Origin of the sequence: Blastococcus sp. Marseille-P5729 (genome assembly GCF_900292035.1) — a bacterium.
Taxonomy (GTDB): domain Bacteria; phylum Actinomycetota; class Actinomycetes; order Mycobacteriales; family Antricoccaceae; genus Cumulibacter.
The window spans coordinates 1,021,259-1,078,135 of the sequence record NZ_OMPO01000001.1 but is presented as its reverse complement, the minus strand read 5'-3'; the positions used below and the strand labels follow the sequence as shown (position 1 = coordinate 1,078,135).

Sequence of the window (56,877 nt, the reverse complement as noted above, 5' to 3'; positions counted from 1 at the left end):
CGCGCCGCGCGTCGTCGTAATGAAAACGTTGTGTCACTCACAAAGATCAAGGGTCGCGCCGGTCTCATCAATCACGCTACTGTGCCTTAAGCACGTGCGTGTCTTGCGTCGGTGGGGAAGCTGACGGGCGACACGTGCCGAGAGACAATGGTGAGCAATGACGAAGAAGGCCACGCCCAAGGATGCCGCGGGCGTCTCGGAGGTCAAGTTCCTGACCGTTGCAGAGGTCGCCTCGATCATGCGTGTCTCCAAGATGACCGTCTACCGCCTGGTGCACTCCGGTGAGCTGCCCGCGGTACGCGTCGGCCGCTCGTTCCGGGTTCCGGAGAAGGCCGTGCACGATTACCTCGACGGAGCGTTCATCGAGACCGCCTAGGCACCTCTCCGCCCGGGCCGAGGCCCGCCGCGGGTGAGCACACACTGACCCGGACAGGTAAGATTGTCCGGCTCAGCCATTCTCGTGGCGGCTGCTGCGAGGAGCGATCGTAAGGATTTTCATGGGTTCAGTCATCAAGAAGCGTCGCAAGCGTATGGCGAAGAAGAAGCACCGCAAGCTGCTCAAGCGCACGCGCGTGCAGCGCAGGAACAAGAAGTAGCGGAGGCGGGGCCGCCGCTGTGACCGCTCGCGTCGTCCTCGTCACCGGCGTCAGCCGATTCCTTGGCGCGGCTACCGCGAAGGCGCTCGCGGAGGACGAATCCATCGAGCGCGTCATCGGCGTCGACGTCAGCGCCCCGCACAGCGAGCTGACGGGCCACACGCGGGCGGAGTTCGTGCGCGCTGACATCCGCAGCCCGCTCATTGCCAAGGTGGTCGACTCGGCGTCCGTCGACACCGTCGTCCACACTGACATCAACGCCTCGCCAAGTGCCTCGGGCGGCCGAGCCTCCATGAAGGAGGCGAACGTGATGGGCACGATGCGGCTGCTGGCTGCCTGCCAGCACGCCGAGCGGGTGCGGCGGCTGATCGTGAAGTCCGCTAGCGCGGTGTACGGCTCCAGTGGCCGGGATCCGGCGATGTTCACCGAGCAGATGCAGCCCCGGACCCTCGCCGGGGGCTACGGCCGGGATGCGCAGGACGTCGAGGGGTACGTGCGCAGCTTCATGCGCCGCCGTCCGGACGTCGTCGTGACCATGCTGCGCTTCGCCAACTTCATCGGTCCGCAGATCGACTCGGTGCTCGCCCCGTACTTCATGCTCAAGGCGGTTCCGATGATCGCGGGCTACGACCCACGCCTGCAGCTGCTGCACGAGCGCGATGCGGTCGATGCGCTGGTCGCCTGTGTCGCCCGCACCGACGGCGCCGCCGCGGGGGTGTTCAATGTCGCCGCCCCCGACGTGATGCTGCTATCGCAGGCGATCCTCCGCGCCGGCCGGGTGCCGCTGCCCGTCGTCGGCCCTGCCGCCACGGCGGTGAGCCGGCTCGTGCGGGCGCTGGGCTTCGCCGACTTCACCTCCGAGCACATTCAGTTCCTCAGGTACGGTCGCGCGATGGACACCACACTGGCGCGGGAGCGGCTGGCCTATCGTCCCGTGTACTCCACTGTTGGCGCCTTCGACGATTACCTGAACGGGCGCGGCATCACCTCGACGATGCCGTTACGGGTGCTGCGCGCGGCGCTGCGCGGTGACCGGTGAGCCAGGCGCGGGGGCCGGGTCTGGACCCGGCGCTCGCCGCGGTGGGTGCCGTGGTGGACGCCGCCGAGAAGCTGGCCCGCACCAACCCCGAGCTCGAGCGCGCGCTGGCGCGACTGGTCGCCTTCATTCGGCGGCGGATCACCGGCGAGTACGACGTCGACGAGTTCGGTCTCGATGCTGACTTCACTGAGGGCGTGATCTACCCGATCGCCAAGGTGTTGTACGAGAAGTGGTTCCACGTCGAGATGCTCGGCACCGAGCGGATCCCGGTGGACGGCCCCGCGCTGCTGGTCGCCAACCACTCCGGCACCATCCCGCTCGACGGCTTCATGCTTTCCTACGCCGTCCACCGCAACACCCCCGATCACCGCTTCCTGCGGTTGCTGGCAGCGGATCTGGTCTTCAGCCTGCCGGTCGTAGGCGACTTCGCGCGCCGCTCGGGCGGCACCCTGGCCAGTGCGGACGACGCGTCCCGACTGCTGGCAGACGGCGAGCTGGTGGGGGTCTTCCCCGAGGGCTTCAAGGGCGTCGGGAAAGGCTGGTCGCAGCGCTACCGGCTACAACGCTTCGGTCGCGGCGGGGTCGTGGCCACCGCGCTGCGCGCCGGCGTGCCGATCATCCCGGTCGCGATCGTCGGTGCCGAGGAGGCCTACCCGATGATCGGCGACATCACGCCGCTCGCACGAGCCCTCGGCTTCCCGTACTTCCCGGTGACGCCCACCTTCCCGCTGCTCGGCCTGCTCGGGGTGATTCCGCTGCCGAGCCGATGGATCATTGAGATCGGCGACCCGATCCAGACCGCGCACCTCGGCAGCGAGGCGGCCGATGACCCGATGGGGGTCTTCGAGCTCACCGACCAGGTGCGCGAGCGTATTCAATCGCGGCTGTACGCACTGCTTCGGCAGCGAGATCGAACCTTCTTCTGAGCCGGTCAGCCGGGCCCGGCGGCATGATGGCCCGAGCCTGCCGTCGCTGGATGGCCCGCCATGCCGCCAGCGCGGCCACCGCGAGCGCGGCGCTCGCGGCCGCGCTGACCGTCAACAGCGCGCCGATCATCACCGCTTTGCGGCCGGTACGGTAGTCGCGGATCTCCCATCCGCGCTCGATCGCCTCGCGGCGCAGATCCGGGTCGGGGTTGACCGCCACCGCGTGCCCGACCAGCGTGAGCATGGGCAGGTCGTTGATCGAGTCCGAGTACGCCGTGCAGCGCGACAGGTCCAGGCCGTCCCGCGCGGCGATCGCCGTGATCGCCTCGGCCTTGGCGGTGCCGTGCATCATCTCCCCGACCAGTCGTCCGGTGTAGCGGCCGTCGATCTGCTCGGCGACGGTCCCGATGGCGCCGGTCAGGCCCAGTCGGTCGGCGATCACGGTGGCCAGCTCGACCGGGGTGGCGGTCACCAACCACACCCGTTGACCGGCATCGAGGTGCATCTGGGCCAGCGCCCGGGTCCCCGAGTAGATCTTCTGCGCCATCTCTTCGTCGTAGATCTCCTCGCCGAGCCGGCGAATCGTCTCCACCTCGACGTCCTTGACGAAGGCCAGCGCGCGGTCGCGGGAGGCGTGGATGTCATCGGTGTTCTCCGAGCCGATGAGCCGGAACTTCGCCTGCTGATACACCATCGACGCCAGATCGCCGGTGGTGAAGAACTTGCGCGTGGCCAGACCCTTGGCGAAATGGAAGATCGACGCGCCCACCATCATCGTGTTGTCGACGTCGAAGAAGGCGGCCGCCTTCGGATCGACAGGGATCTCGGCGCTCGGTGCGACCTCCGCGGCGGCAGCCGCTGCCGTGCCCGCGGCCTTGGCGCGTGCGCGCGCCTCGGCGGGGCTCTTCTTGCTGAGGAACGGCACTAGCACGCGTTCTCCCTCCCGCGTTGTCCTACCACATTACTGATGTCCACCACCGGACGCCGACGTCCGGCGCGCGGCCCGGCGATGCCTCGTAGGGTGGCGGCATGAGCATCGACGTCGTCCTCATGTCCCGCGCTGGATGCCACCTATGCGAGATCGCGCGCGACGACCTCGCGCAGATCCTGCCCGACTACGGGCTCAGCGCCCGGGTGGTCGACATCGACACCGACGCGGAGCTGGTCGCGGAGTACGGCGAGCGGGTGCCGGTCTTGCTGCTGGACGGCGACGAGCACGCACACTTCCGCATCGACGAGACCGCGCTGCGCCGCGCCCTCGCGGCGCGGGGAGCGTGCTGAGGGTCGTTGTGCCGATTTTGTGCATGCGTGCACAAGCGAGTAGTCTGACACCGTTCTTTACCACCGGACGCCGCTGCGCCCGGGTCAGCTCGTGGAGACAGATCGTGACCACCGCCGCCGGGCAGCCGCTCACCGCGCGCACCACCGACGGCCGACGCATCCCAGAGGCCACCCTGGGGCGGCTGTCGCTGTATCTGCGGATGGTCGACCAGCTGACGGGCCGGACCCTGATCAGCTCCGGCGAGCTCGCCACCCTCAGTGGGGTCAATCCCGCGATGCTGCGCCGCGACCTGTCCTGGGTCGGCACCGTCGGCACCCGCGGTGTGGGGTACGACGTCCCGACGCTCCGGGCGCGGCTGGCCGAGACGCTCGGCGTCGAGCAGAGCCGCACCGTCGTCATCATCGGCGTCGGGAACCTCGGCCACGCGCTCGCCGGCTACGCGGGGCTGGCCGCCCGCGGGTTCAGCGTCGTTGGCCTGTTCGATCCCGGTCACGTCGGCGAGGTGGTCGGCGGGATCACCGTGCGGCCCATCGAGGAGCTGCGCACCGCGGGCGAGAACTATCGCGACAGCATCGGCGTCATCGCCACTCCTGCCCACGCGGCGCAGGACGCGCTCGACATCCTCGTCGAGGTCGGCATCACCGGCGTCCTGTCGTTCGCGCCCACCACGCTGCGCGCGCCGGCCGGCGTCGACGTACGCCGCGTGGATCTGGCCAGCGAGCTGCAGATCCTGGCCTTCCATCAGCGACAGAAGTCACGCGCATCAACGAAAGGTGCTTCATGAGCTACCTCGTCGTCGGGCTGTCCCACCAGCACGCCCCCATGGACGTCCTGGAGCGGGCGGCAGTCACCCCCGAGCAGCTCGACCAGGCGCTCACGGAGGTGCTGGCCGCCGAGCCGGTGACCGAGGCGATGATCCTCTCGACCTGCAACCGCATTGAGCTGTTCACGGTCGTCGAGAAGTTCCACCCGGGCGTGGACGCGCTCGTCGCCTGGCTCGCCGACCGTCTCGACGTCTCGAGCGACGATCTGTCGGGCTACCTGCAGGTGTCCTACGACGAGGACGCGGTCGAGCACATGATGCGGGTCGCCAGCGGGCTGGACTCGATGGTCGTGGGCGAGCCGCAGATCCTCGGCCAGCTGCGCACCGCCTACCTCGAGGCGATCGACCGCGACGCCGTCGGACGCCGGCTGCACGCGCTGTCTCAGCATGCGCTGCGGGTCGGCAAGCGAGTGCACTCCGATCTCGGGATGCACGAGATCGGGCGCAACATCGCCTCGGTCGCGGTCGACGCGGCCCGCGGCATCACCGGCGGCCTGGCCGGCCGCGACGCTCTCGTCGTCGGGGCCGGTGCGATGGCCTCGCTGGCCGCTGCCTCCCTGCGCGCGGAGGGCGTCGACCGGCTAGAGATCCTCAACCGATCCGCCGAGAAGGCGCAGGCGCTGGCCGGCCGGTACGACGGCACGGTGGTGCACGATCTGGTCGGCGCGCTGCGGCGGGCCGATGTCGTCGTCACCGCCCTCGGGTCCTCACCGGGCGTGATCAGCGAGGGCCTGCTGCGTGACGCGGGCCCCACGGTGCTGATCGACCTCGCGCTGCCACGCAACGCCTCCGCCGAGGCGGCCACGCTGGAATCGGTCACCTACGTCGGCATGGAGCAGATCAAGCAGCGCGCGGCCGCTGCCGACGTCACCGTCGACGGCAGCCGGGCGCAGGCGGTGATCGGCGAGGAGGTCGCCGCGTTCGTCGCCCGCCAGCGCCGGGCCGCCGTCGCACCGACCCTGCAGGCGCTGCAGAACCGGGCCAAGGAGGTCATTGAGGCGGAGGTGAGCCGGTTGAAGAACCGGATTCCGGACGTCGATGCCCGCGCGATGTCCGAGATCGAGTATGCGATCGAGCGCGTCGTCGACAAGATGCTGCACGCTCCGCAGGTACGGGTTCGCGAGAGCGCTGGAACGCCGTCCGGGAAGGCCTATGCCGAGGCGCTGCAGATGCTCTTCGGCGTGGGCGACCAGCCTGCCGAGGACGCCGTCGCACCCGACGTCGCACAGTCCGCGCGACAGCTCAGCCAGGGCGGAGGAGCATGAGCGCACCATTGCGGCTCGGAACCCGCCGCTCGGCGCTGGCCACCGGCCAGTCCCAGACCGTCGCGGACGCCCTGACCGCAGCCACCGGCCGCGCCGTCGAGCTCGTCACCGTCACCACGCAGGGTGATGTGACCAGTGCGCCGCTGCACACCTTCGCCGGCCAGGGCGTGTTCACCTCCGCGTTGCGCGACGAGCTGCTGGGCGGGACGGTCGATCTCGCCGTCCACTCCTTGAAGGACCTGCCGACCGCGCCACAGCCCGGTCTGGTGGTGGCCGCGATCCCGACGCGCGTCGACCCGCGGGATGCGCTGATCGCCCGCGACGGGCTCACCCTCGCCGAGCTGCCCCCGGGCTCGAAGGTCGGCACCGGTTCGCTGCGGCGCGGTGCTCAGCTGCGCGCACTCGGGCTTGGGCTGGAGGTGGTCGGCATCCGCGGCAACGTCGGCTCGCGGCTGGCCAAGGTCGACGACGGCGAGCTCGATGCCGTGATCCTCGCTGCCGCCGGACTGACCCGACTCGGCCTGCGAGATCGGATCACCGAGCTGCTCGACCCGATCCAGATGCTGCCGGCTCCGGGCCAGGGCGCGCTCGCGGTCGAGTGCCTCACATCACGCGAGGACGTCGTCGATTTGGTCAGAAGGCTCGACGATAACTACAGTCGTAGCTGTGTCGAGGCCGAGCGAGCGCTGCTCGCCGAGCTCGAAGCCGGTTGCTCAGCACCGGTGGGAGCCCTCGCCGAGGTAGTGGAGACCGAGGACGGTCTCGAGCTATCACTCCGTGCGGTCGTGACGGCGCACGATGGCAGCGATGCCATCCGCCTGTCGGCCACCGGACCACTTACCGATGCTGCCGGACTCGGTCAGCGGCTTGCCCGCGTGATGCTCGAGGACGGCGCGCAAGAGCTGATGGGGAGCACGCGATGACGCGCGCGCGTAAGAGCGCCGGCCGGATCCAGTTCGTTGGATGCGGCCTGGCCGATGCCAGCCTGATCACCGGACGCGGCGCCGAGGCGATCCGCCACGCCGACGTGGTGGTCGTCGACACCGACGTACCCGCCGAGGTACGGGCGCTGTTCGGCGGCGAGGTGACCGAGACGACCGACGACCCGGCCGCCGTGGCCAAGGCGCTCGTCGCCGAGGCCAAGACCGGTGCGCGGATCGCGCGCGTCGTCACCGGCGACGTCCTCTCCAGTGACCGGATGGTCAAGGAGATCTCTGCGGTCAGCCGCTCCTCGGTGCCCTACCAGGTGATCGCGGCTGCGGCCGCGCCGCACTCGATCGCCTCGTACGCCGGCATCCCCACCGCCGGAACGGTGGTCACCGCCGACCTGCGCGGCTTCGAGGCCGGCACCTCGCTTGCCGGGCTGGCCGGCGCCGGGGGAACGCTGCTGCTGACCTTCGACCTGCCCGACGTCAAGGCGATCGCCAAGGCGCTGATCGAGGCGGGGCTGTCGGACTCGACGCCGGCCGCCGTCACGGTCAATGGGACCTCGCTCGCGCAGAAGACCATCGCCGGCGTGCTGGGCGATCTCACCGGCAGCAACCCCGACGTCAAGGCGCTCGAGGGCCCGGCGCAGCTCACCGTGGGGCCGGGCGCGGCCCAGACCGCGAAGTTCGCCTGGTGGGAGAAGCGCGCGCTCTATGGCTGGCAGGTGCTGGTGCCGCGCACCAAGGAGCAGGCCGCCGACATGAGCAACCTGCTGCGCGAGCACGGCGCGATCCCGATCGAGGTGCCGACCATCGCGGTCGAGCCGCCGCGCACCCCTGCGCAGATGGAGCGCGCGATCAAGGGCCTGGTCAACGGCCGCTACTCGTGGATCGTATTCACCTCCACCAACGCGGTGAAGGCCGTGTGGGAGAAGTTCACCGATTTCGGGCTCGATGCCCGGGCCTTCGCCGGGGTGAAGATCGCCTGTGTCGGGGAGGCGACCGCGGACGCCGTCCGCGCCTTCGGGGTCACTCCCGAGCTGGTGCCCGAGGGTGAGCAGTCCAGCGTGGGCCTGCTGGAGGTGTTCCCGCCGTACGACGATGTGCTCGACCCGATCGACAAGGTGCTGCTGCCGCGCGCCGACATCGCCACCGAGACCCTTGCCGAGGGGCTGAAGGAGGCCGGCTGGGAGATCGAGGACGTCACCGCCTACCGCACCGTCCGCGCCGCTCCGCCGGCCGCGCACATCCGCGAGTCGATCAAGGGCGGCGGGTTTGACGCGGTGTGCTTCACCTCGAGCTCGACGGTCCGCAACCTGGTCGGCATCGCCGGCAAGCCGCACGCGCGCACCGTCGTCGCCTGCATCGGCCCGGCTACCGCTGCCACCGCGAAGGAGTTCGGTCTGCGGGTCGATGTCCAGCCCGAGACCGCCGACGTCCCGTCGCTGATCGAGGCGTTGGCCGACTACGCCATCAACCTACGCGACGTCGAGGGCTTCGACCGCCCGCCGCGCAAGACCAAGTCGCGGGCCCGCAAGTCCTGACCGTCCGGGCCAGCCGATCGAGGAGTTTCGATGAGTCAGTTCCCGTCCTCCCGCCCGCGCAGGCTGCGCTCCAGCCGCGCCGTACGCCGCCTGGTCACCGAGACCCGGCTGGATCCGGCCGGGCTGGTGCTCCCGATGTTCGTGCGGGAGGGAATCGACCAGCCGCAGCCGATCACCTCGATGCCAGGCGTGCTGCAGCACACCCGCGACTCGCTCAAACGGGCGGCGGTCGAGGCGGTCGAAGCGGGAGTCGGCGGCATCATGCTGTTCGGTGTCCCCGCCGAGCGGGATGCGACCGGATCGGCAGCGGTGCGCGAGGACGGCGTCCTCAACGTCGCCATCGCGGACGTCGTGGCGGAGGTGGGGGAGCAGACCGTCGTGATGAGCGACGGCTGCCTTGACGAGTTCACCGACCACGGCCACTGCGGCGTCCTGGACGAGCGCGGCGGCGTCGACAACGACGAGACGCTGAAGGTGTACGCCGACATGGCGGTCGCGCAGGCCGCGGCGGGGGCGCACATGGTCGGGCCCAGCGGGATGATGGACGGTCAGATCGGCGTCATGCGCGAGGCGCTGGACGCCGCCGGCCACCAGGACGTCTCGCTGATCGCCTACACCGCGAAGTACGCCTCGGCCCTCTACGGCCCCTTCCGAGAGGCCGTCGACTCAAAGCTCAAGGGCGACCGCCGCACCTACCAGCAGGACCCCGCCAACGCGCGCGAGGCGCTGCGCGAGCTCGAGCTGGACGTCGCCGAGGGTGCCGACATCGTCATGGTGAAGCCGGCGTCGACATATCTCGATGTCATTCGCGACGTCCGCGAGGCGACGCACCTGCCGGTGGCGGCCTACCAGGTCTCGGGCGAGTACTCGATGATCGAGGCGGCTGCCGCGAACGGCTGGCTCGACCGGGAGCGGCTCGTCGACGAGCAGCTCATGGCGATCGCCCGCGCCGGGGCCTCGATCATCCTCACCTACTTCGCGGTCGAGGTCGCGCAGCGCCTCCAAGATTCGTGACCGCGTTCGTCGCCGATCGTTCTGCGCCGACCGGACCCGTGGAGCGGATCAATCGGTCACTCCATCGGGGTTAGGCTCAAACGCGCCCCACGAGAACGGAGTACGACGGTGAGCCCGAGGCGAATGACCATCTACGGCGTCCTGCTCGCCGTGGTCGGGCTTGCCGGGCTGTTCTTCAGCTTCGGACCGGCGAGCTTCGGTGACCAGCTCAGTGGCCGGGTGGACGTCGTCGGAACCGTGCAATGGGGACTGAGCCGCGATGCCGTGACGGCGGACGACTCCATCAGCGACGACGAGTACGGCGTCTGGAAGGTCGACTACGAGATAGACGGCTCGGAACACACCGGAATGATCATCGGCCGGTACCACAGCGGGCAGCAGATCAACGTCTCCGCACCGGGCGACGGGTCGATCTACGCACTGCTGCACGAGTCGGTACCCACCAGTGTGAAGGTGCTGAGCTGGTTCCTGGTGCCGCTGTCGATCGCCACGCTGGTGGCCGGGCTCTGGTTCGGTGGCAAGGGTATCCGTCGCGGCGACGCCGAGGCGCGGGTCGAGGCGCTGGAATCGCTGTCGCGCCGTCATCCGAACCTCTTTCCACCGCCGCAGGCGTTCGCTCCGCCGCAGGCCCAGCTCGCCCCGCCGCCCCCGCCTCAGGTCACCGCCGACACGCTGCCGCCGGTGGGCCGGCAGCCGCAGCAGCAGTCCGGCAAGCCGGACTTCTACGCGCCGTACGACATCTAACGCCGCCGCGCCCGCACGCCGGTGACATCCGTCCTGGGCGGGGTGGACGCCGCCGGACGATACTGAAGACGTGCAATGGATGTGGCACCTGTTCTGGATCATCCCCGTCTTCGGCGGGTCGATCAGCGCTGGGCTGAAGGCGTTGGGCGACGCCAACGAGCGTCGCGCGGAGCGTGCGCAGGAGCGCTACCGGCTCAAGCAGGAGGTGCGGCTCGCTGAGGTGCAGGCCAAGACCGGGGCCGCCGACCGCTCCGAGGCTCGCGAGCGTGAGGTCAGGCAGCTGCTCGCGCAGCACCAGCAGGTGACCGACAGCTGGGCGGCGTACGAGCTGGATCCGGTGCGGCTGCTGGAGTACCCGGTGATGGCCGACGTGCGGGAGCCGCTCGTGGCAGAGCTGCATCGGGCCATGCTCGCCGCCGACGGTCTGCGCCCCGCCCACGCCGGCGACCTCGTCACCCGCGACGAGGTCAGCGAGTACCGCGACGCGGTGCACCACCTCTCCACTGCCTTCGCGGCCGCCGAGAGCGAGGCCCTGCGGCGCGGCTGGGCGGACTTCGACGACCGTGCGCAGGGCCGGATCAGCCGGGCGCAGAAGCTCTTCGGTGTGGCTGCCGATCCCGCCGCCACCGTCGCCGAGCGGCAGCAGGCGGTGGCACGTGCCCGGGATGAGATCTCCGGGCTCATCGTGCTCCCGCGCCGCACCGCAGCCGCGATCGAACGCCGCGTCGCGGGCGAGCTCGAACGGTAGGGCGCAACTCTCACAGCGGTCCGCCGTCCGGGATGGGACAATGGCGACGTGCTGTACCCGTCTGATGCCCCCGCGTCCGCTGAGCTCTTCGACCGCGCGAGCGAGGTGATCCCCGGAGGCGTCAACTCACCGGTGCGCGCCTTCCGCTCCGTCGGCGGCACGCCGCGGTTCATGGCATCGGGCCACGGTGCCTACCTGACCGACGTCGACGGCCGCGAGTACGTCGACCTGATCTGCTCCTGGGGCCCGCTGCTGCACGGCCACGCGCACCCCGCCATCGTCGACGCCGTCACGAAGGCCGCCCAGAAGGGCACGAGCTTCGGCACCCCGACCGAGAACGAGGTGCTGCTGGCAGAGGAGATCATCCGCCGTACGCCGGCGCAGCAGATCCGCCTGGTCAACTCCGGCACCGAGGCGACCATGTCGGCGATCCGGCTCGCCCGTGGGTTCACCAACCGGTCGCTCGTGGTCAAGTTCGCCGGCTGCTACCACGGCCACGTCGACTCGCTGCTGGCCGAGGCCGGCTCGGGCGTGGCCACCCTCGCGATCCCCGAGACCCGCGGCGTCACCCAGACCCAGACCGCGGAGACCGTCGTCCTGCCCTACAACGACGCGGCCGCCCTCGAGGAGCTGTTCGCGCAGCGGGGCGATGAGATCGCCTGCGTCATCACCGAGGCCGCCCCCGGCAACATGGGTGTCGTCCCACCGGTGAGCGGGTTCAACCAGAAGATCCGCGCGGTGACCGCCGCGCACGGCGCGCTGATGATCAGCGACGAGGTGATGACCGGCTTTCGCGCTTCGATCGGCGGCTGGCACGAACTGGACCAGGTGGACGCCGACCTCTACACCTTCGGCAAGGTCATGGGCGGCGGGCTGCCGGCCGCGGCCTTCGGCGGCCGCGCCGACGTGATGGCACTGCTCGCCCCGGCCGGGCCGGTCTACCAGGCCGGCACCCTCAGCGGCAATCCGCTGGCGACCGCCGCCGGCTTGGCCAATCTGCAGCTGTCGACCCCCGAGGCCTACCAGCAGATCGCGTCCACCAGCAGCGAGCTGCAGGGTATGACCGCCTCCGCGCTGTACGCCGCCGGCGTCCCGCACAAGATCCAGACCGCCGGCACCATGTTCTCGGTCTTTCTGTTCGGCGAGGGCCAGGAGCCGGTCAACGTGACTGATTACGAGCAGGCCAGGACCCAGAGCGCTGAGCGGTTCTCGGCCTTCTTCAACGAGATGCTGACCCGCGGTGTGTACCTGCCACCGTCGGGCTACGAGTGCTGGTTCGTCTCCAGCGCCCACGACGAGAAGGCGCTCGAGCGGATCGACGCCGCTCTGCCGTACGCCGCGAGCGCCGCCGCGGCGGTCGGGTACGACCATGGCTGAGCGCACCACGGTGCATCTCGTGCGGCACGGCGAGGTGCGCAATCCCGACGGCATCCTCTACGGTCGAATGCCGGGCTTCGGCCTCTCCGATACTGGCCGGCAGATGGCCAGCGCCCTCGGCGAGTACTTCGCCGGCCGAGATGTCGCCCACCTCGTGTCGAGCCCGCTGCAGCGCGCCGAGGAGACCGCGGCGCCGATCGCCGCAGCCCACTCGATCGCGATCGCGAACGACGAGCGGTTGATCGAGGCGGCCAACGACTTCGAGGGGCAGCGGTGGGGCGGCAAGGGCGGCATCATGAGCCGCCGCTCGAACTGGCCCAAGCTGCGCAACCCGATGCGCCCGTCGTGGGGCGAGCCGTACGTCGACATCGCGCTGCGGATGAGCATGGCCGTCGAGGCCGCGCGGATGCAGGCTCGCGGCCACGAGGCGGTCTGCGTCAGCCACCAGCTGCCAATCTGGACCCTGCGCAGCGCCGTCGAAGGCCGGAGGCTGTGGCACGACCCGCGGCAGCGTGAGTGCGCGCTCGCCTCCGTCACCTCCTTGCACTTCGAGGGCTGCCGGCTCGCCAGCGTGTCGTACGCCGAGCCGTGCGGCGACATCGGCCAAGGGGTCGGCGCATGAGGCGGCGCTCCTGGTTGGTGGTCCTCCTCACCGCCCTCGCCGTCCTGCTGGGTGGGTGCACCGCCAGCAAGGGCGCCCCGGACGCCGCCGGGGGTGGCTCGGAGTTCCGGTTCGTCGAGGGGACGCCGTCCGGCGAGGTGATCCCGCCCGACGAGCGTCAACAGGCTCCCGAGGTGAGCGGTGAGCTGCTCGACGGAGCGACCTACTCGCTGTCCGACCACGACGGCAAGATCGTGGTGATGAACTTCTGGGCCTCCTGGTGCGCACCGTGCCGGGTCGAGGCACCGGACTTGCAACAGATCTACCAGACCTACCAGAGCCAGGACGTCGAGCTGCTCGGCGTCCTGGTGCGCGACACCAGGGGGCAGGGCGAGACCTACAGCCAGCAGGTCGGGCTGACCTACCCGAGCATCTACGACCCGAGCACCAAGGTCGCGCTGCAGTTCCGCGGCTACCCCCTCGCCGCGATCCCCTCGACGATCGTGATCGACAAGCAGGGCAAGGTCGCTGCCGCCTACGTGTCCGTGGTCGATCTGGCAAGCCTGACCAGCACCATCGAGAAGCTGCTCGACGAATGAGCGTCCTCGCCTCGATCGACTCCACCGTCGCCTCCGGCTCGCTGATCCTGGCGAGCCTGCTGGCGCTCGCCGCGGGACTGCTCAGCTTCCTGTCGCCGTGCGTACTGCCCCTGGTTCCCGGTTACCTGTCGTACGTCGCCTCCGTCGGCGGTGAGGTCGGCAGCGAGACTCGCAGCGAGCTGGGCGCACGCCAGGACCCCGACCGGCGCCGGGTGATCCTCGGCGCGGTGCTGTTCGTGCTGGGCTTCACCGCCGTCTTCGTGTCGTACGGCGCGCTGTTCGGGCAGGTCGGCTCCGTGCTGCGCCAGCACGAGGAGATCATCACCCGCGTGATGGGGGTGCTGATCATCGCCATGGGCATCATCTTCCTCGGCCGCTTCCCCTGGATGCAGCGCGAATGGCGGCTGCACCGGCTGCCGGCGTCCGGGCTGATCGGTGCCCCGCTGCTCGGGGCGTTCTTCGGCATCGGGTGGACGCCGTGCATCGGCCCCACGTTGACGGCCATCCTCGGCCTGTCGTACGCCGAGGGCACCGCCGGTCGTGGCGCCTTTCTCACGGCGCTCTACTGCCTCGGTCTCGGCCTGCCGTTCGTGCTGATCGCGGCGGGCCTCGGATGGGCGCTGAAGGCGTCGTCCTTCGCCCGCGCGCACGCCGGTGCGCTGATGAAGCTCGGCGGTGTCATGCTGATCCTGCTCGGCATCCTGCTGGTCACCGGCTGGTGGTTCGGCATCGTCGCTACGATCCAGGGCTGGTTCCCTGCGGAAGGCCTACCGCTATGACCGAGCCCGCTGTGAAGGACGACGAGATCCTCTGGGAGGAGGACAAACCGGTTCGTCGTCCCATCGGCGCGTCGGTGAAGGAGATGGCCCGCTACTGGTGGCGCCAGCTCACCTCGATGCGTACCGCGCTGATCCTGCTGTTCCTGCTCGCGCTCGCGTCGGTGCCCGGCTCGCTGCTGCCGCAGCGCAACCTCAGCCCCTCGAAGGTCCGCGAGTACTACGCCGACTACCCGCGGCTGGCACCCTGGCTCGAGCGGCTCGGGTTCTTCAACGTCTTCTCCTCGCCGTGGTACGCCGCGATCTACCTGCTGCTGTTCGTCTCGTTGATCGGTTGCGTGCTGCCGCGGCTGACGGTGTACCTGAAGTCGCTCGGGGCCGAGCCGCCAAAGGCTCCCCGCCGGCTGTCGCGGCTGGGCGAGCATGCCGAGGGCGCCGACGAACGTTCGACCGACGAGGTGCTCGCGGACGCGGAGGCGCTGCTGCGGGGCAGGCGATGGCGGGTCGTCCGGCGCAGCGATGCGACGGGCGAGACGCTCAGCGCCGAGAAGGGCTACCTGCAGGAGGCCGGCAACCTGGTCTTTCACCTGTCCCTGCTCGCGCTGCTGGTCGCCCTCGCGGTCGGCAAGCTCAACGGCTACGAGGCCTCGCGCATCGCCATCGAGGGCGAGGAGTTCTGCAACACGCAGATGTCCTATGACAGCTTCGGCAGCGGCGCGCTGGTGAGCGGTGAGGACCTGGCGTACGTGTGTGTCGAGCTCAAGGACTTCGAGGTCGTCTACGAGCCGGACCTGACGCCGGCAGCGTTCGTCACCGAGATCGACTACGACACCGGCAGCGGCCAGCAGCCCGCGGTCATCGAGAGCAACGACCCGCTGCGGGTGGACGGCGTCCGCGTCTACGTCACCGGCCACGGCTATGCCCCGGTCTTCACGATCACGCTGCCCGACGGCACGGTCCGCGAGGAGCAGGCGCCGTTCCTGCCCACCGATCAGGTGAACTTCGGCTCCGAGGGTGCCTTGAAGCTCGACACCGGCGACCCGGAGAATTCGCTGGCGCTCCAGGGCTTCCTCGCGCCGACCTCCCAGGACTCCGGCGACGGCGTGATCGTCTCGACCGACCCGCGGCTGCTGAATCCCGCCGTGGCGTTGTTCGTCTACCAGGGCTACACCGGGTTGGACACCGGCCGGCCGCAGTCGGTCTACACCCTCGACCAGGAGGTCATCGACTCCGGGCTGCTGAAGCGGGTCGACGAGGTGAACCTGCTCCCGGGGGAGTCGGTCACGCTGCCGGACGGCACCAACATCCGCTTCGACCGGGTCGCGCAATGGGCGGCCTTCCAGGTCAGCTACGACCCGGGCCAGATCTGGGTGCTCGGCTCGGCGGTCGTCCTGCTCGCCTCACTGATGGTCACGCTGCTGACCCGACGCCGCCGGTTGGGGGTGCGCGGCAGCGACGACGGCGACGGACGACGGGTCGAGGTCGGCGGCCTGGCGCACTCCGGACACCAGGCCTTCCGAGACGAGTTCACCGCGCTCAGCGCGGGAATCCTCGGCAGCACCCCGCCCGAAGACCCCACCGACGATGAGTAACCGGCGAGACGGACGCGTATCCTTGGTCGAGCATTCGGGATGAACAGGAGCCCCCATGAGCGTGAACCAGTCGTTGGCGACCGTCTCCGACCACCTATTCTCGGGGGCGATCGTCGCGTACTCGGCTGGCCTGTTCGCGCTGTGCGGTGATTACGCCTTCGGCAAGAGCGAGCGTCGCGCACGGGCCCGTCAGGTGGCGCGCGAGCGGGAGCTCGTCGGCGCGGGCGCGCACGACGGCGCGGGCACCGTCGCGGTCCTCGATGAGCACGACGAGGCCACCGGCGTGGATACCGAGGAGCCGGCCGCGCCGTCGGTCTGGGGCCGGCGGCTCGGACTGCTCGGGTTCGCCCTCGCCGGCCTGGGCCTGGTCCTGCAGGTCGCCGCGCTCGTCAGCCGCGGCATCGCGACCGAGCGGATCGCCCTGGGCAACATGTTCGAGTTCGCCTCCGCGATCTGCATCTTCACCGTCGGCACCTATCTGGTGCTGGCGATCCGCAAGCCCTCCCGCCGCAGGCTCGGCGTGTTCGTGCTGCCGCCGGTCGTGTTCATCCTGGTGCTGATCGGGCTGAAGTTCTACACCCAGGCCCGCCCCGTCGTCCCGGCGCTGCGCTCGTACTGGCTGGGCATCCATGTCAGTGCGGCGACCATCGCCACCGGCATCTTCCTGGTCAGCGCGATCTGCACCGGGCTGTACCTGGTCAAGGCCAGGCACGAGGCCAAGGAGCGCGAGACCGGCGGGTACGTGCCCTCCCGAGTCGCCGGCAACCTCCCGTCGTCCACCGCGCTGGACCGGCTCGCCGCCCGCACGATGACCTTCGCGTTCCCGATCTGGACCTTCGCGATCATCACCGGCGCGATCTGGGCCGAGTCGGCCTGGGGCCGCTACTGGGGCTGGGACCCCAAGGAGATCTGGTCGTTCATCTCGTGGGTCGTGTACGCCGTCTACCTGCACGCCCGCGCAACCGCCGGATGGAAGGGCACCCGAGCGGCGTACATCAACCTCCTGGGCGCGGCCACCATGGCCTTCAACTTCATCGTCGTCAACACCGTCGTGTCCGGCCTGCACTCCTACAGTGGGCTCTAGGAGCGCTCGACCGTGAGCATCAAGGTCGCTCTCGAGCACCGTACGACCTACCGGTTCGACCGGCCGGTGAAGATCTTCCCGCACACCGTCCGGCTGCGGCCGGCACCGCATTCGCGCACCTACATCGAGTCGTACTCGCTGCAGGTCAGCCCGTCGGAGCACTTCCTGAACTGGCAGCAGGACCCGTTCGGCAACTGGCTGGCGCGGCTGGTGTTCCCCGAGCCGGCCACCGAGCTCGACATCACCGTCGGCGTGGTCGCGGACATGAAGGTGATCAACCCCTTCGACTTCTTCGTCGAGGAGTACGCCGAGCGCTACCCCTTCCAGTACGACGCCGACCTGCGCCGCGACCTCGCGCTGTACCTGGAGCCGGTCGTCGAGCCTGGGCACGACCAGCCCGGACCCGGGGTGCGGGAGTGGATGCGAGGGCTCCCCCCGGTGCCCGAGGACGGCCTGCGGATCGTCGACTTCCTGGTGCAGGTCAACACCGCCGTCTACCGCGACGTGGCCTACTCGGTCCGGATGGAGCCGGGCGTGCAGTCGCCCGACCAGACCCTGGAAAGGGCGATCGGGTCGTGCCGCGACAGCGCCTGGCTACTGGTGTCCGTGCTGCGCCAGCTGGGCCTGGCCGCGCGGTTCGTCTCCGGGTACCTCGTGCAGCTCTCCAGCGATGTCCAGGCGATCGAGGGACCGAGCGGACCCGCGCAGGACTTCACCGACCTGCACGCGTGGGCCGAGGTGTTCATTCCCGGCGCGGGCTGGATCGGCCTCGACCCGACCTCGGCGCTGTTCGCCGGGGAGGGGCACATCCCGCTGTTCTGCTCGCCGCACGCCGAGGCCGCGGCGCCGATCTCCGGCGCGACCGGTGTGTGCGAGGTCGAGTTCTCCTTCTCCAACACCGTCACCCGCGTCCACGAGGACCCGAGGGTCACCCTTCCGTACAGCGAGGCGCAGTGGGCGAAGGTCGACGCCGTCGGCGAACGCGTCGACGAGCTGCTGCGCGAACGCGATGTGCGCCTCACGATGGGCGGCGAGCCGACCTTCATCGCCGTCGACGACATGGTCTCCGGCCAGTGGACCACCGAGGCGGACGGCGAGGACAAGCGTGACCGTGCCACGGTTCTCGCCGGGCGGCTGCAGGAGCGCTACGGCAAGGGCGGCATCGTGCACCGCGGACAGGGCAAGTGGTATCCCGGCGAGCCGCTGCCGCGGTGGCAGATCGCGCTGACCTGGCGCAAGGACGACGACCCGTTGTGGACCGACCCCGGGCTGCTGGCCGACCCGTGGGACGACGACCAGCGCCGCGACGATGCGCCGGACGCCGCCGCGGCGCTCACCCGTGCCGTGCTGCGCGGCTTCGGTCTGCCGGAGTCGCAGGGCATCCCGGCGTACGAGGACGCGCTGCTCGCCCTGCACGCCGACCTGCGCCGGCCGGACGGGCCACGCCCGGACGACGACGCCGACCCGGCGCAGCCGGACCGGGAGGTCGACGAGCAGCTGCACGCGGGCGCCGAGCCCGCCGCGTGGGTCATCCCGATCCATCCCGCGCAGGACGGCGACGGATGGGCCAGCCCGGCCTGGCGGTTCCGCCGCGGCCGTCTCGTGCTGGTGCCCGGCGACTCGCCCGCGGGCCTGCGGCTGCCGTTGGACTCCGTCGACTGGAAGGATCCCGACCTGGAGGCCGAGCCCTCCTATCTCGAGCCGACCGGCGAGCTGAAGGCCGCCCGCCGGTTGAAGACCCGCATCATCTCGCCCGAGGGCGCCCGCCGTACGGCGCTGGCCGTCGAGGCCCGCGGCGGGTTCGTGTACGTCTTCCTGCCGCCGCTCACCGAGCTGGCGGACTTCGTCGCGCTGATCTCGCTGATCGAGCGGTCGGCCAAGAACACCGGCACGCCCGTGGTGCTCGAGGGCTATCCACCGCCGCCGGACACCCGCCTCGAGACGCTGATGGTCACGCCTGACCCGGGCGTCATCGAGGTCAACCTGCAGCCCACTGGGAGCTGGCCGGCGCTGCGGGAGCTCACCACGACGCTGTACGAGCAGGCGCGGCTCTCAAGGCTTGCGACCGAGAAGTTCGACCTCGACGGCACGCACACCGGCACCGGCGGCGGCAACCACATCACGCTCGGCGGGCCCACCCCGAAGGACTCGCCGCTGCTGCGCCGTCCGGACCTGCTGGTCTCGATGCTGACCTGCTGGCAGCGGCACCCGTCCCTGTCGTACCTGTTCTCCGGCCGGTTCGTCGGGCCCACCTCGCAGGCGCCGCGGGTCGACGAGGGACGCCCCGAGATGCTGTACGAGCTCGAGATCGCGATGGCCGAGATCGAGCGGCTTTCCAGCCACAACTGGCACTTCCCGCCATGGATCGTGGACCGCGCGCTGCGGCACATCCTGACCGACATCACCGGCAACACCCACCGCGCCGAGTTCTGCATCGACAAGCTCTACAGCCCCGACTCGGCGCGCGGCCGGCTCGGCCTGCTGGAGCTGCGCGGCTTCGAGATGCCGCCGCACCCGCAGATGGCGCTGGTCCAGGCCCTACTGGTGCGCTCGCTCGTGGCGATGTTCTGGCAGCGCCCCTACTCGCAGCCGCTGGTGCGGTGGGGGACGACGCTGCACGAGAAGTTCCTGCTGCCGCACTACTGCGGCGAGGACATCGCCGAGGTGGTCGCGATGCTGCGTGCGCACGGGATCGAGTTCGACCTCTCGTGGCTGGGGCCGTTCATGGAGTTCCGCTTCCCGCGGATTGGCTCGACCCAGGTGGGTGAGGTCTCGCTTGAGTTGCGCACGGCGATCGAGCCGTGGCACGTTCTCGGCGAGGAGTCGACCTCCGGCGGCACCGCGCGTTATGTCGACTCGTCGGTCGAGCGGATGCAGGTCAAGGTCGAGAACTGGACCCCGGGCCGGCAGGTGCTGCTGTGCAACGGCGTGCCGGTACCGCTCGCGGCCACCGCGACGACCGGTACGCACGTCGCCGGAATCCGGTTCCGCGCCTGGCAGCCGTGGAGCGCGCTGCATCCGACGATCAAGGTCGATGGCCCGCTGGTCTTCGACATCGTCGACCTGGACAACCGCCGCTCGCTGGGCGGCGCCCGCTACCACGTCAGCCACCCCGGCGGCCGGTCGTACGACACCCCACCGGTCAACGCGATGGAGGCGGAGTCGCGGCGCTGGTCGCGTTTCGAGACCATCGCGCACTCCACCGGCGACATCGATGTCGAGGCGGTGCGCGAGCGGATGGCGTGGGTGCAGGCCAGCAACCGGGAGTACCCGCACACACTCGACATGCGGCGGCGTACGCCGCGGACCTGGGGTCGCCTGTGAGCTCGCTGGATGACTACCTGCGCCGCTCGCGGCAGTACGTCCTCGAGACCGAGGGAACGGTGGGCGCCACGCCGTACGACGAGGTGGCCGACAGGGGAGCGGCGCGGGAGCACTGGAAGCCGGTATTCGCCTCGTTCGACAAGAACGGCGCGCCGGACCTCTCGCGGCTAGCCGCCCAGGCCGCTCGATTCCTTGAGGACGACGGCGTCACCTACAACCGTATCGAGGCGACCACCGACGACGACGGCAAGCCGACGACCGTCTCGCGCAGCGAGCCGTGGCAGCTCGACGTCCTGCCACTCGTGATCGGCGCCGAGGACTGGAAGGCCATCGAGGCGGGCGTGGAGCAGCGGGTACGGTTGCTCGAGGCGATCCTGGTCGACCTGTATGGCGAGCAGCGGCTGTTGGCCAGTGGCCAGATCCCCACGCGTGTCGTGATGGAGCACGGCGGCTACCTGCGACTCGCGCACGGGGTCAGGACGCCTGGCCCGCACCAGTTGGCGCTCGCCGCGGTCGACCTCGGCCGCGGGCCGGACGGCCACTGGCAGGTCATCGGTGACCGCACTCAGGCGCCGTCCGGCGCGGCGTACGCGATGGAGAACCGCCGGGTGCTCTCGCGCCTCTACCCCGAGGTGCATCACGACGTCCAGATCGACCGGCTGTTGCCGTTCTTCAACGCCTGCCGCAAGGCGTGCGCCGACGCCGCCCCGAAGATCGACGTACCCCAGGTGGTCGTGCTCAGCCCCGGAGCCAACAGCGAGACCGCCTTCGATCAGGCCTACTTCGCTTCCATGCTGGGCTATCCGCTCGTCGAGGGCTCGGACCTCACCATGCGCGACGGTCGGGTGTGGATGCGCTCGGCAGGCCGGACCGACGAGGTGGACGTCATCGTCCGTCGCGTCGACGCCGCCTGGACAGACCCGCTGTTTCTGCGCTCCGGGTCACGGCTGGGGGTTCCGGGGCTGCTCGACGCCGCCCGTCGCCAGACCGTCGCGGTGCTCAACGGATTCGGGAGCGGGGTGCTGGAGAACCCGGGCCTGATGCCGTTCCTGCCGGCGTTGTGCCGCGAGCTGCTCGGGGAGGAGCTGCTGCTGCCCTCGGTCCAGACCTGGTGGTGCGGAGATGAGAAGGCGCGCTCTCACGTGCTGGCGGGCCTGCCGCGCTTCGTCGTGCGCCCGATCGATCGCGACAAGGGCCCGAGCGTCTACGCCGGCAACCTGGACGCCGCCGCGCTCGACGAGCTGCGAGCGAGGGTCGAGGCCGACCCGTCCGGGTGGGTGGGCCAGGAGCCGCTGACCCTCTCGCACGCGCCGGTGTACATCGACCGGGAGGTCGTGCCGCGCCCGGTGATCCTGCGGACCTTCGCCGTCAGCGCCGATGACCGGTACGCGGTGATGCGCGGCGGGCTTGCGCGAGTGATGCTGGGCTCGGACCCGTCGGCCGCGCAGACCGACGCCCCCGACGCGGCCCCGGCGCAGCCGTTCTACAGCCGTCACGGGCAGTCCACCAACAAGGACGTCTGGGTGCTGATGGACGAGAATGCCGACCCGGCGTCCACCGGCTGGCTGCACGACGGTCCGTCCTACGCGCCGCCGGACCCCTTCTTCGCCTCCTCGCCGCGCATCCTGTCGGACCTGTTCTGGATCGGGCGGTATTCCGCCCGGGCCGAGGACCTGCTGCGGTTGATTCTGTCGGTGCGTGAGATCAGCGCGGACCTGGCGCACACCCCGCGCGGCGAGACCGGCGAGGCCCTGCAGACCCTCCGGCAGGCGATGACGCAAGTCAGCACCACCTACCCGGGCTTCCTGGACAGCCCGGCCGATGTGGCCGCCGAGCTGCGCTCGCTGCTGACCGAACGGGACCGCCTCGGAACTGTCGCCCAGTCGCTGCAGCGGTTGAGCGGCGCGCTGCAGGAGGTGCGTGATCAGTTCTCCGCCGACGTGTGGCTGGCTCTGGGCGGCGTCGAGCGCGCGCTGGCGGCGGTGCGCGACGAGGGTATGACCCAGCAGCTGGGCAGCATGCGCCAGAGCCTTCCGCCGATGCGCGGACGTCCGCTGCGCAACGACCAGCTCGTGCGCTCCAGCGAGACCGCGCTGGTCGGGATGCTGAGCCTGTCGGGCATCTTCTACGACAACATGATCACCGACCCGGGATGGCGGCTGCTGGACTCCGGACGCGCGATCGAGCGGGCGCTGCACGTGGTCGCGCTGCTGCGCTCCACGATCTGCATGCGGTTCACCCCGTACGTCGACGCGATGATCATCGACGGCGTGCTGACCGCGACCGAGAGCATCGTGACCTACCGCCGTCGCTACCGCGGACGCGCCCACATCGAGGGGGTGCTCCGACTGCTGCTGCTGGACACCAACAATCCACGTTCGGTGATCTTCGCCCTCGACAAGCTCGCGATCAGCGCCGAGCAGCTCGCCCAGGGCGACCCGGGCGGCGAGGTCAAGAAGGCCGTCGGCACGGCGCGTACCCTGCTGGAGGAACTCGACGTCGTCGGGTGCTCGCGCGTGGACCAGACCGGGCAGCGCGCTCAGCTGCACGAGTATCTCGGTGAGCTCTACGACGCCGTCCAAGCCATCGGTCAGCGGATGCACGAGGTGCATCTGTCGCAGGTCGGCGAGCAGCGGGCGATGTCAGAGGGGCACTATGCCGCGGAGGGGGCGGTATGACCCAGCTGTATCGCATCGAGCACAAGACGACCTACACGTACGACGACGATGTCACCGACTCGTACGGCGCGACGTTCATGCGTCCGCGTGACCTGCCGGCGCAAACGTGCCTGGCGCACGAGACCCGCATCTCGCCCAGCCCTGCCGACCAGTACCGCTTCGTCGACATTCACGGCAACACCCAGACCTACTTCCACGTGACGACCGCGCATCGCGAGCTCGTCGTAGCCGGGGTCAGCGTGGTCGAGGTACGTGATCCCGAGTACGACGAGAGCGCGCTCGGCATGCCGTGGGAGCAGGCGCGTCCCGACCACAGTGACGACCCGAACGCGTGGCAGGCCATCGACTACACCCTCGACTCGTCGCTGATCGAGATCACCCCTGAGCTGTTCGAGTACGCCGCCGCGTCGTTCCCGCCCGGCCGGCCGATCGGCGAGGCGGTCGACGACCTCAACACCCGGATCTACCACGACTTCACGTACTCGCACGAGTCGACGAACGTCTCCACCCCCGCCACCAAGGCGCTACAACTGAAGGCCGGCGTGTGCCAGGACTTCGCTCAGGTGCTCATCGGCTGCCTGCGCAGCCACGGCCTGGCCGGCCGATATGTCTCGGGCTACCTGCGCACCTTCCCGCCGCCCGGCAAGGAGCGGCTGATCGGTGCCGACGCTACCCACGCGTGGGCGGCTGCGTGGATTCCCGGAACCGACTGGCTGGCAGTCGACCCGACGAACAACAAGCGTTGCAATGACGCCCACGCGACCACCGCATGGGGCCGGGACTACCGCGACGTGCCACCGGTGCGCGGCGTCATCTTCACCGAGGCCAAGGACTCCAAGCTCGCGGTGTCGGTCGACATGGCCCCAGTCTCGGAGATGACGGTCGCACCCTCCAGCCCGGGGGTGTGACACACGTCGCTTGATTCGCACTAAGGTAAGCCTTACCTTAGTGGCGTGAACTTCGCAGAGCTGATCGCGACCGACGTGAGCGCGTCGTACGACCGTACCGAGGTCGTACACGCAGCGTCACTACAGCTTCAGCCCGGCCGGGTGACGGCGTTGATCGGCCCCAACGGCAGCGGCAAGTCCACTCTTCTGCGGGCGCTGTCAGGTCTGCACCCGATCGACAGCGGGTCGGTCGCGATCAACGGACCCGATGGGGCCCGCGACATCGCCACCCTGCGGCCGCGGCAGCTGGCCCGCGCGCTCACCCTGCTCAGCCAGCAGCGGCCCACCCCGCTGGGCGCCTCGGTCGCCGACGTCGTGGGGTACGGGCGCTTTCCCCACCAGCACCGATGGAGCGGTCGTGACGAGGGCGGCGCGGCGGCCATCACGCGAGCGCTGCGCCTGACCGGCGTGGAGGACCTCGCCCAGCAACCCGTCGATCAGCTGTCGGGCGGGCAGCGGCAGCGCGTCTGGCTCGCGAGCTGCCTGGCCCAACAGACCCCGGTGCTGCTGCTGGACGAGCCGACGAACCACCTCGATCTGCGCTACCAGACCGAGCTGCTCGCGCTGGTGCGCGAGCTCGCCGACGCCCACTCGGTGGCCATCGGCATCGTGCTGCACGACCTCAATCACGCCGCGGCGGTCGCGGACGAGGTTGCGCTGCTCGTCGAGGGCCGGATCCGCGCGTACGGGCCACCGTCCGAGGTGCTGCGGCCGGAACCGCTGTCAGAGGCCTATTGCGTGGACATCGATCTGCTCGATGACGGGTGCGGACGTCGTCGTATCTGCGCGCTGGGATCCCTGCGCGCGCCCACACCGGCGCTGGCCGGCTGACCGCACGACCCCATCAATCAACGAAGGAACCCACATATGCGCACCATGCGTAGGCTGCTGCCTGCCCTGCTCACCGTCCTCACGCTCGCCCTGACGGCGTGCGGAACCACCGATGAGGCGGCCGATGAGCGATCAGGCCAGGGCGGCGAGAAGATCACCGTGACCGATGCCCGCGGCAAGGAGGTCACGCTCGACGGGCCCGCGACCCGAGTTGTCACGCTCGAGTGGCAGCAGACCGAGGACGTGCTCGCACTGGGTGTTGAACCGGCCGGGATCGCTGACATCAAGGGATTTCAGGCCTGGGACACCGCTGTGGAGGTGGCCGGTGACCCGGTCGACGTCGGCCTGCGCGCCGAGCCGAGCGCCGAGTCGATCGGCAAGGCCGACCCCGACCTCATCCTCGGTGTCAAGGAGTCGATCCCCGAGGGGGCGCTGGAGCAGATGGAGCAGATGGCGCCTGTCGTGCTGCTCGAGTCCGCGGACGCGAACGCGCCGATCGAGCAGGTGCGCGAGAACTTCGAGACCACCGCGAAGCTGCTGGGCAAGAGCGAGAAGGGTGCGGAGATCCTCGCCGAGCTCGACCAGACCCTGGCCGACGCCAAGACCCAGATCGCATCGGCGGATCCCGCGCCGTACGCCTTTGCCTACGTCTACGGGGAGGGCAACCAGGTCTCCTTCCGGATGCACGCGACCCGGTCCATCCCAGGTGCGATCGCCGAGCAGCTCGGGCTGCAGAACGCCTTCACCGGGCCGGGAGACGACGCGTGGGGACTGCAAACCTACGACCTTGAGGCGATGACGACGCTGCCAGCTGACACGCACCTTCTCTACTGGGCCGATCCAGAGGGGGACCCCGTCAAGGATCTCCTGTCGACGAACCCGGTCTGGGCCAACCTGCCTTACGTGCAGTCCGGCGCGATCACCGAGTTCGGCGACGGTATCTGGATGTACGGGGGACCGCGCTCGCTGCAACAGCTCGCCGAGGCATACGTGAAGGTGTTCGCGAGCTGATGGCCCGCGCGCGAGCGGTCCTGCTCGGCGCGATCGCCGTCGCCGCGCTCGCGGCGGTGTGCTTCGCCCACCTCTCGCAGGGCACCGCGGCGATCGCGCCGGTCGACGTCCTGAGAGCGATCTGGTCGCCCGACGCGCGTGAGGCATCGGTGATCCTGGTCGGCAGCCGGCTACTTCGGCTCGTGGTGGGCCTGCTCGTGGGCGCAGCGCTCGGCGCGGCCGGCTGCGCCCTGCAGGCGGTGACCCGTAACCCGCTGGCCTCGCCGGACACGCTCGCGGTGAACGCCGGCGCGCACCTGACGCTGACCGCGTCCGCCGCGTTCGGCCTCGGGGTCGGCGTGCTGTCCGGCGCCGCGGCGGCGCTGGTCGGCGGGCTGCTGGCCGCGGGCGCCGCGCTGGCGCTCTCGGCGGGATCTCGGTCGTCGGTGCGGCTCATCCTCGCCGGATCCGTGCTGGCGCTCACGCTGCACTCGGTGACGGCCGTGCTGCTGCTGCTCTATTCGGAGGAGACCAGCCGGCTGTTCGCGTGGGGGTCGGGCTCGCTCGGTCAGGGCAGCACCCGCGGGCTACTGCCGACCGCGGTCGCGGTGCTCGTCGCGGGCGTGGGACTGCTTCTGCTCGGTCGCCGGTTGGATCTGCTGCAGCTGGGAGATGATGCAGCCCGCTCGCTCGGCGTCCCGGTCGCCGCTACCCGGCTTGCCGCGGTGGCCCTTGCGGTGGTCCTCACCGCCTGCTCGGTGAGCTTGGCCGGGCCGCTCGGCTTCGTCGGGTTGTGCGCACCCGCCCTCGCGCGCGGAATCCGCCGGTGGGCGCCCGGGCTGCGCCGACAGCGCCCCCTGCTGGTCGCCAGCGCCCTGTGCGGGGCGCTGCTCGTCGTCGTCGCGGACATCGGCGTCCGCGCCGCGTTCGGCTCGCTCGAGGCCGTGGATATCCCGACCGGCGTGGCGACCACCGTCCTCGGCGCGGTCTTCCTGGTCGCGCTGTCGCGGCGCATGCGCACGGGCGCGGCAGAGTCATCTCCCGCCGCCGTGTCGACGCCGCTCGCCGTGACGGCCCGCTGCCCCGTCCGCACCGTGCTGGCAGTGGCCGCGCTCGTCGGCCTGACGGCGGTGCTGGCGTTGCTGGCGGGAGACGGCTGGCTGCTGCTCGGGGACGTCGCCAACTGGGTGCGAGGTCAGGCCTCGGGCCGGATCACACTGATCCTCGACGCGCGGCTGCCGCGGATGGTCAGCGCCCTGCTCGCCGGTGCGGCGCTGGGCATCGCCGGCGCGCTCACGCAGACCGTCACCCGCAACCCGCTCGCCGACCCGGGCATTCTCGGCGTCACCGGAGGAGCCGGCTTGGGGGCGATCGTCACGCTCGGCGGCACGGACGCACTCGGGATCCCGGCCGGATACGGGCTGGTGACCGCCGGTGCCCTCGTGGGAGCTGCGGTCGCGGCCGCGCTGCTGCTCGGGCTCACCGCCAGCAGCGGGGCGGACGGCGTCCGGCTGGTGCTCGTGGGTCTCGGCATCTCCGCCGGGAGCACCGCGCTCACGACCCTGCTCATCGTGCGCTCGGACCCGTGGAACCAGGTGAAGGCGATCACCTGGCTGGGCGGGTCCACCTACGGAGCGGCGCTGCCGCGCACGTGGGTGCTCGCTGCCGCCCTGCTGGTGACCGCGGTAGTGATCGTGCGGATGCACCGCACCTGGGACCTGCTGCAGGTCGACGACCAGACCCCGCGGGTGCTCGGCGTGTCCATCGGCCGCAACCGCATCGGCACAGTCGCGCTCGCGGTGGTGCTGACGGCGCTCGCGACCGCGCTGGTGGGGGTCATCGGCTTCATCGGCCTGGCCGCCCCGCACCTGGCCCGGTTGCTGGTCGGGCCCCGGCATGCGGTCGTGGTGCCGCTGGCCGCTCTGGTCGGCGCGTTCGTCGTCGTGGTGGCCGACGCCGTCGGCCGTTCTGTGCTCGCCCCGGCACAGCTGCCTGTCGGGCTGGTGTGCGCGCTGATCGGCGCGCCGTACTTCATCTGGTTGATGCGAAGAATGAGAGCTGATCAATGAACAACCCCAACCCCTACCGTTGCTTCGATGTCCGGCTTGCTGCCCGCACCCGGCTGAGCGAGTCATTCATGCGCCTCACGCTGCGGGGCGACGACCTCGGTCAGTGCAGCGCAACGCTACTGGACCAGCGGGTGAAACTGGTCCTCGGAGCGCCCGCGCAGCTCGACCAGCTGCTGGTCGACGACTGGTATGCGGCGTGGCAGCGGGCGGATCCGCGACCGGACATCCGCACCTACACGCTGTCGGCGGTGCGCCCCGGCGACGCCGAGGTGGACGTCGACGTGGTGCTGCACGGCACCCGGGCGGACGGCGCAGGGCCCGCCTCCGCGTACGCCCAGGATGGCGCGATCGGGTCGCGCCTGCTGCTGGTGGCCGCCGACCGAGTTCGAGCCGGGCACGACTCAGCCGGTGTGGCCTACCACCCCGGCGGCGCGCGCCGGGTTCTGCTGCTCGCGGACGAGACTGCGCTTCCCGCTGTGGCAAACATTCTGCAGGCCCGGGCGGACGGCGTCCGCTACGAGTTGGTCGTCGAGGTGCCGCACGTCAGCGACGTCCGCGCCCTGGATGCCGACCGGGTCACCTGGCGGGTGCGGGCCCGGGGCGAGTCGGTCCTCGACGTGCCGCCGTTCGACATCTCCGTGGGGGATGGCGACGTCGTGGAAGAGGAGCTGCTCTGGGACGAGGCGGAGGGCGCGCCGGAGGGCAGCTATCTGTGGGCAGCAGGCGAGGCGGGCATGATCCGGGCGGTGCGCGCGGCCGCCAAGCGGGCCGGCTTCGACCGCTCCTCGTCGTCCTTCATGGGCTACTGGCGCCGCGGCGTCGCCTCGGTCTAGGGCCCCGGCGGGCCTCGATTCGTCTTTCCCGCGCGCGGGTTCTAGGCGGGGTGCTCGTCGTCGCGGTTCTTGCTGATCCGCTTGCCGAGCTCACGCAGGAACTCCGGGTCGTCGTCCGGCGCGGTGATTCGCGGCTTCGAGGGGCGGCGGGAGATCGGTGGGCGAGGCCGCGGGCGCACTCGACCCTGCTCGTCGCGGTCGGCGTCCTCGCGGCGGCTGACCTCGTTGTCGAGGAAGCGCCACATCACGGCGATCACCGCGATCGCGATCACTGCCGCCAGCAACGCGTACATGAGTGGCCTCCGGTCCGTCCTGGCACCACTGTAGTCCCGTCGTAGGCTGGACGGTGGCCCGATCGGACGAAGGAGACCCGCGGTGGACGAGATCGATCGCCAGATCATCGAGATCCTGCGCGGCGCCGGCCGCACCAGCTATGTCGCGCTCGCGAAGGAGGTTGGGTTGTCCTCGCCGGCCGTGCACGAACGAGTCGGCAAGCTCGAGGCTTCGGGGGTGATCACCGGCTATCATGCCGCGGTCGACCCCCGGGCGATCGGGCTGGACGTGACGGCGCTCGTGGGCGTGTTCACCCAGGGCGGTCACGACGAGGGGATCCTCGCCGAGCTGCGCAAGATGCCCGAGATCGAGGACTGCATGTACGTCGCGGGGGATGAGTCCTACTTCGTGAAGATCAAGGCCCCCGACATGCTGGCGCTCGAGCACTCGCTGCTGACCATCGGCGACCTGCCGGGGGTCACCCGCACCCGGACCACGATCGCGCTGTCGACGAAGTGGGAGGGCCGGGCAGGCGGTCAGGTCTAGTGGGATAATCAGCGGTGTGAGTGAGCAGCCCGAGAAGACCACAACCCCGCCCAAGCGACAGCCGGCGGCGTCGCTGGCAGCTGCCTACTTCGTAGCGCGCTTGGGCATCTTCCTGGCGATCCTCGGGCTGTTCTGGCTGGTGGGCTTCCGCGGGCTGCCGGGTGCGCTGGCCGCCGCCATCGTGTCCATCCCCGTGTCCTTCTTCTTGCTGACGGGTATGCGCGAGCGGGTCGCGACGCGGCTCGCCGAGCGCAAGCAGGCTCAACTGAGCGTCAAGGAGGAGTTCCGCAACGCCGGCAAGCACGCTGACTAGGTCGTGGCTGTCGATGAGCGGGTGAATCCATCGACGCGCGACGCTTGGCCGCTTCGGTAGCAGTGACTAGGTCCCGCCGGCCAGCCGCAGCGCGGCCGCGCGGTCTGGCTTGCCGATGCCGCGGTAGGGCAGGTCGGCCACCACCTGGATCTCGCGGGGGAGCTCGTGGGTCGCGAGGTCGTCTCCGAGCGCCTGGCGCAGGTCCGCCAGCTCCACGCCGATGCCGCCCGAGGTCCGCACGAGGGCGACGATCCGCTGGCCCCACTGCTGGTCCGGGACGCCGATCACGATCGCGTCGGCGATCGCCGGCAGTGCGCGCAGGGCGTGCTCGACACGCAGCGGGCTGACCTTCTTCCCGCCGGTGTTGATGACGTCGTCCGCCCGTCCGGTCACCCTCAGGCGGCCGTCGTCGACCTCGCCGAGGTCGGAGGTGGTGAACGAGCGGACGCCGTCCGGCCTGGCCGTGAAGGGGTCGGGGTCCACCCGGTCGCGGTAGCCCAGCGCCACCATCGGGCCGGCCAGCCGGACCACGCCGTCCCCGGTGATGTCGATGGCGACGCCGTCAAGAGGCGCGCCGTCGTACACGCATCCACCGCCGGTCTCGCTCGAGCCGTACGTCGTGACCACCTTCGCGCCGGCCTCCTGGGCCCGCGCGAGCAGGCCGGGGTCGGCCGCCGCGCCGCCCAGCAGGATCGCATCGAACCGGCGCAACGTGGGGTGGGCGGAGTCCGCGTCGAGCAGTCGCTGCAGCTGAGCCGGGACCAGGGATACATAGCGGCGCTCCCCGGAGAGGCGCTGCGCGGCGGCGGTGAAGTCATCGGCGAAGCCCGCACCTCCCGCCGGGCAGACGACCGGAGTGCTGCGCGCGACTACGGAGCGCAGCGCCACCTGGATGCCGGCGATGTGGTGGATCCCCAGGCACAGCAACCACTGGCCGGGGCCGCCGATCCGGGCGTGCATCGACTTGATCGAGGCGAGCAGAGTCCGGCGGGAGTGCAGCACCAGCTTCGGCGCGCCGGTCGACCCGGTGGTCGCGACGGCGAGGACGGCGTCTCGCGCGTACTCCGGCAGCGGCTCCCGTGGTCGGGCGGCCGCGGTGACCCGCTCGCCCTCAGCGTCGTCCGGGACTGGCAGCAGACAGTCCGACGGAGCGTGCAGGACGGCGGCGAGTGCGGCGATCTGCTCGGACGTCGGCGGCGCAGACACCGGCAGGGGCGTGATCCGGCGCGGCATCCCTTAGAAGTGGTACGGGAAGGGCGACCAGTCGGGATCGCGCTTCTGCAGGAAGGAGTCCCGGCCCTCGGCGGCCTCGTCGGTCATGTATCCGAGGCGGGTCGCCTCTCCGGCGAACACCTGCTGGCCCATCAGCCCGTCGTCGATCATGTTGAAGGCGAACTTCAGCATCCGCTGGGCGGTCGGCGACTTGCGGGTGATCTCCCGGCCCCACTGCAGCGCGACCTTCTCGAGCTCGGCATGCGGCACGACCTTGTTGACCGCGCCCATGCGGTGCATCTGCTCGGCGGAGTACTCCGCGCCGAGGAAGAAGATCTCGCGAGCGAACTTCTGCCCGACCTGGCGAGCGAGATAGGCCGAGCCGTAACCGGCGTCGAACGAGGCGACGTCGGCATCGGTCTGCTTGAACTTCCCGTGCTCGGCGGAGGCGAGGGTCAGGTCGCAGACCGCGTGCAGCGAGTGGCCGCCGCCGGCCGCCCAGCCGTTGACGACGCAGATGACGACCTTGGGCATCGTGCGGATCAGCCGCTGCACCTCGAGGATGTGAAGCCGGCCGGCCCGGCCCGGGTCGATCGTCTCGGCCTGCTCGCCCTCGGCGTACTTGTAGCCGTCCTTGCCGCGGATCCGCTGATCGCCGCCGGAGCAGAAGGCCCACCCGCCGTCCCTGGGCGACGGGCCGTTGCCGGTCAGCAGGACAGCTCCGACGTCGGTGGACATACGGGCGTGATCGAGCGCGCGGTAGAGCTCGTCGACCGTGCCGGGACGGAACGCATTGCGGACCTCCGGCCGATTGAACGCGATCCGGACGACGCCGCGAGAACCGGCCTCCTGGTCGCCGGTGCTGCGGTGGTAGGTGATGTCCTGGAAGTCGAAGCCCTCGACCTCCTGCCAGCTCGACGGGTCGAAGATCTCGGAGATGCCGCTCGCGGCCGCGTTGTCAGTCACGATTTCGGAGTCTAGTAAGAACGCCCCGCCGGTCACTGCCGCCGGTACCGGAACAGCGACTCCTGCGCGGTGCTGGCGATCAGCCGCCCGGCCTGGTCGAAGATGCCGCCGGTGAACAGCCCCCGCCCCGCGCCGGTGCACCGCGGCTCCAGCTCGACCAGATGCCACTGGGTCATGTCAGGTATCTGGTGCAGCCAGACCGAGTGATCGATGCTCGATAGATACCCGACGTCCTTGCCCTGGATCTCGGCCAGACCGGAGCTGGTGTCGGACAGGTAGGCGAGCGAGGCCAGGTGCAGGACCGGATCGTCGCCGAGATCGGCGGTGAACCGCGCCGCGAACTTTCGTGGCAGCCGCTGGCCGAGCTCGAAGGGCACCAGCGCCCGCATCTGCATCGACTGCAGCCGCCCGGACGGAAACTCGTGCAGCCGCTCGACGTCCCAGCCGGGGGACTCGGCCGTCTGGTGATCTGGCCCGTCGGACTGCCTCGCGAACGACATCGTGCACGAGAAGACCACCTTGCCGTCCTGCTTGGCCACCACCCGTCGGGACGCGAACGACCGGCCGTCGAAGTCGCGGGAGACATGCAGTAGCACCGGCTCCTGCGCCGCACCGCCGCGCAGGAAGTACCCGTGCAGGGAGTGCGGCAGCCGGTCGTCGTCCACGGTGCGGCAGGCCGCGATCAGGCACTGGGCCACCACCTGGCCGCCGTAGAGCGGCTTCGGGTCGTCGACGACGTAGTTGGCGCGATAGCAATCGGGGTCGATGCGCTCGAGAGTGAATGCCTCGAGCAGGTCATTCAGGTCGACCGTGGGATCCCAGGCCGCTGCCGGGTTGGGCTCGGTCGAGCTCACGGCGTCCTCCTTCGGTTGGTCCATCGATCCTCCCCGACGATCCCGCCACCTAGACTGGCGGGATGCTCCCCGACCCGGCCGGCATGGTGGTCTACGCCATCCCGATGCGCACCCGCTTCCGTGGGATCACCGTCCGCGAAGGGGCGCTGTGGCAGGGCGAGGCCGGTTGGGTGGAGTGCTCGCCATTTCTGGATTACGACGCGCGGCAGTCCGCGCCGTGGCTGCGTTCGGCGCTGGCCGCTGCGGCCGAGCCCTTCCCGGAGCCGGTACGGGGGTCGATTCCGGTGAACTGCACGGTGCCCGCCGTCGGACCTGCGCGGGCGGCCGAGATCGTGGCGGCGTCCGGCGGGTGCCGGACGGCGAAGGTGAAGGTCGCCGAGCCCGGTCAGTCGCTGCGCGAGGACTGCGACCGCGTGGCCGCCGTCCGCGATGCCCTCGGTCCCGATGGACGGGTGCGCATCGACGCGAACGCCGGGTGGGATGTCGACACCGCGGTCGATGCGATCGGCGCGATCGACGCCGCGGCGGGCGGGCTGGAGTACGTCGAACAGCCGTGCGCGTCGGTCGACGACCTCGCCTCGGTGCGGCGCCGGGTGTCGGTGCCGATCGCCGCGGACGAGTCGATCCGCCGGGCCGAGGACCCACTGCTGGTGCAGCAAAGGCAGGCCGCGGACGTCGCCGTCGTCAAGGTGCAGCCGCTGGGCGGCGTCCGCGCGACCCTCCAGCTGGCCGAGCGGCTGACACTGCCGTTGGTCGTATCGTCGGCGCTGGAGACATCCGTCGGGCTGGCGATGTCGGTCGCGGTGGCGGCAGCACTGCCCGAGCTGCCGTACGCCTGCGGGATCAACACCGTGCGGCTGCTGACCGAGGACGCGTGCGCGGACCCGCTCGTCGCGACCGACGGCGCGATCGCCGTGCCGTGGGGCCGTCCCGTGCCCGACCGGATAGCTCGGATTACGGCGGACGAGGAGACGCGGGCCCGCTGGATTGCCCGCCTGCAGGCGATCGAGGCGGTCCTGACGTGAGCGCGGTGGGCCTGGCCAGGGCGACTATCCGCACCCTGCTGCTCGCCGGCGTGCGCGAGTTCGTGCTCTGCCCGGGATCGCGGAACACCCCGCTGTCGCTCGAGCTGGCCGAGGCCGAGAGCCGGGGACTGCTACGGCTGCACGTCCGGATCGACGAGCGGACGGCGGCGTTCCTCGCGCTGGGGCTCGCCAAGGGCAGCGGCGTCCCTGCCGCGGTCGTGTCGACGTCCGGCACGGCGGTCGCCAACTTTCACCCTGCGGTGGTCGAAGCCTCGATGTCCCACACGCCGATCGCCGTGGTCACGGCAAACCGGCCGTTGTCAATGCTCGGCACGGGAGCGAACCAGACCATTCCGCAGGTGGGGATCTTCGGTGACGCGACCCGCGCGACGGTGCACGTCGCCGACGAGCGCCCCGACACCTGGCAGGGGGCGTTGCACAAGGCGGTGTATGCGATGGGCGGCTCGCCGGTAGGCCAGGGACCCGTGCAGATCGACCTCGGCTTCAGCCCGCCGCTCGTGCCCACCGACCCGGACTTCATCACTCCGGTCCAGCGGGACGAGCCGCACCTGGGGATCGTCGCCGAGGCTCCGATCGCACTTGTCGCCCTCCCACCACGCTCGCTGGTGGTCGTGGCCGAGTGCGCCGCAGAGCTCGCTGAATCCGCAGTGCGGACTGCCGTCAGTGCGGGATTCCCCGTACACATCGAAGCCGGCACCTCGTTGACGGCGGCCAATGAGGCCTGTCTGCGCGCCGGCGCCTTCCTGCTGAGGTCCGACCTGATCCGCGAATGGCGCCCCGAGCATCTGCTCGTGGTCGGGCGGCCAACGCTCAGCAGGCCGATCCCGGCGCTGGTGCAGTCCGGCGACCTCGAGGTCACCATCGTCAGCGATGACCCGAGCATAACCAACCCGATGCAGACCGGGCTCCCGCCGGCCCGGGCGTCGAAAGTCGAGATCACCGGTCTGGTGGACGCCGATTTCGCGCGAGCCTGGGAGCGTGCCGATATCGCCGCCGCCGAGGTGATCGACGCGCAGACGCGGGAGGTCTTCGACGCCGGAGCCGCCGTCGCCGTGGTCGCCGAGTCACGACCTGACGTGCTCGTCGTCGCGTCGTCCAACCCGGTGCGAGACCTCGACGAGCGCGCCGTCCGCAGATCGCAACGGGTGGTCGCGAACCGTGGCGCAGCCGGGATCGACGGCCTGGTGTCGACCGCCGTCGGCGTGGCGCTGGCGGTTGCACCGGCACGGACGACCGCACTGCTGGGGGACCTCGCCTTCCTGCACGACGCCAACGGGCTGGTAATCGGCCCTTCAGAGCCTCGCCCGGATCTCACCGTCGTCGTCGTGAACAACGACGGCGGCGCGATCTTCGCCAGTCTCGAGCAGGGGGCGCCAGAGTACGCAGAGCACTTCGAGCGGGTCTTCGGAACTCCTCATGGCGCCGATCTCGAGGCGCTCTGTGCGGCTACATCGACGCCATACCAGCGATGCGGTGACGCTGGGGCGCTAGCCGATGCCCTCGCTGCGGCCGCGGACGGAATCCGGGTGATCGAGGTTCCGGTGTCGCGCGAGCAAGAGAGAGAGCGTCGACAGGACCTCGCTCGCCGTGTCCTCGCGGCCGTCGAGACCAGCCTCGCGACCGAGTCTTGATCCAGATCGCATTGCAGGACGGCCACGCGCCGGTCGTGACTTTCTAGATATTTCTGGAATCCGACCGCTGCTGAAGCGAAGATCGTGTCAGACCCGTTCCGTAGTGTGCATGGCATGGAAGATCCGACGAACCCTCGAAGCGCCGCTAGCTTCACGGTGGAGTGGACCCAGTCGGATCTGCCGTTGTTCCACACGGGTCTGGACCTGGACGACATCCCCCAGGTCGCGGACCGAGACGGTGCCGGTCACGATGGCGACGGCCCGGGCTGCGCTCCTGCAGGGATCGCAGGATCGTTCGAGATCCTGGCCCGCCGCCTTGAGCAGCTGCGCGCCGACGTACTGGATCCGGACCAGGTCGGCGATGGCGATCCACGATCGGGATTCGCTGCCGCGGTGGCGGCCGTGGACGCGTTGGATCGTCTCTCGTCGATGGCGGCTGCGCTGGCGGATGAGGCGATCACCGCGGCGTATGCCCGTAGCGATGAGCATCTGGTCGATCCGGACGCGGTCCCGGGCGCACCGCGTCCGCATCTGGATCGCGATGGACGGTTGACCGACAGTGGTGATTGCTGGTTCGACCGGTTCGCTTTGACCGCTCTCGGGATCGGCCCGGCACTGCGGATCGGCTCTGAGCGGGCGAAGAGCCGGGTGTGGGATGCGCGGCAGATCGCGCGCCTCGCGCCGCACGTGCACGCCCGCAGACTCGCCGGCGACTGGGGGCCGTGGCATGGTCACGTGTTCGTCGACCTGCTCACGCACCTCGACGATGCACAGATCACGGCGGCGGACGCCGCGATCGCCAGCGTGCCGGGGTGGATCAGTGTCCGCGTGCTGCGGGCTCGGATCGAGCGTTGGCTGCGGGCGAAGGGCCTGCCCCGAACGGGGGCGCAGGAGCAGGCCGAGGCCGAGGGGCACGAGGCGCGACGTGTCGTGCTCGGCGAGACGGACCTGTTCGGGATGGCGACCCTGAGCGGTTATCTTCCGGCGCTGGCCGCCGCGGGGATTGATCGGCTGCTGAGCGACCTGGCCGGCACCGCGCCGGAGGGAGATCCGCGGAGCCTCGCGCAGCGGCGGGCTGATGCTTTCCTGGCGGGCTTCACCGGACCGGCGGCCCTGAATCCCGCGCTAGCCGAGCAGCTCGGCTACGCGCCCGCTGAGGTAGCCGACCCGCGGTATGCCGGTACTGCAGCGGATCCGGCTCAGCAGGCCGTGGCGCAGGAGGCGTGGCAGACGCTGCGGCTGATCGGCGCCAGTCTGGGATCACCTTCGCCAAGATGCCGGAGGTGGAGATCAACGTGCACGTCTCGGCGACCACGATGATGGACCTCGCTGCGGCGCGTGACGGCAAGCACGCCACCGGGAACGGCGGCATCCAGCCGCACGCGCGGCATCAGGACCCCGACGCCTGGAACCACCCGCCCGACTGGCATCCACCCGACGCGCCGCCCGGGGACGGACCGTGCGACGAGCCGCCGAGTGATGACCCGGCGTGCCCGCCGGGCTTCGATCCGGATTATGTGCGCCGGTACCGACACGAGCGTCCAGAGAGCTTCACGCCGTGGATCGAGGGCTACGGCCCGATCACGAGTGAGTATCTGTCAGTGCTGATGGGGGATGCGGTACTGCGGCGGGTGCTTACCGATCCGTGCACCGGGGCGCCGGTCGATCTCGGGCCGCGGATCTACAGCCCGACCGCGGCGATGCGCCGCCGCGTCCAGCTGCGCGATGGGACCTGCCGGTTCCCCGACTGCGGACGCTCCGCCAAGCGAGCCGACCTCGACCACGTCCAGGAGCACCGCGCGGATGGTTCTGGCGGGCACACCGCCGACTGGAATCTGATCGCGCTCTGCCCCCATCACCACCGGGCGAAGCACCAGACCCCTTGGAGTCCGGTGCTGCACGAGGACGGCGCGATCACCTGGCGCAACACCCTGATCGGGCTCACGATCACTGACTAGCGCACTGCGTCTCGGTGTTGGTCGCTGGCGCTCCCTCGCTCGACGACCGTTGGGGGATTGCCGGCGCACTGCGTCTCGGCGTCGGTCGCTGGCGCTCCCTCGCTCGACGACCGTTGGGGGATTGCCGGCGCACTGCGTCTGGGTGTTGGTCGCTGGCGCTCCCTTGCTCGACGACCGTTGGGGGATTGCCGGCGCACTGCGTCTGGGTGTTGGTCGCTGGCGCTCCCTCGCTCGACGACCGTTCGGGGATTACCGGCGCACGGCGTCTGGGTGTTGGTCGCTGGCGCTCCCTCGCTCGACGACCGTTGGGGGATTGCCGGCGCACTGCGTCTCGGCGTCGGTCGCTGGCGCTCCCTCGCTCGACGACCGTTGGGTGAGGCTAGGGGGCCTTGACGATCTGGCCGGCGTACGACAGGCCACCACCGAAGGCGAACATCAGGATCGGGGTACCGGCCGGCACGTTCTCCTTCTCCAGCAGCTTCGACAGCGCGAGGGGGACGGATGCGGCGGAGGTGTTCCCGGACTCGACGACGTCGGTGGCGACGATGGCGTTCTCGGCTCCGATCTTGCGGGCCAGCGGCTCGATGATCCGCAGGTTCGCCTGGTGCAGCACGATGACGCCGACGTCCTTCGGATCCACCTCGGCGCGCGTCATGATCTCCTTGGCGATCTTCGGCAGCTCGACAGTGGTCCAGCGGAACACCGCCTGGCCGTTCTGCGCGAACTTGTCGTTGTTGGCCCGCTCGATCCGCACCGCGTCGCCCATCTCGGGCACCGATCCCCAGACGACGGGTGAGACCTGCTGGTCCTCGGACGCCGTGAGCACTATCGCGCCGGCGCCATCCGCGGTGAGAACGCAGGTCGAGCGGTCGTTCATGTCGGTGACGGTGGTGAGCTTGTCGACTCCGATCACGAGTGCCGTCCTGCTCGAACCCGCCGCGATCGAGTGCTGCGCGAGCGCTACGGCGTGCGTGAACCCGGAGCACGCGGTGTTGATCTCGATCGCCGCCGGCTGGTTGCTCATGCCGAGGGCGGCGGCCACCCGCGCGGCCGCGTTGGGTGAACGGTCGTAGACCGTGCACGACGCGAGGACGATGGTGTCGACGTCGTCAGCCGCGATGCCGGCCTTGCGCAGCGCATCCTGCGCTGCCTTCGTCGCCATGGTGTAGACGGTGTCGTCCCCATCGGCCCAGCGACGCTCGCGGATGCCGACCCGGCGTTGGATCCACTCGTCGCTCGTATCGACGATCGTGGCGAGCTCGTCGTTCGTCACCACCCGCGGGGGCTGGTAGTGCCCGACGGATAGGACTCGGCTGCCGATCACGCGAACCTCCGGCGCTGGGGTGCGCCCCGGCGGACGCACGGTCATCCCCGAGATTCTAGAGGCAGCCGGCCACCTGCTCTTTGTCACTACGTCCTAATAGTTATGCATCGTCAGTGGGCGCGTAGGGCCTCGCGCATCACGAGCAGCTTGTTGTCGGTTTCCGCCAGCTCGGTATCGGCGTCCGAGCCGGCCACGATGCCGCACCCGGCGTACAGCCGCATCGTTCGGGCGTCGGTGAGCTGCCCGCCGCGCAGCGCGATGCCCAGCTCGCCATTGCCGTGCGTGTCGACCCAGCCGACCGGCCCGGCGTACCGGCCGCGGCTGGCGCCCTCGACCTCGGCAATGACCCGGCACGCGATGTCGGTCGGCGTACCCCCGACGGCGGCGGTGGGGTGCATCGCCGCGGCGACGTCGCAGGCCGTGGTCCCCTCGGCGACGTCGCCGCGGATCTCGGTCGCGAGGTGGCTGACATTGGGCAGGGTGAGGATCTTCGGCTCGCCGGGCATGTCCAGGCGGATCGTGACCTTCTCCAATGACGCGGCGGCCGAGGCCGCGGCGTACGCGTGCTCCTCGAGGTTCTTGGCTGAGCGCAGCCGCTGCACCGCGCCCTCGCCCCACTCGGTGCCGGCCAGCACACGGGAGTAGACGTGCCCGTCGGTGAGCCGCAGAAGCAGCTCCGGGGTGGCTCCAATGAGCCCGCCGACGCTATACGTCCAGCACGAGTCGTACGCCGCGGTCAGCCGCTGCAGCAGCCACCGGGGGTCGATCTCTCGCTCGGCATGCACGTCGACGGCGCGGGCGATGACCGCCTTGTCGACGTCGCCCCGGCCGATCCGGGCGACGACGTCGTCGACCTGGCTCCGCCAGCGCGCCCGATCCTCCTCGGTATCGTGGTAGCCGATGGCGCCCGGCCCGGCGACCGTCACGGGTGTGGGGATCGACGGGGCGTCGCCGAGGTAGGTCATCCAGGTGCCGAACTCATCCCGCCCGATCACCGCGCTGGGAATGACGAACACCGACTCGTCCTGCTGCGGATCGAACGCTCCGCTGACGAAGGCGATCGGGCCGCTACCGGGTCGGCGCACGTCGTCCTCGACCCGCACCCGGGCCACCTGCTCGGCGAACCACTCGGCACCGGTCCGCATCGCGTCGGCGCCCGTGAACCCCGCGCGGGCGATCTCGCCCCACGCGATCAGGCCGCGTCCGTGGCGCAGCCAGGCGTGAACCTGAGGCGAGGGGGAACGTTGTGCGAGGTCCGCGAGGTCGGACACGTGCTGAGAGCGCACCACGCTCGCGGATCGGGACATGAGCCCCAGATTAGAAGATCGTCGATCCCCCGTGGGCGGACGACGAGTGAAAGGAGCGCCACAATGCGCATGTACTCCAGACGCGCCGCGCTCGGTCTCGGCGGTGCCGTCCTGCTGGCCGCGCTCGCCGCATGCGGCGAGGACAGCTCGTCCCCGCCGTCATCTCGCGGTGGACAGGACGCCGACCCGGACGGCCCAGAGGTGCAGCTCGCCGCCGATGACCCCAACGCCGCCGGCTACCAGGCCGCGGCCGCCGGGTTCGGCCTGCGCATGCTGGCCGCCGCTCTGGAGGAAGGCAAGCCGAACGCGGTCGTGTCTCCGTTGTCGATCAGCCAGTGCCTCGCGCTGGTCGCTCAGGGGGCAGCCGATCAAACCCTCGATGAGATGGCCGCCATGCTCGGATCCGGCTCCGCCGAGGAGCTCCGCTCCGGCGCCAACGCCGACATCACGGCCATCGCGGCGCTGAAGCAGGCCACGTTCGAGATGGCCAACACCTCCTTCACCGACGAGTCCTTTGAGGTCCACGACGAGTACGCCGCGACGGTGAAGCAGTACTTCGGGGTGGCGCCGCACACCGCCGACTTCACCGATCCCGAGACAGCCCGCACGCAGATCAACGGATGGGTCGCAGAGCGCACCCACGACAAGATCCCCGAGCTCATCGGGCAGGGCCAGATCACCACTGACACCCGCTCGGTGCTGGTCAATGCCCTGTACATGAAGGCGCGGTGGAGCGAGCAGTTCGACCCCGACGACACGACGACTGGCGACTTCACCACAGAGGACGGGCAGACGATCGACGCGAAGCTCATGCACAGCCGGCGCAACGTCTCCGTCGCGCAAGAGCCTGATGGGTCGATCATCTTCGCCCTGCCGTACGAGGACGAGAGCCTCCAGGCGGTGTTCGTGCTCCCGCCGGAAGGCGCGCCACTGGCGGACGTCATCGACGCGCTCGCGAGCCAGCCGGCGGGGACGCCGATGCTGCCGGAGGCCGCCGCGATGACGGACGCCGAGCTGACCGTACCCAGGTTCGAGATGCGACTGCCGATCGACCTCAAGCCCGCGCTGCAGTCCGCAGGGATGCTGCGGGCATTCGAGCCGGAGCAGGCCGACTTCAGCGCGCTGTCCGATCAGCCCACCTACCTCGGCTTCGTGCAGCACGAGGCATGGCTGAAGGTGGGCGAGAAGGGCACTGAGGGCGCGGCCGCGACAGCCGCGGGAGGAGAGGCGGGGGCGGCTCCCGGGCCATCGGACGAACCGCTGGAGATCCGGCTGGACCGGCCGTTCCTGTTCGCCGTCCAGGAGAAGACCACCGGAGCGCTCGCCTTCCTCGCCGCCGTGCTCGACCCAGCGAAGAGCTGAGCCAAGGCCCGCCGGCCCGCGGATGCGATCAGCCCGCCTCGACCTTCGGCATGATCTCCTCCTTGAGCCGCTTCAGGTCGTCGAGGGTCTTGCTGACCGGGACGTCGGCGAACGGTGGCCACAGCATCGGCATCGTGAGCCCCGCCTCCTGGTAGCGCTTGAGCATGTCGGTGATCTGCTGCGCGGTCCCCACCAGCAGGTTGCTCGCCTTGCCGTTGTCGGTCTGGTCGACCTCCTCGTCGGTGATCGTGAACCAGATCATGCTGCTGATCTCGAGGTCGTCCATCGACCGGGGGCTGTCGAGCTGGTCGAGCTCGCCCTGGATCGCGGCGCGCCATTGCTGTAGCTCAGCCGGCGTGTCCTGAATGCCGATCCAGCCTGACAGGTTGTACTTCGCGATCCGGCTCGCAGACCGCTTCGGGTCCTTCAGCCCGCTGAAGAAGATCGGCGGGTGCGGTTTCTGCACGGGCTTGGCGCCGAATCCGCACGGCTCGAAGTCGGCGAACTCGCCGTGGTACTCGAACAGGTCGTTGGTCCAGATGCCCTGCATGATCTCGAGGGTCTCCCGCACGTGCGCGTGGCGCCGCCGGAAGGTGTTCGCCGCGCTCGCCGCCTCGAACTCCTCCGGCATCCATCCCGCACCGACCCCGACGTTCAGCCGTCCGCCGCACAGGTGGTCGGTGGTGGCGAGCTCCGCGGCCAGCACCGCCGGCGCGCGATAGGGCGTGTCGGTGATGCTCATGCCGATCCGGACCTTCGAGGTCTTTGCCGCCAGCCAGGGGATCAGTGGCCAGCCCTGCAGCCACTCACCGCGTGAGGAGTGAGCTCATTGGCGTCCCGGTCGACCGGGTCAAGCCGAAGCACTCACTGCGACTGCAGCGGGTGCGCAATCTCGAGGCTGACCCGAATGCTGCGCTGCTGGTGGAGCACTGGGAGCGCGACGACTGGTCGCGGTTGTGGTGGGTGCGCGCCGACCTGCGCTGGGAGCCCGATGTCGCACCCGACCGTGAGCAGCCGCTGGCCGCGTCGCTCGCTGCGCGATACCCGCAGTACCGCGACCACCCGTTCGAGCGGGTCCTCGTCCTCCGAGTCGTCGGGATCTCCGGATGGCAGGCCGCCGGCGACCCGGACGATCCCGGGCGCTGACGACCCAGGGACTACAGTGGCCTGCGTGCCAGACGAATCGATCCGCGCCGGCCTGGACAAGAAGCCGCACGAGGTGCAGGCGATGTTCGACGGCGTCGCCCAGCGCTACGACCTCATGAACACCCTGATGACCGGCGGACTGGACCGCGTCTGGCGGGCCCAGACCCGCAAGGCGCTCGAGCTGCGGCCCGGTCAGCGGGTGCTCGACCTGGCGTGCGGGACCGGTGTGTCGACCGTCGAGCTGGCAAAGTCCGGGGCGTACTCGGTGGGCGCCGACCTGAGCACCGGAATGCTCGTGCAGGGCACCCGCACCTCGTCGGTGCAGCGCGCCGAGATTCCGCTGGTCGCGGGGGACGCACTGCACCTGCCGTTCGCCGACGCGGCATTCGACGCGATCACCGTGTCCTTCGGGTTGCGCAACGTGGTCCAGACCGGCGATGCGCTGCGCGAGATGGCCCGCGTCGTTCGCCCTGGCGGACGGTTGGTCGTGTGCGAGTTCTCGCGACCGACCTGGGCCCCGTTCCGCGCCGCCTACTACGACATCGCGCTGCGCGCCATCCAGATGGTGGCCAAACACGCCGCCAGCAACCCCGAGGCCTACCGCTACCTGGCCGAGTCCATCAAGGCCTGGCCGGATCAGGAGGAGCTCGCGTTGCTGATCGACGATTCCGGCTGGGACGGCGCGGCGTGGCGCAACCTCGCCGGCGGCATCGTCGCACTGCACCGTGCGGTCAAGCCTCCGCGCCGAGGGTACTAAGGCTCGCCTAAGTCAACCGGGAACAGACAACGGTCGTAGACTTGCTGAGTTACTTCGTGCACGAATTCACAAGCGCGTCCCGCGGGTCGCGCAAGCCGCATGCCTGGAGTTGTTTCCATGAGCGCACCTAGCGCACAGTACGACGCCGACGTCATCGTCGTCGGCGCGGGCCCCGGCGGCTCCGCTGCGGCGTACTACGCGGCGCTGCACGGGCTGAGCGTCCTTCTTCTGGAGAAGTCCACCTTCCCTCGCGACAAGGTGTGCGGCGACGGCCTGACCCCCCGGTCGGTGAAGAGCATCGTCGCCATGGGCATCGACACCACGGAGGGCGCCACGGGCCTAGACGGTGCGGGCATCGAGGGCAGGTGGATCCGCAACAAGGGCCTTCGGGTGATCGGCGGCGGCGTACGGCTCGAGCTCGACTGGCCCGAGCTGGCCTCATTCCCGGACTACGGGCTGGTGCGTCCCCGCTCGGACTTCGACGAGCTGCTCGCCCGGCGAGCACAGCAGGTCGGCGCCAAGCTGATCGAGCAGTGCAATGTCACCGGACCGCTGCACGACGAGAACGGCCGCGTCGCCGGCGTCACCGCGAAGGTTGGCCCCGGCAAGGAGCCGCAGGAGTTCCGTGCACCCGCCGTCATCGCCTGCGACGGCATGAGCGGACGCCTCGGCCTGGCCGAGGGCATCGTCCGCGATGAGAAGCGCCCGATGGGCGTCGCAGTACGCCGGTACTACAAGTCCCCGCGCCACGACGACGACTACCTGGAGTCCTGGCTCGAGCTCTGGGAGGAGCTTCCCGGCGGTGAGCGGCGGCTGCTTCCCGGATATGGCTGGATCTTCGGCGTCGGTGACGGCACCTCCAACGTCGGCCTGGGGATCCTGGACTCGTCGGCGTCCTTCCAGAACCTCAACTACCGCGATCTGCTGACCCGCTGGCTCGACGGCCTCCCGGGAGAGTGGGGTTACGTCGAGGACAACGCGACGGGGCCCACGCGTGGCGGCGGGCTGCCGATGGGCTTCAATAAGCATCCGCACTACCAGAACGGGCTGCTGCTGGTCGGCGACGCGGCCGGCGCGATCAACCCCTTCAACGGTGAGGGCATCGCCTACGCGATGGAGACCGGCGAGCTGGCGGCGGAGGCAGTCGCGCAGGCCCGGACGCGGCGCACCGACGCGGCTCGCGAGCGGGCGCTCGCCGGCTACAACGCCGCCATGGCGGACCATCTGGGGTCCTATTACCGGCTCGGCGGGATCTTCGTGAAGCTCATCGGCAACCCACACGTCATGCGGATGGCCACCAAGTACGGCCTGCCTCGCCAGACGCTGATGCGGTTCGTGCTGAAGATGATGGCCAACCTGACCGATCCGCGAGACGGCGACGCGATGGACCGGATCCTCACCGGGCTGCAGAAGATCACGCCGGCGGTGCGGTCGTGATCGATCGGATTACAACGAATGTGATGCGGCGCGGCGAGCCTCGTGTTAAGCCCGCGCTAGCCAATACAGTGAGAACGTCGAGTTCTGTGCGAGGGCTGCAGATAAGGATGGGTGGCTAGGTGCTCAGCAATTACGTCCCCTTGGTCGCGATGGGCCTGCTCGGCTTCGGCTTCGCCGTCTTCTCAGTGGTGCTGGCGACGATCGTCGGCCCGAAGCGCTACAACAAAGCCAAGTACGACCCGTACGAGTGCGGCATCGAGCCGGTGCACCAGCCGATGGGCGCCGGACGCTTCCCGATCAAGTTCTATCTGACCGCGATGCTGTTCATCATCTTCGACGTGGAGATGATCTTCCTGTATCCCTTCGCGGTCTCTATCGACATGGTCGCGTGGTTCGGCCTGGTGCAGATCTTCATCTTTATCGGAGCCGTGACGATCGCGTACGCCTACGAGTGGCGACGCGGCGGGCTCGACTGGAACTAGGGGGCTGAGAGCACACCATGGGAATTGAGGAGAAGCTGCCCGGCGGAGTCCTGCTGACCTCCGTCGAGGCGCTGGCCAACTACAGCCGCAAGTCCTCCATGTGGCCGGCCACCTTCGGCCTGGCCTGTTGCGCGATCGAGATGATGACGACCGGTGGCCCGATGCACGACTTCGCGCGCTTCGGCATGGAGCGCTTCTCGGCCACGCCGCGCCAGGCCGACCTGATGATCGTCGCCGGCCGGGTGACGCACAAGATGGCCCCGGTCGTCCGGCAGATCTACGACCAGATGCCCGAACCGCGGTGGGTCATCGCGATGGGCGTGTGCGCCAGCTCCGGCGGCATGTTCAACAACTACTCCGTCGTCCAGGGCGTGGATCACATCGTGCCGGTCGACATCTACCGGCCCGGCTGCCCGCCGCGCCCGGAGATGCTGCTCGACGCGATCCTGAAGCTGCAGTACAAGGTGCTGCACGAGCCGATCAACGAGCGTCGCGCGCGCGAGGTCGCCGAGCGCAACGCCAACCTGCACGTGGACATGCCCTCCAGCATCCGGCGCGCCGGCTACACCCCGTTCCACAAGTCCTGGAACCCCAGCAGGCGCAGGGCCGGCGACCAGCTGCGCGAGGACTGGATCAAGGCCAAGGAGGAGGGCCGCGAGAAGCAGTTCATGCTCGAGCAGGACTCCCCGCAGAAGAAGCTGGCCGAGGCGCAGCGTGAGCAGGCTCGGTCAGTCGAGACCGGCGCCCGCAAGGAGGTCAAGGGTCGCTGATGAGCATCTCCACTCCCGACTCCGGCAAGGACAAGGAACAGGGTCGCGAGACCAGTCGCGAGAACGCGGCTCCTCCGCGCCCGTCCGCCCGGCGGCGCCGCGTCGACCCGCCCTCGGGCAAGCAGGTCCGTGACGCGCAGGACACCGCCGAGGCCACGCAGACCAAGGCTGATGCGACCGACCAACCGGCAGGCAAGACCGACCCGACGCGCGGCAAGACCGGCAAGCAGGCCGACCTCAGCGATGACTCGTCGGCGCCGGGCGGGCTCACCCCGGCGGCCCAGAAGCCGTCCGTGTTCGACCCGACGCCTGCCGCGCAGGCATCCGGGCGCAGCGGGCTGTTCGGCGTCTCGGGCGTCGGCGACACCTCGGGCATGGGTGGCCTGGTCACCCAGGCCGGTGTTGGCATCCCGCTGGAATCCTCGCCGCGGCCGTACGGCGGTTGGTTCGACGCGGTCGCCGACCGCCTGGCCAAGGCCTACCCGCGCTGGGACAAGGCGCACCTGGCGACCATCGCCGACCGCGGCGAGCTCACCTTCTACGTGCGCAAGGAGCACATAGCCGAGATCCTGCGTGTCGCGCGCGACGACTCCCAGCTGCGGTTCGAGCTGCTCTCCTCGCTGTCGGGCGTGGACTACTACCGCGGCGACGAGGGCATCTCCTCAACCGGTGATGCCCTATACGACGAGTATCGCTCGCAGCGCCTGCACGTGGTCTATCACCTGCTGTCGATGACCTTCCGGCGCCGGGTGCGCTTCGAGGTCGCGACCACCGTGGCCGACCCGCACGTGCCCAGCGTCACCGCTGTCTACCCGACCGCCGACTGGCAGGAGCGCGAGACCTACGACATGTTCGGGGTCGTCTTCGACGGTCACCACGCCCTCACCCGCATCCTCATGCCGGACGACTGGGAGGGCTACCCGCAACGCAAGGACTACCCGCTGGGCGGCATCCCCGTCGAGTACAAGGGCGCGAGCATCCCGCCGCCGGACCAGCGGAGGTCCTACAAGTAATGCCATCGACCCACATCTTCGGGAGGACTGCCGTATGAGCACCCCCACTGCCGGCTCCCGGCAGACCGACGAGGGCAAGGTCTACACCGTCACCGGCGGCGACTGGGGCGACCTGTTCGACGCCGAGGGAGACCCGGTCGAGGACCAGCACCTCGTCGTCAACCTCGGCCCGCAGCACCCCTCCACGCACGGCGTGCTGCGCATCGTGTGCGACCTCGACGGCGAGACCGTGCAGAAGGCCCGGGCCGTCGTCGGCTACCTGCACACCGGAATCGAGAAGAACGTCGAGTACCGCACGTACACCCAGGCGACGACCTTCCTCACGCGCGCCGACTACCTCTCGCCGATCTTCAACGAGGCCGGCTACTGCATGGCCGTCGAGAAGCTGCTCAATGTCGAGGTGCCACGGCGGGCCCAAATCATCCGCGTGCTCACGATGGAGATCTGCCGGATCTCGTCGCACTGGATCTGGCTGGCCACCGGCGGCATGGAGCTCGGCTCCACCACTGCTGCCACCAACGGCTTCCGCGCCCGCAACTACTGCCTCGACGTCCTCGAGGCGATCACCGGCACCCGGATGAACCACGCATACATCCGTCCCGGCGGCCTCGCGCAGGACCTTCCGGCGGGCTTCGACGAGGTCTTCGAGTTCTGGTACGAGAAGATGATCGATGAGATCGACGGCGTCGACCGCTTGCTGCGCGGCCAGCCGATCTGGATCAACCGCCTGAAGGGCGTGGGCTTCATCAACGTCGCCGGCTGCCTGCAGATCGGCGTCACCGGCCCGGTGCTGCGCGCTGCGGGGTTGCCCTGGGACAGCCGCAAGACCGAGCCCTACCTGACCTACGACGAGTACGACTTCGACGTACCGACCCACGATGCGGGCGACAGCTGGTCGCGGTTCGTGGTCCGCGTGGCCGAGATGCGCGAGGCGCTGAAGATCTGCCGTCAGGCCTACGACCAGCTGAAGGACGAAGGTCCCGGACCAGTCATGGTCGAGGACCGGAAGATCGGCTGGCCCGCGCAGCTGAGCATCGGCGCCGACGGCATGGGCAACTCCCTCGAGCACGTCCGACACATCATGGGCCAGTCCATGGAGTCGCTGATCCACCACTTCAAGCTGGTCACCGAGGGCTTCCGCGTGCCCGCAGGCCAGTCTTACGTCACCATCGAGGCGCCGCGTGGTGAGTTCGGCGTCCACGTGGTCTCCGACGGTGGCACCCGCCCGTGGCGAGTGCACCTCCGCGAGCCCAGCTTCATCAATCTGCAGGCGCTGCCGGCGCTGTCCGAGGGCGGCCTGCTGGCCGACGTCATCGCCTCCGTCGCCTCTCTAGACCCAGTGATGGGCGGATGTGATCGCTAATGCCTCTCGATGAGAACACCCGCGCGCTCGCGCAGCAGATCATCGACCAGTACCCGCAGTCCCGCTCGGCGCTGCTGCCGATGCTGCACCTGGTACAGGCCGAGGAGGGCTATGTGAGTCCCGACGGCATCGCGTTCTGCGCGGACGCCCTGGGCCTGACCAAGGCCGAGGTCGGCGCGGTCGCGACCTTCTACACCATGTACAAGCGGCACCCGACCGGTGAGCACCTGGTGAGCGTCTGCACCAATACGCTGTGCGGCATGCTCGGCGGTGATGCCATCTACGCCGCGCTGAAGGACGAGCTCGGCGTCGGCCACGACGAGACCACCGCGGACGGCACGCTCACCCTCGAGCACGCCGAGTGCCTGGCGGCCTGCGACTACGCGCCGGTCGTCACCGTCAACTACGAGTTCTTCGACAACCAGACCGTCGAGTCGGCGATGAGCCTGGTCGCCGCGCTTCGGGAGGGGGAGCGGCCGCAGCCGACCCGCGGCGGCAAGATCACGTCGTTCCGCGATGCCGAGCTCGAGCTCGCCGGGCTTCTCGATCCCGAGCTGGAGGCACAGAAGGTCGCCGCCGTCGACTCGATCGAGCCCTCGTTGCGGGGCCTGAAACTGGCCCGCGATCGCGGGGAGGCCGCTCCCGAGGCCGACTACGACTCCGTCATACCGCCGGTCCCGGCGAAGGAGGAGAAGAAGTAATGCCGCTGACTCCCGTACTGACCGCCCGCTGGGATGCCGACCAGCCGTGGACCATCGAGACCTACGAGTCGCTCGATGGCTACCAGGCGCTCCCGAAGGCGTTGAAGTCCACCCCCGATGAGCTGATCGAGCTGGTCAAGGCATCGAACCTGCGCGGCCGTGGCGGCGCAGGCTTCCCGACCGGACTGAAGTGGTCGTTCGTGCCCCAGGGCAGCGAGGGCCCGGGCGCCAAGCCGAAGTACCTCGTCGTCAACGCGGACGAGGGCGAGCCGGGCACCTGCCGCGACCTGCCGCTGATGATGCGAGACCCGCACGCCCTGATCGAGGGCTGCATCATCTCGTCCTACGCGATCCGCGCCAACTTTTGCGCGATCTACGTGCGCGGCGAGGCGATCCACGCGATCCGCCGGGTGCGGCACGCGGTCCGCGAGGCCTACGCGAAGGGCTACCTCGGCAAGGACATCCTCGGCTCCGGCTTCGACCTGGACATCGTCGTGCACGCCGGTGGCGGCGCCTACATCTGCGGTGAGGAGACCGCGTTGCTGGAGTCGCTCGAAGGACGCCGCGGCCAGCCTCGCCTGAAGCCGCCGTTCCCTGCCGTCGCGGGCCTGTACGCCTCCCCGACCGTGGTCAACAACGTAGGCACCATCGCGTCGGTGCCCGGCATCGTCCTCGGGGGAGCGGACTGGTACAAGAAGATGGGCCCGGAGAAGTGCCCCGGCACCTCCATCTACTCGCTGTCCGGTCGGGTCAAGAACCCCGGGCAGTACGAGGCGCCGATGGGCACCACGTTGCGCGAGCTGCTGGAGATGGCCGGCGGCATCCGCGACGGCCACACCCTCAAGTTCTGGACCCCGGGCGGATCGTCGACCCCGTGCTTCACCGACGAGCACCTTGACGTCCCGCTGGACTTCGACAGCGTCGCCGCCGCCGGGTCGATGAACGGCACCAGCGCGGTGATGATCTTCGACGACAGCGACTCCAACGTGACCGCGACCCGCAAGTGGGTCGAGTTCTACGCGCACGAGTCGTGCGGCAAGTGCACGCCCTGCCGCGAGGGCAACTACTGGCTAGTGCAGATCCTCGAGCGGGTCGAGAAGGGCGCGGCCACCGAGGCCGAGATCGACCAGATCCTGGACATCACCGAGAGCATCGGCGGCCGGTCCTTCTGCGCGCTCGCCGACGGATCGGTCGGCTGCGTGCAGGCATCGATCAAGCATTTCCGAGACGAGTACCTCGAGCACATCCGCTCCGGCGGCGTGGACGAGGTCGACGAAGGGGAGCAGACCGCCGAGAAGGCGATGTCCGCTCCGGGGGTTCGCTAAGCCATGACCGCAATCGAGAATGCCGCGAAGGTCGAGACCGTCACGTTGACGATCGACGGGCTCGAGGTCACCGTGCCCAAGGGCACGTTGATCATTCGTGCGGCGGAGACCGTGGGCATCAACATCCCGCGGTTCTGCGACCACCCGCTGCTGGACCCGGTCGGCGCCTGCCGGCAGTGCATGGTCGAGGTGGAGATGGGTGGGCGTCCGATGCCCAAGCCGCAGGCCTCGTGCACCATGGAGGTCTCCGACGGCATGGTCGTCAAGACCCAGCTCACGAGCGAGGTGGCCGAGCGTGCCCAGTGGGGCATGATGGAGTTGCTGCTGATCAACCACCCGCTGGACTGCCCGGTCTGCGACAAGGGCGGCGAGTGCCCCCTGCAGAACCAGGCGATGTCGACCGGCCGCGCGGACTCGCGGTTCATCGACCGCAAGCGCACCTACCCCAAGCCGGTGCCGATCTCGACCGAGATCCTGCTCGACCGCGAGCGCTGCGTGCTGTGCGCCCGCTGTACCCGCTTCTCGCAGCAGATCGCCGGTGACCCGTTCATCGAGCTGTTCGAACGCGGCGCGAACGAGCAGGTCTCCACCAGCACTGACGAGCCCTTCCAGTCGTACTTCTCGGGCAACACGATCCAGATCTGCCCCGTCGGTGCGCTGACCAGCGCCGATTATCGCTTCCGCGCCCGCCCGTTCGACCTGCAGTCCTCGCCGGGCATCGACGAGCACGACTCCAGCGGCGCGGCGATCCGCGTGGACTGGCGCCGCGGTCGGGTCATGCGTCGCCTCGCCGGCAACGACCCCGAGGTCAACGAGGAGTGGATTAGCGACCGGACCCGCTTCGCGTTCAACTATGCGCAGAGCAACGAGCGGATCATGACGCCGATGGTCCGCGACGAGAACGGCGCGCTGGTCGCGGCGTCCTGGCCGGAGGCCCTGGAGTTAGCCGCGAACGGTCTGCGCTCGGCCATGCAGCAGGGCGGCGTCGGAGTCCTGCCCGGAGGCCGGCTCACCGCGGAGGACGCCTACGCGTACTCGAAGTTCGCCCGGACGGTCCTCGGCACGAATGACATCGACGCCCGGGCCCGCGCGCACAGCGACGAGGAGTTGGAGTTCCTGGCCAGCCACGTCGCCGGGGTCTCGATCGAGGACGGCGCGGTCACCTTCGCCGACCTCGACGCCGCCTCGGCAGTGATCCTGGTCGGCCTGGAGCCGGAGGAGGAGGCGCCGACAGTCTTCCTGCGACTGCGCAAGGCGATGCGCAAGCGCGGCCTGAAGATCTTCGCGCTCAGCCCGTACACCACCCGTGGCTTGGAGAAGCTCGGCGCGGCGGTCATCTCAACCACCCCTGGCGCCGAGGCCTCCGTGCTGGCGGCGATCGGCGACGGCACCGCCGGGGGAGCGGGCGCAGACGCCGCCGACGCGGTTCGCGCGGGCGGAACCATCGTGCTTGCCGGTGAGCGGCTCGCCGAGATCCCTGGTGCGCTACGGGCAGTGTCGACACTCGGTGCCGCGGGCGCCCGGCTGGCGTGGATCCCGCGCCGGGCCGGCGAGCGCGGCGCCATCGACGCCGGCGCGCTGCCGTCGATGCTGCCCGGCGGCCGGCTGGTCGCCGACATCGGCGCGCGCGCCGAGCTGGAGACCGTGTGGGGCACCTCGCTGCCCGGAGAAGTCGGCCGGGATCTGAACGGGATCCTGGAGGCGACCCGCTCCGGCGACATCGCCGGGCTGCTCATCGGCGGCGTCGACCCCTTCGACCTGCCCGACCCCGAGCTCGCGTTCGAGGCGATGAAGGCATCGAAGTTCGTCGTCAGCCTCGAGATGCTGCCGACCGCTGCGACCGAGTGGGCCGACGTGATCCTGCCGGTCGCTCCGGTGGTGGAGAAGAGCGGAACGTTCATCAACTGGGAAGGTCGTCGTCGCCACTTCGACCTGACCATGCACTCGACCGGCGCGCTGTCGGACGCGCGCGTGCTGCACCAGCTCGCCGACGAGATGGACGCCGACCTCGGCCTGCTCACCCCCGAGCAGGCTATGGCCGAGATCGACCGCCTCGGTGGCACCACGCAGCGCCCGGCGCCTGCGACCGCCGGGTTCGCCGTACCGCCGCAGCAGCCCGCCGCGGGCAGCGCGATCCTCGCCTCGTGGCGCCAGCTGGTGGACCTAGGCACGTTGCAGGCCGGTGAGGTCTACTTGCAGGGCACCGCCCGGCCGTCGGTCGCCCGGCTGTCGCCGGCGACCGCCGCCGAGATCGGTGCCGCCCACGGTGAGATCGTGACCGTCAGCACCGACCGCGGAGCGGTGAGCCTCCCGCTGGCCGTCACGGACATGCCCGATCGTGTGGTGTGGATCCCGATGAACTCTCCTGACAGCCGCCTGCGCCGCGACCTGCGCGCCGCCGTCGGCGAGGTCGTCCGCATCGCAGCCGGAGGTGGCGCCCGATGAACGTGCTGGCAGCAATACCGGCCAACATGCCGACCCTCGAGGACTTCGGCAAGGATCCGCTGTGGATCACGCTGATCAAGACCGTCGGCGCGTTCGCGCTGCTGGTGGTCGTGGTGATCCTGGTGATCGTGTGGGAGCGCAAGCTCATCGGGTACATGCAGAACCGCACCGGCCCGAACCGCAATAGCCCCTGGGCGCTGCTGCAGTCGCTGTTCGACGGCGTGAAGCTGGCCTTCAAGGAAGAGGTCATCCCCAAGATGGCCGACAAGCCGGTCTACTGGCTGGCGCCGGTCATCATCGCCTTCCCGGCGTTCATGGCGTTCTCGGTCATCCCGGTCGGCCCGATGGTCAGCATGTTCGGCCACTGGACGCCGATGCAGTTGACCGATACCTCCGTCGGCGTGCTGGTGATCCTGGCCTGCGCATCGGTCGGCGCGTACGGCGTCCTGCTGGCGGGCTGGTCCTCCGGCTCGGCATACCCGCTCATCGGTGGCCTGCGCTCGACCGCGCAGATCGTCTCGTACGAGATCGCGATGGGCCTGTCGATCGTGGGCGTGTTCATGTGGGCCGGCACCATGTCGACCTCCGAGATCGTCGCCGCGCAGGCCGAGCAGAGCTGGTTTTTCTGGATCCTCCCGATCAGCTGCATCATCTACCTGATCGCGATGGTCGGTGAGACCAACCGCGCTCCCTTCGACCTCGCCGAGGCCGAGTCCGAGCTCGTCGGTGGCTTTCACACTGAGTACTCATCGATGAAGTTCGCGATGTTCTTCCTCGCCGAGTACGTCAATATGGCGACCGTCTCCGCGCTGGCCACCACCATGTTCTTCGGCGGATGGCAGGCCCCGTTCTGGATCGACCACATCTGGGAGGGCGCCAACTCAGGCTGGTGGCCGCTGCTGTGGTGGTTCGGCAAGGTCTGGTTCTTCCTGTCCTGCTTCGTGTGGCTGCGCGGTGCGCTGCCGCGCATGCGCTACGACCAGTTCATGGTCTTCGGCTGGAAGTTCATGATCCCGGTCGTGCTGGCGTGGACGATGTTCATGGCCGTGATCCGCACCGGGATGGTGCGCAACGGCGGCGACATGCCGCTGTGGGGCTGGATCGCGATCGCGACCTTCGCCGTGCTGACGCTCGCCGCGGCCCTGGCCTACGTCAAGCGTCCGGAGCCGGAGCAGGAGAACATCAACGCCAACCCGCCGTTCCCGATCCCGCCGATGAACCTCGCCGTGCCCAGTGGCACCCGGTCGGCCGCGCCTCAGCGTGGCCGCGTCGGTGCCCGCCGTACCGCCGGGGCCATCGCAGCGAAGGAGACCAACGATGGCTAAGAGCTTCCTGCCCGGCCCGCTGCAGGGCTTCGGGCTGACCCTGACCACGATGTTCCGCAAGCGCGCGAACCTGAAGTATCCCGAGGTCAAGGTCGACGTCCAGCCGCGCTATCACGGCCGGCACGTGCTCAACCGGCACCCGGACGGCCTGGAGAAGTGCGTGGGCTGCGAGCTGTGCGCCTGGGCCTGCCCGGCCGACGCGATCTACGTCGAGGGTGGCGACAACACGCCCGAGGAGCGGTACTCGCCCGGTGAGCGCTACGGCAAGATCTACCAGATCAACTACCTGCGCTGCATCGGCTGCGGCCTGTGCATCGAGGCCTGCCCGACCCGGTCGCTGACGATGAGCAACGACTACGAGATCGCCGATGACAACCGCCAGGACCTCATCTGGACCAAGGAGGACCTGCTGGCGCCGCTGCTGCCGGGCATGGAGCAGCCCCCGCATCCGATGCGGCTGGGCGAGGACGAGAAGGACTACTACGTCAACGGTCCGCAGCTGCTGCGCGACTTCGAGGACGGCCGGCTGGCTAGCCAGCAGGACCAGCGCGTGGAAGAGGAGTCCGCGACATGAGCTCATTGGCCACCGTTCTGGCCTCGGCGCCGGGTGCGATGTCCTCCGGTGAGACGATCGCGTTCGTCGTGCTGGCACCGCTTGCGGTACTCGGCGCACTGGGCATGCTGTTCTCGCGCAACGCCGTCCACTCGGCACTGTGGCTGGTGGCGACCATGCTCAGCCTCGGCGTGTTCTACATGGCGCAGGCCGGTCCCTTCCTCGGCGTCATCCAGATCATCGTCTACACCGGCGCGATCATGATCCTGTTCGTGTTCGTGCTGATGCTCGTCGGCCGCGATTCCAACGACTCCATGGTCGAGACGCTGCGCGGGCAGCGCGCGTACGCTGCCTGGTTCGGGGTGGGCCTGGCCGCCCTCATCGGCGCGATCGTCTACAGCAACATGAGCGATATGGACTCGCTCGGCGTGAACGCCGCCAACGCCGAGCACGGCACCAACGTCCGTGGCCTGGCCGCCCTGATCTTCACCGACTACGTCGGAGCGGTTCAGTTGTCGGCCGCACTGTTGATCGTCGCCACCCTGGGCGCCGTCGTCCTGGCGCACATCGAGCGCGGCAAGCCGCGCTCGCAGAAGGAGCGAGCGCTCGAGCGCTTCGCCTCCGACCAGCCGCATCCGCTGCCTGGCCCCGGCGTGTTTGCGACCTCGCACTCCGTGGCCACCCCGGCGCTGCTGCCGGACGGCTCCATCGCCGAGGAGAGCCAGTCGACCGGCGTCGAGATGCTCCCGATGGCCAAGGGCCACCTCATCGGCCGGGACACCCAGCCGCGTCATGACGCCGCCGGCACCCGCACCATCTCCGAAGGGGAGGACGTATGAGCCCCGCGGCGTATCTGGTCCTCGCGGCCATCCTGTTCACGATCGGCGTCGTCGGCGTGCTCGTGCGGCGCAACGCCATCGTCGTGTTCATGTCGATCGAGCTGATGCTGAACTCGGCCAACCTCGCCTTCGCGACCTTCGGGCGCATGCACGGCGAGCTCGACGGCCAGCTCATCGCGCTGATCGTGCTCGTGGTCGCCGCGGCTGAGGTCGTGATCGGCCTGGCGATCATCATGGCCATCTTCCGGAGTCGTCGCTCGGCGTCCGTCGACGATGCGAACCTGCTGAAGTACTAAGGGACAGACAGTGACGACCTCTATGACACTTGCCGCCGAGCAGGTTGAAGCGGTGACCGCGGGCGCGCCCTTCACCCTGACGTGGCTGCTGATCGCCCTGCCCGCCGCGGGTGCGGCGATACTGTTGCTGGCCGGCCGGCGCGCAAACGCGTGGGGCCACCTGCTCGGCTGCGCGACCGTGATCGCCTCCTTCGCTCTTGGCCTGTACCTTTTCTTCGAGCTGAAGGGCAGCCCCGACAAGGCGCAGAACTTGCACATGTTCACCTGGAGCGCTTCCGGTGACCTGCAGATCGACGCCGGGCTGCTGCTCGACCCGCTGTCGATGACGTTCGTGCTGCTGATCACCGGTGTCGGATCGCTGATCCACATCTACTCGATCGGCTACATGAGCCACGACCCCGAACGCCGTAAGTTCTTCGCCTACCTGAACCTGTTCGTCGCGGCCATGCTGCTGCTGGTCCTGGGCAACTCGTTCGTGGCGCTGTACTTCGGCTGGGAGGGGGTCGGCGTCGCGTCCTACCTGCTGATCTCGTTCTGGAACTACCGACCGGCCGCCGCGACCGCCGCGAAGAAGGCCTTCATCATGAACCGCGTCGGCGACGTCGGCCTGCTGCTGGCGATCCTGCTGATGTTCACCAAGATCGGCTCGACCTCCTACGAGAACGTCTTCGCCAACGTCGGTGCGCTCAGTGGCGCAGTGATCACCGCCATCGGCCTGCTGCTGCTGCTCGGTGCGTGCGGCAAGTCCGGTCAGGTGCCGCTGCAGGCCTGGCTCCCGGATGCGATGGAAGGCCCGACCCCCGTCTCCGCCCTGATCCACGCCGCTACCATGGTCACCGCGGGCGTCTACCTGATCTGCCGAGCCAACCCGATCTTCGACGCCAGCGAGACCGCGCAGCTGGTCGTGGTCGTGGTCGGTGCCGTGACGATCCTCTACGGCGCGATCGCCGGCTGCGCGTACGACGACATCAAGAAGGTGCTGGCCTACTCGACCGTCTCGCAGATCGGCTACATGTTCCTGGCCG

At 69.7% G+C, this 56,877-nt stretch carries 54 protein-coding genes and 1 pseudogene (1 of these 55 running past the window's edge); 47 read left to right on the top strand and 8 right to left on the bottom strand.

The features are described 5' to 3' along the window. The first annotated feature begins 157 nt into the window (after positions 1-157). The 4 genes from DAA40_RS05310 to DAA40_RS05295 all read left to right on the top strand — a co-directional run bounded on the left by DAA40_RS05310 (position 158) and on the right by DAA40_RS05295 (position 2,561). Positions 158-376 carry a helix-turn-helix domain-containing protein gene (locus DAA40_RS05310; protein ID WP_106848610.1) on the top strand — a complete coding sequence of 73 codons (219 nt, stop codon included), beginning with the start codon at positions 158-160 and terminating at the stop codon, positions 374-376. Between the two features lie 121 nt (positions 377-497). Continuing rightward, positions 498-596, top strand: a complete 99-nt coding sequence (locus tag DAA40_RS05305) for a 30S ribosomal protein bS22 (protein WP_003948845.1) — start codon at positions 498-500, stop codon at positions 594-596. A 19-nt stretch (positions 597-615) separates the two neighbouring features. Next, on the top strand, positions 616-1,635 hold the full coding sequence (locus DAA40_RS05300) for an NAD-dependent epimerase/dehydratase family protein (RefSeq protein ID WP_106848609.1): 1,020 nt from the start codon (positions 616-618) through the stop codon (positions 1,633-1,635). After that, complete coding sequence (locus DAA40_RS05295; protein ID WP_106848608.1) at positions 1,632-2,561, top strand: lysophospholipid acyltransferase family protein; 930 nt, start codon at positions 1,632-1,634, stop codon at positions 2,559-2,561. Before DAA40_RS05300 ends, DAA40_RS05295 begins: the two co-directional genes overlap by 4 nt. On the opposite strand, the gene DAA40_RS05290 is transcribed toward DAA40_RS05295, so the two are convergent. Continuing rightward, entirely contained in the window at positions 2,485-3,492 is a 1,008-nt protein-coding gene (locus DAA40_RS05290) for an HAD family phosphatase (protein WP_106848607.1), read from the bottom strand. The two genes, DAA40_RS05295 and DAA40_RS05290, sit on opposite strands and share 77 nt — an antisense overlap. Positions 3,493-3,590: 98 nt before the next feature. Between DAA40_RS05290 and DAA40_RS05285 the strand changes: the two genes are divergently transcribed. The 21 genes from DAA40_RS05285 (at position 3,591) to DAA40_RS05185 (ending at position 28,608) form a co-directional block, all read left to right on the top strand. Beyond that, positions 3,591-3,842, top strand: a complete 252-nt coding sequence (locus DAA40_RS05285; protein WP_106848606.1) for a glutaredoxin family protein — start codon at positions 3,591-3,593, stop codon at positions 3,840-3,842. Between the two features lie 104 nt (positions 3,843-3,946). Further along, positions 3,947-4,627: a redox-sensing transcriptional repressor Rex gene (locus DAA40_RS05280; RefSeq protein WP_234356247.1), complete on the top strand. Its 681-nt coding sequence runs from the start codon at positions 3,947-3,949 to the stop codon at positions 4,625-4,627. Next, positions 4,624-5,931 carry a glutamyl-tRNA reductase gene (locus tag DAA40_RS05275; RefSeq protein WP_106848604.1) on the top strand — a complete coding sequence of 436 codons (1,308 nt, stop codon included), beginning with the start codon at positions 4,624-4,626 and terminating at the stop codon, positions 5,929-5,931. Before DAA40_RS05280 ends, DAA40_RS05275 begins: the two co-directional genes overlap by 4 nt. Further along, entirely contained in the window at positions 5,928-6,854 is a 927-nt protein-coding gene (gene hemC / locus DAA40_RS05270) for a hydroxymethylbilane synthase (RefSeq protein WP_106848603.1), read from the top strand. Before DAA40_RS05275 ends, hemC begins: the two co-directional genes overlap by 4 nt. After that, entirely contained in the window at positions 6,851-8,401 is a 1,551-nt protein-coding gene (locus tag DAA40_RS05265; protein WP_106848602.1) for a uroporphyrinogen-III synthase, read from the top strand. The genes hemC and DAA40_RS05265 overlap by 4 nt, the downstream gene beginning before the upstream one ends. A gap of 30 nt (positions 8,402-8,431) precedes the next feature. Further along, positions 8,432-9,415 (top strand): porphobilinogen synthase, encoded by a 984-nt coding sequence (gene hemB / locus DAA40_RS05260; RefSeq protein WP_106848601.1) that lies wholly within the window; start codon positions 8,432-8,434, stop codon positions 9,413-9,415. 108 nt (positions 9,416-9,523) lie between these two features. Then, positions 9,524-10,159, top strand: coding sequence for a hypothetical protein (locus DAA40_RS05255; RefSeq protein WP_158716248.1), 636 nt, complete (start codon positions 9,524-9,526; stop codon positions 10,157-10,159). Positions 10,160-10,229: 70 nt separating this feature from the next. Then, positions 10,230-10,907, top strand: a complete 678-nt coding sequence (locus DAA40_RS05250) for a hypothetical protein (protein ID WP_199849524.1) — start codon at positions 10,230-10,232, stop codon at positions 10,905-10,907. Between the two features lie 48 nt (positions 10,908-10,955). Beyond that, positions 10,956-12,284, top strand: a complete 1,329-nt coding sequence (hemL, locus tag DAA40_RS05245; RefSeq protein ID WP_106848598.1) for a glutamate-1-semialdehyde 2,1-aminomutase — start codon at positions 10,956-10,958, stop codon at positions 12,282-12,284. Further along, positions 12,277-12,906, top strand: coding sequence for a histidine phosphatase family protein (locus DAA40_RS05240; RefSeq protein ID WP_106848597.1), 630 nt, complete (start codon positions 12,277-12,279; stop codon positions 12,904-12,906). The genes hemL and DAA40_RS05240 overlap by 8 nt, the downstream gene beginning before the upstream one ends. Then, positions 12,903-13,484, top strand: coding sequence for a TlpA disulfide reductase family protein (locus tag DAA40_RS05235; protein WP_106848596.1), 582 nt, complete (start codon positions 12,903-12,905; stop codon positions 13,482-13,484). The genes DAA40_RS05240 and DAA40_RS05235 overlap by 4 nt, the downstream gene beginning before the upstream one ends. After that, positions 13,481-14,263, top strand: coding sequence for a cytochrome c biogenesis CcdA family protein (locus DAA40_RS05230; protein ID WP_106848595.1), 783 nt, complete (start codon positions 13,481-13,483; stop codon positions 14,261-14,263). Before DAA40_RS05235 ends, DAA40_RS05230 begins: the two co-directional genes overlap by 4 nt. Then, a complete protein-coding gene (locus DAA40_RS05225; protein WP_106848594.1) occupies positions 14,260-15,852 on the top strand; it encodes a cytochrome c biogenesis protein ResB in 1,593 nt (530 codons plus the stop codon). The genes DAA40_RS05230 and DAA40_RS05225 overlap by 4 nt, the downstream gene beginning before the upstream one ends. 55 nt (positions 15,853-15,907) lie before the next feature. Beyond that, complete coding sequence (gene ccsB / locus DAA40_RS05220) at positions 15,908-16,936, top strand: c-type cytochrome biogenesis protein CcsB (protein WP_106848593.1); 1,029 nt, start codon at positions 15,908-15,910, stop codon at positions 16,934-16,936. 12 nt (positions 16,937-16,948) lie between these two features. After that, positions 16,949-20,260 (top strand): DUF2126 domain-containing protein, encoded by a 3,312-nt coding sequence (locus DAA40_RS05215; protein ID WP_106848592.1) that lies wholly within the window; start codon positions 16,949-16,951, stop codon positions 20,258-20,260. Next, on the top strand, positions 20,257-22,938 hold the full coding sequence (locus tag DAA40_RS05210) for a circularly permuted type 2 ATP-grasp protein (protein ID WP_158716247.1): 2,682 nt from the start codon (positions 20,257-20,259) through the stop codon (positions 22,936-22,938). The genes DAA40_RS05215 and DAA40_RS05210 overlap by 4 nt, the downstream gene beginning before the upstream one ends. Further along, the gene (locus DAA40_RS05205; RefSeq protein ID WP_106848590.1) at positions 22,935-23,846 is read left to right on the top strand and encodes a transglutaminase family protein; all 912 of its coding nucleotides are present in this window, start codon (positions 22,935-22,937) and stop codon (positions 23,844-23,846) included. The genes DAA40_RS05210 and DAA40_RS05205 overlap by 4 nt, the downstream gene beginning before the upstream one ends. A 45-nt stretch (positions 23,847-23,891) precedes the next feature. Then, entirely contained in the window at positions 23,892-24,716 is an 825-nt protein-coding gene (locus DAA40_RS05200; RefSeq protein ID WP_199849523.1) for an ABC transporter ATP-binding protein, read from the top strand. A gap of 36 nt (positions 24,717-24,752) precedes the next feature. After that, positions 24,753-25,727, top strand: a complete 975-nt coding sequence (locus DAA40_RS05195) for an iron-siderophore ABC transporter substrate-binding protein (protein WP_106848589.1) — start codon at positions 24,753-24,755, stop codon at positions 25,725-25,727. Further along, positions 25,727-27,775 (top strand): iron ABC transporter permease, encoded by a 2,049-nt coding sequence (locus DAA40_RS05190; RefSeq protein WP_106848588.1) that lies wholly within the window; start codon positions 25,727-25,729, stop codon positions 27,773-27,775. The genes DAA40_RS05195 and DAA40_RS05190 overlap by 1 nt, the downstream gene beginning before the upstream one ends. After that, complete coding sequence (locus DAA40_RS05185; protein ID WP_106848587.1) at positions 27,772-28,608, top strand: siderophore-interacting protein; 837 nt, start codon at positions 27,772-27,774, stop codon at positions 28,606-28,608. The genes DAA40_RS05190 and DAA40_RS05185 overlap by 4 nt, the downstream gene beginning before the upstream one ends. A 41-nt stretch (positions 28,609-28,649) precedes the next feature. On the opposite strand, the gene DAA40_RS05180 is transcribed toward DAA40_RS05185, so the two are convergent. Beyond that, complete coding sequence (locus DAA40_RS05180; RefSeq protein WP_106848586.1) at positions 28,650-28,901, bottom strand: hypothetical protein; 252 nt, start codon at positions 28,899-28,901, stop codon at positions 28,650-28,652. A gap of 82 nt (positions 28,902-28,983) precedes the next feature. Here DAA40_RS05180 and DAA40_RS05175 point away from each other — a divergent pair, with 82 nt between their 5' ends. Together DAA40_RS05175 and DAA40_RS05170 are read left to right on the top strand one after the other, a co-directional pair. After that, positions 28,984-29,427: an Lrp/AsnC family transcriptional regulator gene (locus tag DAA40_RS05175; protein ID WP_106848585.1), complete on the top strand. Its 444-nt coding sequence runs from the start codon at positions 28,984-28,986 to the stop codon at positions 29,425-29,427. 16 nt (positions 29,428-29,443) lie between these two features. Then, positions 29,444-29,740: a DUF4229 domain-containing protein gene (locus DAA40_RS05170; protein ID WP_158716246.1), complete on the top strand. Its 297-nt coding sequence runs from the start codon at positions 29,444-29,446 to the stop codon at positions 29,738-29,740. Between the two features lie 66 nt (positions 29,741-29,806). Here the strand turns inward: DAA40_RS05170 and menE are convergent, their stop codons facing one another. From menE to DAA40_RS05155, 3 genes are read right to left on the bottom strand one after another with little or no spacing between them, the layout of a single operon-like run. Next, positions 29,807-30,973, bottom strand: coding sequence for an o-succinylbenzoate--CoA ligase (gene menE / locus DAA40_RS05165; protein ID WP_106848583.1), 1,167 nt, complete (start codon positions 30,971-30,973; stop codon positions 29,807-29,809). Between the two features lie 3 nt (positions 30,974-30,976). After that, on the bottom strand, positions 30,977-31,918 hold the full coding sequence (locus DAA40_RS05160; RefSeq protein ID WP_106849275.1) for a 1,4-dihydroxy-2-naphthoyl-CoA synthase: 942 nt from the start codon (positions 31,916-31,918) through the stop codon (positions 30,977-30,979). Between the two features lie 32 nt (positions 31,919-31,950). Beyond that, positions 31,951-32,796: an acyl-CoA thioesterase II gene (locus tag DAA40_RS05155; protein ID WP_106848582.1), complete on the bottom strand. Its 846-nt coding sequence runs from the start codon at positions 32,794-32,796 to the stop codon at positions 31,951-31,953. Positions 32,797-32,834: 38 nt separating this feature from the next. Here DAA40_RS05155 and DAA40_RS05150 point away from each other — a divergent pair, with 38 nt between their 5' ends. The 4 genes from DAA40_RS05150 to DAA40_RS05135 all read left to right on the top strand — a co-directional run bounded on the left by DAA40_RS05150 (position 32,835) and on the right by DAA40_RS05135 (position 37,407). Next, entirely contained in the window at positions 32,835-33,797 is a 963-nt protein-coding gene (locus tag DAA40_RS05150; protein ID WP_234356246.1) for an o-succinylbenzoate synthase, read from the top strand. Next, positions 33,794-35,449: a 2-succinyl-5-enolpyruvyl-6-hydroxy-3-cyclohexene-1-carboxylic-acid synthase gene (gene menD / locus DAA40_RS05145; protein WP_106848581.1), complete on the top strand. Its 1,656-nt coding sequence runs from the start codon at positions 33,794-33,796 to the stop codon at positions 35,447-35,449. The genes DAA40_RS05150 and menD overlap by 4 nt, the downstream gene beginning before the upstream one ends. A 114-nt stretch (positions 35,450-35,563) precedes the next feature. Beyond that, entirely contained in the window at positions 35,564-36,769 is a 1,206-nt protein-coding gene (locus tag DAA40_RS05140; protein ID WP_106848580.1) for a DUF222 domain-containing protein, read from the top strand. Then, positions 36,724-37,407 carry an HNH endonuclease gene (locus tag DAA40_RS05135; RefSeq protein ID WP_106848579.1) on the top strand — a complete coding sequence of 228 codons (684 nt, stop codon included), beginning with the start codon at positions 36,724-36,726 and terminating at the stop codon, positions 37,405-37,407. Before DAA40_RS05140 ends, DAA40_RS05135 begins: the two co-directional genes overlap by 46 nt. A 379-nt stretch (positions 37,408-37,786) precedes the next feature. On the opposite strand, the gene DAA40_RS05130 is transcribed toward DAA40_RS05135, so the two are convergent. Further along, a complete protein-coding gene (locus DAA40_RS05130) occupies positions 37,787-38,776 on the bottom strand; it encodes a beta-ketoacyl-ACP synthase III (protein WP_234356245.1) in 990 nt (329 codons plus the stop codon). A gap of 65 nt (positions 38,777-38,841) precedes the next feature. After that, a complete protein-coding gene (locus tag DAA40_RS05125; RefSeq protein WP_106849273.1) occupies positions 38,842-40,038 on the bottom strand; it encodes an isochorismate synthase MenF in 1,197 nt (398 codons plus the stop codon). A gap of 63 nt (positions 40,039-40,101) precedes the next feature. Here DAA40_RS05125 and DAA40_RS16115 point away from each other — a divergent pair, with 63 nt between their 5' ends. Beyond that, positions 40,102-41,400, top strand: a complete 1,299-nt coding sequence (locus tag DAA40_RS16115) for a serpin family protein (protein WP_158716245.1) — start codon at positions 40,102-40,104, stop codon at positions 41,398-41,400. Positions 41,401-41,428: 28 nt separating this feature from the next. Here DAA40_RS16115 and DAA40_RS05115 read toward each other — a convergent pair whose 3' ends face one another. After that, complete coding sequence (locus DAA40_RS05115; RefSeq protein ID WP_106848576.1) at positions 41,429-42,202, bottom strand: LLM class flavin-dependent oxidoreductase; 774 nt, start codon at positions 42,200-42,202, stop codon at positions 41,429-41,431. An 11-nt stretch (positions 42,203-42,213) separates the two neighbouring features. On the opposite strand from DAA40_RS05115, the gene DAA40_RS16580 reads away from it, so the two are divergent. The 15 genes and pseudogenes from DAA40_RS16580 to nuoL form a co-directional block, all read left to right on the top strand. Further along, positions 42,214-42,546, top strand: a complete 333-nt coding sequence (locus tag DAA40_RS16580; protein WP_106848575.1) for a hypothetical protein — start codon at positions 42,214-42,216, stop codon at positions 42,544-42,546. Positions 42,547-42,571: 25 nt separating this feature from the next. Further along, positions 42,572-43,303, top strand: a complete 732-nt coding sequence (locus tag DAA40_RS05105) for a demethylmenaquinone methyltransferase (RefSeq protein ID WP_234356243.1) — start codon at positions 42,572-42,574, stop codon at positions 43,301-43,303. Between the two features lie 117 nt (positions 43,304-43,420). Beyond that, positions 43,421-44,740, top strand: coding sequence for a geranylgeranyl reductase family protein (locus tag DAA40_RS05100; RefSeq protein WP_106848574.1), 1,320 nt, complete (start codon positions 43,421-43,423; stop codon positions 44,738-44,740). 119 nt (positions 44,741-44,859) lie between these two features. Continuing rightward, positions 44,860-45,222: an NADH-quinone oxidoreductase subunit A gene (locus DAA40_RS05095; RefSeq protein WP_199849521.1), complete on the top strand. Its 363-nt coding sequence runs from the start codon at positions 44,860-44,862 to the stop codon at positions 45,220-45,222. A gap of 17 nt (positions 45,223-45,239) precedes the next feature. Further along, positions 45,240-45,734: pseudogene (locus DAA40_RS05090) on the top strand (NADH-quinone oxidoreductase subunit B family protein); the annotation flags it as partial. Positions 45,735-45,991: 257 nt separating this feature from the next. Next, on the top strand, positions 45,992-47,005 hold the full coding sequence (locus DAA40_RS05085) for an NADH-quinone oxidoreductase subunit C (protein ID WP_106848572.1): 1,014 nt from the start codon (positions 45,992-45,994) through the stop codon (positions 47,003-47,005). Between the two features lie 34 nt (positions 47,006-47,039). After that, complete coding sequence (locus DAA40_RS05080; RefSeq protein ID WP_106848571.1) at positions 47,040-48,368, top strand: NADH-quinone oxidoreductase subunit D; 1,329 nt, start codon at positions 47,040-47,042, stop codon at positions 48,366-48,368. Next, on the top strand, positions 48,368-49,069 hold the full coding sequence (gene nuoE / locus DAA40_RS05075) for an NADH-quinone oxidoreductase subunit NuoE (RefSeq protein ID WP_106848570.1): 702 nt from the start codon (positions 48,368-48,370) through the stop codon (positions 49,067-49,069). Before DAA40_RS05080 ends, nuoE begins: the two co-directional genes overlap by 1 nt. Then, positions 49,069-50,394: an NADH-quinone oxidoreductase subunit NuoF gene (nuoF, locus tag DAA40_RS05070; protein WP_106848569.1), complete on the top strand. Its 1,326-nt coding sequence runs from the start codon at positions 49,069-49,071 to the stop codon at positions 50,392-50,394. Before nuoE ends, nuoF begins: the two co-directional genes overlap by 1 nt. A 3-nt stretch (positions 50,395-50,397) precedes the next feature. Next, entirely contained in the window at positions 50,398-52,839 is a 2,442-nt protein-coding gene (locus DAA40_RS05065) for an NADH-quinone oxidoreductase subunit G (protein ID WP_106848568.1), read from the top strand. After that, the gene (nuoH, locus tag DAA40_RS05060; protein ID WP_199849520.1) at positions 52,836-54,164 is read left to right on the top strand and encodes an NADH-quinone oxidoreductase subunit NuoH; all 1,329 of its coding nucleotides are present in this window, start codon (positions 52,836-52,838) and stop codon (positions 54,162-54,164) included. Before DAA40_RS05065 ends, nuoH begins: the two co-directional genes overlap by 4 nt. Beyond that, positions 54,157-54,738, top strand: a complete 582-nt coding sequence (gene nuoI / locus DAA40_RS05055) for an NADH-quinone oxidoreductase subunit NuoI (protein WP_106848567.1) — start codon at positions 54,157-54,159, stop codon at positions 54,736-54,738. The genes nuoH and nuoI overlap by 8 nt, the downstream gene beginning before the upstream one ends. After that, the gene (locus DAA40_RS05050; protein WP_106848566.1) at positions 54,735-55,556 is read left to right on the top strand and encodes an NADH-quinone oxidoreductase subunit J; all 822 of its coding nucleotides are present in this window, start codon (positions 54,735-54,737) and stop codon (positions 55,554-55,556) included. Before nuoI ends, DAA40_RS05050 begins: the two co-directional genes overlap by 4 nt. Next, positions 55,553-55,852, top strand: coding sequence for an NADH-quinone oxidoreductase subunit NuoK (gene nuoK, locus DAA40_RS05045; protein ID WP_106848565.1), 300 nt, complete (start codon positions 55,553-55,555; stop codon positions 55,850-55,852). Before DAA40_RS05050 ends, nuoK begins: the two co-directional genes overlap by 4 nt. Positions 55,853-55,874: 22 nt before the next feature. Continuing rightward, positions 55,875-56,877, top strand: partial view of an NADH-quinone oxidoreductase subunit L gene (gene nuoL / locus DAA40_RS05040; protein ID WP_106848564.1) — the 5' portion only. 932 nt of this gene lie beyond the right edge of the window; only the first 1,003 of its 1,935 coding nucleotides appear in the window; the start codon lies at positions 55,875-55,877; the stop codon falls past the right edge of the window.

Bases quoted from the DNA above. Each gene is read 5' to 3' on its own strand.
- DAA40_RS05135 (WP_106848579.1), top strand. From the start codon at position 36,724: ATGCCGGAGGTGGAGATCAACGTGCACGTCTCGGCGACCACGATGATG.
- nuoE (WP_106848570.1), top strand. From the start codon at position 48,368: ATGCCTCTCGATGAGAACACCCGCGCGCTCGCGCAGCAGATCATCGAC.
- DAA40_RS05195 (WP_106848589.1), top strand. From the start codon at position 24,753: ATGCGCACCATGCGTAGGCTGCTGCCTGCCCTGCTCACCGTCCTCACG.
- DAA40_RS05180 (WP_106848586.1), bottom strand. From the start codon at position 28,901: ATGTACGCGTTGCTGGCGGCAGTGATCGCGATCGCGGTGATCGCCGTG.
- DAA40_RS05310 (WP_106848610.1), top strand. From the start codon at position 158: ATGACGAAGAAGGCCACGCCCAAGGATGCCGCGGGCGTCTCGGAGGTC.
- DAA40_RS05125 (WP_106849273.1), bottom strand. From the start codon at position 40,038: ATGTCCCGATCCGCGAGCGTGGTGCGCTCTCAGCACGTGTCCGACCTC.
- DAA40_RS05265 (WP_106848602.1), top strand. From the start codon at position 6,851: ATGACGCGCGCGCGTAAGAGCGCCGGCCGGATCCAGTTCGTTGGATGC.
- DAA40_RS16115 (WP_158716245.1), top strand. From the start codon at position 40,102: ATGCGCATGTACTCCAGACGCGCCGCGCTCGGTCTCGGCGGTGCCGTC.
- DAA40_RS05140 (WP_106848580.1), top strand. From the start codon at position 35,564: ATGGAAGATCCGACGAACCCTCGAAGCGCCGCTAGCTTCACGGTGGAG.
- menE (WP_106848583.1), bottom strand. From the start codon at position 30,973: ATGCCGCGCCGGATCACGCCCCTGCCGGTGTCTGCGCCGCCGACGTCC.
- DAA40_RS05155 (WP_106848582.1), bottom strand. From the start codon at position 32,796: ATGGACCAACCGAAGGAGGACGCCGTGAGCTCGACCGAGCCCAACCCG.
- DAA40_RS05185 (WP_106848587.1), top strand. From the start codon at position 27,772: ATGAACAACCCCAACCCCTACCGTTGCTTCGATGTCCGGCTTGCTGCC.
- DAA40_RS05080 (WP_106848571.1), top strand. From the start codon at position 47,040: ATGAGCACCCCCACTGCCGGCTCCCGGCAGACCGACGAGGGCAAGGTC.
- nuoH (WP_199849520.1), top strand. From the start codon at position 52,836: ATGAACGTGCTGGCAGCAATACCGGCCAACATGCCGACCCTCGAGGAC.
- hemB (WP_106848601.1), top strand. From the start codon at position 8,432: ATGAGTCAGTTCCCGTCCTCCCGCCCGCGCAGGCTGCGCTCCAGCCGC.
- nuoF (WP_106848569.1), top strand. From the start codon at position 49,069: ATGCCGCTGACTCCCGTACTGACCGCCCGCTGGGATGCCGACCAGCCG.
- DAA40_RS05275 (WP_106848604.1), top strand. From the start codon at position 4,624: ATGAGCTACCTCGTCGTCGGGCTGTCCCACCAGCACGCCCCCATGGAC.
- hemC (WP_106848603.1), top strand. From the start codon at position 5,928: ATGAGCGCACCATTGCGGCTCGGAACCCGCCGCTCGGCGCTGGCCACC.
- DAA40_RS05150 (WP_234356246.1), top strand. From the start codon at position 32,835: ATGCTCCCCGACCCGGCCGGCATGGTGGTCTACGCCATCCCGATGCGC.
- nuoI (WP_106848567.1), top strand. From the start codon at position 54,157: ATGGCTAAGAGCTTCCTGCCCGGCCCGCTGCAGGGCTTCGGGCTGACC.
- DAA40_RS05285 (WP_106848606.1), top strand. From the start codon at position 3,591: ATGAGCATCGACGTCGTCCTCATGTCCCGCGCTGGATGCCACCTATGC.
- DAA40_RS05130 (WP_234356245.1), bottom strand. From the start codon at position 38,776: ATGACCGTGCGTCCGCCGGGGCGCACCCCAGCGCCGGAGGTTCGCGTG.
- DAA40_RS05205 (WP_106848590.1), top strand. From the start codon at position 22,935: ATGACCCAGCTGTATCGCATCGAGCACAAGACGACCTACACGTACGAC.
- DAA40_RS05085 (WP_106848572.1), top strand. From the start codon at position 45,992: ATGAGCATCTCCACTCCCGACTCCGGCAAGGACAAGGAACAGGGTCGC.
- ccsB (WP_106848593.1), top strand. From the start codon at position 15,908: ATGAGCGTGAACCAGTCGTTGGCGACCGTCTCCGACCACCTATTCTCG.
- DAA40_RS05240 (WP_106848597.1), top strand. From the start codon at position 12,277: ATGGCTGAGCGCACCACGGTGCATCTCGTGCGGCACGGCGAGGTGCGC.
- DAA40_RS05225 (WP_106848594.1), top strand. From the start codon at position 14,260: ATGACCGAGCCCGCTGTGAAGGACGACGAGATCCTCTGGGAGGAGGAC.
- DAA40_RS05235 (WP_106848596.1), top strand. From the start codon at position 12,903: ATGAGGCGGCGCTCCTGGTTGGTGGTCCTCCTCACCGCCCTCGCCGTC.
- DAA40_RS05230 (WP_106848595.1), top strand. From the start codon at position 13,481: ATGAGCGTCCTCGCCTCGATCGACTCCACCGTCGCCTCCGGCTCGCTG.
- DAA40_RS05100 (WP_106848574.1), top strand. From the start codon at position 43,421: ATGAGCGCACCTAGCGCACAGTACGACGCCGACGTCATCGTCGTCGGC.
- DAA40_RS05065 (WP_106848568.1), top strand. From the start codon at position 50,398: ATGACCGCAATCGAGAATGCCGCGAAGGTCGAGACCGTCACGTTGACG.
- nuoK (WP_106848565.1), top strand. From the start codon at position 55,553: ATGAGCCCCGCGGCGTATCTGGTCCTCGCGGCCATCCTGTTCACGATC.
- DAA40_RS05190 (WP_106848588.1), top strand. From the start codon at position 25,727: ATGGCCCGCGCGCGAGCGGTCCTGCTCGGCGCGATCGCCGTCGCCGCG.
- DAA40_RS05050 (WP_106848566.1), top strand. From the start codon at position 54,735: ATGAGCTCATTGGCCACCGTTCTGGCCTCGGCGCCGGGTGCGATGTCC.
- DAA40_RS05305 (WP_003948845.1), top strand. From the start codon at position 498: ATGGGTTCAGTCATCAAGAAGCGTCGCAAGCGTATGGCGAAGAAGAAG.